Annotated in this window: 42 protein-coding genes and 2 pseudogenes (2 of these 44 running past the window's edge); 27 read left to right on the forward strand and 17 right to left on the reverse strand. The window is 36.3% G+C overall.

All coding sequences use genetic code 11. The annotated features are described in order from the left end of the window. Together M2306_RS01110 and M2306_RS01115 are read left to right on the forward strand one after the other, a co-directional pair. Positions 1-34, forward strand: partial view of a hypothetical protein gene (locus tag M2306_RS01110; protein WP_181816702.1) — the final stretch only. The gene continues 140 nt to the left of window position 1, outside the view; the window shows 34 of its 174 coding nt (coding positions 141-174); its start codon lies off the left edge, out of view; its stop codon occupies positions 32-34. 681 nt (positions 35-715) lie between these two features. After that, positions 716-1594: a hypothetical protein gene (locus tag M2306_RS01115; RefSeq protein ID WP_115091246.1), complete on the forward strand. Its 879-nt coding sequence runs from the start codon at positions 716-718 to the stop codon at positions 1592-1594. A 166-nt stretch (positions 1595-1760) separates the two neighbouring features. Here M2306_RS01115 and gcvP read toward each other — a convergent pair whose 3' ends face one another. After that, positions 1761-4613 (reverse strand): aminomethyl-transferring glycine dehydrogenase, encoded by a 2853-nt coding sequence (gcvP, locus tag M2306_RS01120; protein ID WP_115091244.1) that lies wholly within the window; start codon positions 4611-4613, stop codon positions 1761-1763. A gap of 124 nt (positions 4614-4737) precedes the next feature. Here gcvP and M2306_RS01125 point away from each other — a divergent pair, with 124 nt between their 5' ends. The 4 genes from M2306_RS01125 to M2306_RS01140 all read left to right on the forward strand — a co-directional run bounded on the left by M2306_RS01125 (position 4738) and on the right by M2306_RS01140 (position 8568). After that, positions 4738-5556, forward strand: a complete 819-nt coding sequence (locus M2306_RS01125; RefSeq protein ID WP_115091242.1) for a UbiA prenyltransferase family protein — start codon at positions 4738-4740, stop codon at positions 5554-5556. Positions 5557-5653: 97 nt separating this feature from the next. After that, positions 5654-7039, forward strand: coding sequence for a leucyl aminopeptidase family protein (locus M2306_RS01130; protein WP_259189127.1), 1386 nt, complete (start codon positions 5654-5656; stop codon positions 7037-7039). A 147-nt stretch (positions 7040-7186) separates the two neighbouring features. Beyond that, on the forward strand, positions 7187-7690 hold the full coding sequence (locus tag M2306_RS01135) for a GNAT family N-acetyltransferase (protein WP_259189126.1): 504 nt from the start codon (positions 7187-7189) through the stop codon (positions 7688-7690). A gap of 2 nt (positions 7691-7692) precedes the next feature. Next, positions 7693-8568, forward strand: coding sequence for a hypothetical protein (locus M2306_RS01140; RefSeq protein ID WP_259189125.1), 876 nt, complete (start codon positions 7693-7695; stop codon positions 8566-8568). 15 nt (positions 8569-8583) lie between these two features. Here the strand turns inward: M2306_RS01140 and M2306_RS01145 are convergent, their stop codons facing one another. After that, positions 8584-9489, reverse strand: a complete 906-nt coding sequence (locus M2306_RS01145) for a hypothetical protein (RefSeq protein WP_259189124.1) — start codon at positions 9487-9489, stop codon at positions 8584-8586. Positions 9490-9941: 452 nt separating this feature from the next. On the opposite strand from M2306_RS01145, the gene M2306_RS01150 reads away from it, so the two are divergent. Further along, positions 9942-10490, forward strand: coding sequence for a HugZ family pyridoxamine 5'-phosphate oxidase (locus tag M2306_RS01150; RefSeq protein WP_002986901.1), 549 nt, complete (start codon positions 9942-9944; stop codon positions 10488-10490). Between the two features lie 87 nt (positions 10491-10577). On the opposite strand, the gene M2306_RS01155 is transcribed toward M2306_RS01150, so the two are convergent. Both M2306_RS01155 and M2306_RS01160 read right to left on the reverse strand, forming a co-directional pair. Continuing rightward, positions 10578-11612, reverse strand: coding sequence for a hypothetical protein (locus M2306_RS01155; RefSeq protein WP_259189123.1), 1035 nt, complete (start codon positions 11610-11612; stop codon positions 10578-10580). A gap of 243 nt (positions 11613-11855) precedes the next feature. Continuing rightward, the gene (locus M2306_RS01160) at positions 11856-12758 is read right to left on the reverse strand and encodes a DMT family transporter (RefSeq protein WP_259189122.1); all 903 of its coding nucleotides are present in this window, start codon (positions 12756-12758) and stop codon (positions 11856-11858) included. 285 nt (positions 12759-13043) lie between these two features. Between M2306_RS01160 and M2306_RS01165 the strand changes: the two genes are divergently transcribed. The 10 genes from M2306_RS01165 (at position 13044) to M2306_RS01210 (ending at position 30851) form a co-directional block, all read left to right on the forward strand. After that, complete coding sequence (locus M2306_RS01165; RefSeq protein ID WP_259189121.1) at positions 13044-13751, forward strand: hypothetical protein; 708 nt, start codon at positions 13044-13046, stop codon at positions 13749-13751. 99 nt (positions 13752-13850) lie between these two features. Next, positions 13851-14393, forward strand: a complete 543-nt coding sequence (locus tag M2306_RS01170) for a sigma-70 family RNA polymerase sigma factor (protein ID WP_115091224.1) — start codon at positions 13851-13853, stop codon at positions 14391-14393. Positions 14394-14491: 98 nt separating this feature from the next. Continuing rightward, entirely contained in the window at positions 14492-15421 is a 930-nt protein-coding gene (locus M2306_RS01175; RefSeq protein WP_259189120.1) for a FecR family protein, read from the forward strand. 95 nt (positions 15422-15516) lie between these two features. Beyond that, complete coding sequence (locus M2306_RS01180; RefSeq protein WP_259189119.1) at positions 15517-18936, forward strand: SusC/RagA family TonB-linked outer membrane protein; 3420 nt, start codon at positions 15517-15519, stop codon at positions 18934-18936. A 15-nt stretch (positions 18937-18951) separates the two neighbouring features. After that, complete coding sequence (locus M2306_RS01185; RefSeq protein ID WP_259189118.1) at positions 18952-20382, forward strand: SusD/RagB family nutrient-binding outer membrane lipoprotein; 1431 nt, start codon at positions 18952-18954, stop codon at positions 20380-20382. A 4-nt stretch (positions 20383-20386) separates the two neighbouring features. Next, entirely contained in the window at positions 20387-21361 is a 975-nt protein-coding gene (locus M2306_RS01190; RefSeq protein ID WP_259189117.1) for a metallophosphoesterase family protein, read from the forward strand. A gap of 7 nt (positions 21362-21368) precedes the next feature. Beyond that, positions 21369-22949 (forward strand): calcineurin-like phosphoesterase C-terminal domain-containing protein, encoded by a 1581-nt coding sequence (locus M2306_RS01195; protein ID WP_259189116.1) that lies wholly within the window; start codon positions 21369-21371, stop codon positions 22947-22949. A 185-nt stretch (positions 22950-23134) separates the two neighbouring features. Further along, positions 23135-24706, forward strand: coding sequence for a M20/M25/M40 family metallo-hydrolase (locus M2306_RS01200; RefSeq protein ID WP_259189115.1), 1572 nt, complete (start codon positions 23135-23137; stop codon positions 24704-24706). Between the two features lie 165 nt (positions 24707-24871). Further along, positions 24872-29359 (forward strand): alpha-2-macroglobulin family protein, encoded by a 4488-nt coding sequence (locus M2306_RS01205; protein WP_498882732.1) that lies wholly within the window; start codon positions 24872-24874, stop codon positions 29357-29359. Continuing rightward, positions 29307-30851 (forward strand): alpha-2-macroglobulin family protein, encoded by a 1545-nt coding sequence (locus M2306_RS01210; protein ID WP_498882733.1) that lies wholly within the window; start codon positions 29307-29309, stop codon positions 30849-30851. The genes M2306_RS01205 and M2306_RS01210 overlap by 53 nt, the downstream gene beginning before the upstream one ends. A 471-nt stretch (positions 30852-31322) precedes the next feature. Here M2306_RS01210 and M2306_RS01215 read toward each other — a convergent pair whose 3' ends face one another. Further along, complete coding sequence (locus tag M2306_RS01215; protein WP_259189113.1) at positions 31323-33806, reverse strand: TonB-dependent receptor; 2484 nt, start codon at positions 33804-33806, stop codon at positions 31323-31325. 85 nt (positions 33807-33891) lie between these two features. Further along, on the reverse strand, positions 33892-34233 hold the full coding sequence (gene arsC / locus M2306_RS01220) for an arsenate reductase (glutaredoxin) (RefSeq protein WP_115091215.1): 342 nt from the start codon (positions 34231-34233) through the stop codon (positions 33892-33894). Positions 34234-34276: 43 nt separating this feature from the next. On the opposite strand from arsC, the gene M2306_RS01225 reads away from it, so the two are divergent. The 3 genes from M2306_RS01225 to glsA are packed head-to-tail and all read left to right on the forward strand — an operon-like array spanning position 34277 to position 37270. Then, the gene (locus M2306_RS01225) at positions 34277-35182 is read left to right on the forward strand and encodes a CPBP family intramembrane glutamic endopeptidase (protein ID WP_115091214.1); all 906 of its coding nucleotides are present in this window, start codon (positions 34277-34279) and stop codon (positions 35180-35182) included. A gap of 21 nt (positions 35183-35203) precedes the next feature. Next, positions 35204-36235 (forward strand): AMP-binding protein, encoded by a 1032-nt coding sequence (locus tag M2306_RS01230; RefSeq protein ID WP_259189112.1) that lies wholly within the window; start codon positions 35204-35206, stop codon positions 36233-36235. 3 nt (positions 36236-36238) lie between these two features. Next, a complete protein-coding gene (glsA, locus tag M2306_RS01235) occupies positions 36239-37270 on the forward strand; it encodes a glutaminase A (RefSeq protein WP_259189111.1) in 1032 nt (343 codons plus the stop codon). A gap of 90 nt (positions 37271-37360) precedes the next feature. Here the strand turns inward: glsA and M2306_RS01240 are convergent, their stop codons facing one another. The 9 genes and pseudogenes from M2306_RS01240 to M2306_RS01280 all read right to left on the reverse strand — a co-directional run bounded on the left by M2306_RS01240 (position 37361) and on the right by M2306_RS01280 (position 47322). Beyond that, a complete protein-coding gene (locus M2306_RS01240) occupies positions 37361-38065 on the reverse strand; it encodes a hypothetical protein (RefSeq protein WP_259189110.1) in 705 nt (234 codons plus the stop codon). Between the two features lie 524 nt (positions 38066-38589). Further along, positions 38590-39285, reverse strand: coding sequence for a hypothetical protein (locus tag M2306_RS01245; protein ID WP_115091210.1), 696 nt, complete (start codon positions 39283-39285; stop codon positions 38590-38592). A gap of 17 nt (positions 39286-39302) precedes the next feature. Next, the gene (locus M2306_RS01250; RefSeq protein WP_115091208.1) at positions 39303-40076 is read right to left on the reverse strand and encodes a hypothetical protein; all 774 of its coding nucleotides are present in this window, start codon (positions 40074-40076) and stop codon (positions 39303-39305) included. A 195-nt stretch (positions 40077-40271) separates the two neighbouring features. Continuing rightward, positions 40272-40691 (reverse strand): nucleoside-diphosphate kinase, encoded by a 420-nt coding sequence (locus M2306_RS01255; RefSeq protein ID WP_259189109.1) that lies wholly within the window; start codon positions 40689-40691, stop codon positions 40272-40274. Positions 40692-40787: 96 nt separating this feature from the next. Next, complete coding sequence (gene pncB / locus M2306_RS01260) at positions 40788-41981, reverse strand: nicotinate phosphoribosyltransferase (protein ID WP_115091203.1); 1194 nt, start codon at positions 41979-41981, stop codon at positions 40788-40790. Between the two features lie 149 nt (positions 41982-42130). After that, on the reverse strand, positions 42131-43960 hold the full coding sequence (locus M2306_RS01265) for an ABC transporter ATP-binding protein (RefSeq protein ID WP_002986843.1): 1830 nt from the start codon (positions 43958-43960) through the stop codon (positions 42131-42133). A gap of 65 nt (positions 43961-44025) precedes the next feature. Then, positions 44026-45754 (reverse strand): annotated as a pseudogene (locus tag M2306_RS01270) (phospho-sugar mutase). Between the two features lie 11 nt (positions 45755-45765). Further along, positions 45766-46731 carry a glycosyltransferase family 2 protein gene (locus tag M2306_RS01275; RefSeq protein WP_181816728.1) on the reverse strand — a complete coding sequence of 322 codons (966 nt, stop codon included), beginning with the start codon at positions 46729-46731 and terminating at the stop codon, positions 45766-45768. 9 nt (positions 46732-46740) lie between these two features. Next, positions 46741-47322 carry a DUF4199 domain-containing protein gene (locus M2306_RS01280; protein ID WP_115091195.1) on the reverse strand — a complete coding sequence of 194 codons (582 nt, stop codon included), beginning with the start codon at positions 47320-47322 and terminating at the stop codon, positions 46741-46743. Between the two features lie 235 nt (positions 47323-47557). On the opposite strand from M2306_RS01280, the gene M2306_RS01285 reads away from it, so the two are divergent. The 5 genes and pseudogenes from M2306_RS01285 to M2306_RS01305 all read left to right on the forward strand — a co-directional run bounded on the left by M2306_RS01285 (position 47558) and on the right by M2306_RS01305 (position 53258). Further along, entirely contained in the window at positions 47558-48121 is a 564-nt protein-coding gene (locus M2306_RS01285) for a helix-turn-helix domain-containing protein (protein WP_002986831.1), read from the forward strand. 88 nt (positions 48122-48209) lie between these two features. Continuing rightward, positions 48210-50636 carry a heavy metal translocating P-type ATPase gene (locus M2306_RS01290; protein ID WP_259189107.1) on the forward strand — a complete coding sequence of 809 codons (2427 nt, stop codon included), beginning with the start codon at positions 48210-48212 and terminating at the stop codon, positions 50634-50636. Between the two features lie 525 nt (positions 50637-51161). Further along, on the forward strand, positions 51162-51377 hold the full coding sequence (locus M2306_RS01295) for a hypothetical protein (RefSeq protein ID WP_002986823.1): 216 nt from the start codon (positions 51162-51164) through the stop codon (positions 51375-51377). Positions 51378-51679: 302 nt separating this feature from the next. Continuing rightward, positions 51680-51931, forward strand: coding sequence for a type B 50S ribosomal protein L31 (locus M2306_RS01300; protein ID WP_115091190.1), 252 nt, complete (start codon positions 51680-51682; stop codon positions 51929-51931). A gap of 135 nt (positions 51932-52066) precedes the next feature. Next, positions 52067-53258: pseudogene (locus M2306_RS01305) on the forward strand (GlmU family protein). Between the two features lie 492 nt (positions 53259-53750). On the opposite strand, the gene M2306_RS01310 reads toward M2306_RS01305, so the two are convergent. Continuing rightward, positions 53751-55619 (reverse strand): BamA/TamA family outer membrane protein, encoded by a 1869-nt coding sequence (locus M2306_RS01310; protein ID WP_259189105.1) that lies wholly within the window; start codon positions 55617-55619, stop codon positions 53751-53753. Positions 55620-55658: 39 nt separating this feature from the next. Then, entirely contained in the window at positions 55659-56102 is a 444-nt protein-coding gene (locus M2306_RS01315; RefSeq protein ID WP_002986812.1) for a DUF4268 domain-containing protein, read from the reverse strand. 51 nt (positions 56103-56153) lie between these two features. Here M2306_RS01315 and M2306_RS01320 point away from each other — a divergent pair, with 51 nt between their 5' ends. Together M2306_RS01320 and M2306_RS01325 are read left to right on the forward strand one after the other, a co-directional pair. After that, complete coding sequence (locus M2306_RS01320; RefSeq protein WP_115091184.1) at positions 56154-56804, forward strand: NUDIX hydrolase; 651 nt, start codon at positions 56154-56156, stop codon at positions 56802-56804. A gap of 78 nt (positions 56805-56882) precedes the next feature. Then, a protein-coding gene (locus M2306_RS01325) for a lysophospholipid acyltransferase family protein (protein WP_115091182.1) crosses the window boundary here: on the forward strand, positions 56883-57671 show its 5' portion. Its footprint extends 42 nt past the window's final position; only the first 789 of its 831 coding nucleotides appear in the window; it begins with the start codon at positions 56883-56885; the stop codon falls past the right edge of the window.

Consider the following 57671-nt stretch of genomic DNA (forward strand, 5'->3'; position numbering starts at 1 on the left):
AAAATATCGATTTAGAGATGAGTCAAATGGGTAAGCCTACTTAGTTAATTGTAGATCCATTATTCTTCTAAAGATTACATTCACGAATCAATTTATTTTATATTTTTTCGTTATAATATCAAGCATTTCAAAGGATTACTAGGGAATCATATCTTTTTTATGCTTACTTTTATTTTATCGCTAGGGTAAAAGCAATTAGATTCTCCCATTTTTACCTCTATATAGCGGTTACTGTTAATAGGCAGTTTTCTATTCTATATCAAATAGACTTGCTCAACTACTCAAGCTGCGGATATATCTTGTACGCTGTAGTTATTTTATCTCCCAATCGGAGCAATCTTTGATATTTTCTTACACACAAAAAAGGAATATTTAGTACAACCATTACCTGTATTTGCTCTGTTTTTTTAGAGTGACTATACTGTATGGGGCATTGTAAAAAATAACAATGGAAGAGGGAAAACCTCGAACTAGTATCTTGATCAAGGAACAGACCAAGGAGAACAAGTAATGTCTTAAAACTAGGCTTGTATGTAATCAATTAAATTTTAGCACACATGAAACAATTAGAACTTATAATTGAGACGAAAGATGTTCCATCTTCGGGGATAGCAATGTCCCAAGAAATAGATTTTTACGCCTGTTGTAGTTAGTAATTCAAATTAGTAATATCAATTGAAAGCGATTGGTATTACTAGTTTAAATCTATGTTTTTATGAAACAGAAAAAATGGAAAATTATTCAAACGCATCCCACGGAGTATATCTTATTGTCTGATTCTAATTCCATCAAGAAGATTACAGGTAAAGATGCTTCCGATATAATTACGGTTCTGACATTAGTACGGGACCAACTGCCTATTCCTCCAGATTTACCTCTTTCAGATACTTCTATTTTACAGCAAAATAGAGTAGAAGAGTTGCGCTATTGGTTAACGCTGCACCAATTTATAACAGCGGATACGAAATTGGATGCTCCTTTGTATTTAGATATTATTGGTGAATTTGGAACGAATTTGACCTTGTTACACTCATTTATAGCAGGTTTACCAGAACAAATTAAGGTCTCAACTGTTTATAATCTCTCACTAGAGGAACAACCTAAGTTTCGAATTTCGGAGCATCCGGTAACATTGACCCTTCTTGTTGGGCCTTATTTCTACAATACAACGACTATTCGACATATTAGTGCATGGCAGCAAATGTCGTCTTCTGATTTTTTATTTGTAGAATTGTACGAGAATGGTCTCTTATTAGGGCCTTTGATGAATAGTCATAAAGGAACGGTTTGCCTCAACTGTATTGAAGCCAGAAAAGTTTTCAATAGCACTGCTTCAGCTGCACTTATTGATCATTTTTGGGACATAGAAAGGATCAAGAATCATGCCAGTCCTGTATGGGAAATAGGGATATTTTCTATTGCTACTTCTTTTATCTACAATGAATTGTATAAAATCATGGTTCAATGTGATAAAGCGTTGTATAACAAAGCCATATTTATTGATTTTAATCGGTATCACAACCAGTATTTTACTGTGTTCAGTTCTCCTTCTTGTGAATTTTGTGCGAATCTTTCTATTTATAACCCACTATGATGTATACGCTATATGGAGCGTTTGTTTTTTTGTGAAATTTAAACGAAGGGGGGGCTATTTTGGTTTACAATTTAAATTTTAAACCTACTTGTATTGCATCACGGCATCACGTGAAAAAAAAAACGCCATCGAAGTCGATGGCGTTTTTGATTCTATCTACAATGAATTAATTTTCAAGGTAAGCTTCGATTGGAGCACAAGAACAAACTAAGTTTCTATCTCCATAAGCATCGTCAATACGACGTACTGTAGGCCAGAATTTATTTTCTGCTACGTATGCTAATGGATAAGCTGCTTTTTGTCTTGAGTAAGGTAAATCCCAATTATCCGCAGTTAATAAAGCTAAAGTATGCGGAGCATTCTTTAATTCGTTTACTGGGTTCTCAATCGTTGCGTTTTCAATTTCTTGACGAATAGCGATCATCGCATCACAGAAACGATCGATTTCTGATAAGCTTTCACTTTCTGTAGGTTCAATCATTAAAGTTCCTGCAACAGGGAAAGAAACTGTAGGTGCGTGGAAACCGTAATCGATTAAACGTTTAGCGATATCTGTTACTTCAATTCCTTTTTCTTTGAATTCACGAACGTCAACAATCATTTCGTGTGCAGCACGTCCTTTTTCACCTGTATATAAAATAGCGTAGTGTTCTTCTAATCTAGCTTTCATATAGTTTGCGTTCAGGATCGCTGTTTGTGTAACTTTTTTCAATCCTTCAGTTCCTAACATAGAGATGTAACCGTAAGAGATTAAACACACTAAAGCTGAACCATAAGGAGCAGATGAAATAGAAGTAATTGCATTTTTACCACCTACTTGTACCAATGGGTTAGAAGGTAAAAACTCTACTAAATGCTCAGCCACACAGATTGGTCCAACTCCAGGTCCACCACCACCGTGAGGAATAGCAAATGTTTTATGTAAGTTTAAGTGACATACGTCAGCACCAATAGAAGCAGGGTTGGTGAAACCAACTTGAGCGTTCATATTTGCACCATCCATATATACTTGTCCTCCGTTATCGTGGATAATTTGTGTAATTTCCATGATAGCTGATTCATATACACCGTGAGTAGAAGGATAAGTAACCATTAAACAAGAAAGGTTGTCTTTGTGTAATTCTGCTTTTTCTTTCAAGTCAGCCACATCGATATTTCCTTCAGGTGTAGTTTTTGTAACCACCACTTTCATTCCAGCCATTGCTGCAGAAGCAGGATTTGTTCCGTGAGCAGAAGCAGGGATTAATGCGATAGTTCTTTGGAAATCCCCTCTTGAATGGTGGTAAGCACGAATAGCCATTAATCCAGCATATTCTCCTTGAGCACCTGAGTTTGGCTGTAAAGTTGTTCCAGCAAATCCAGTAATAACATTTAATTTATGTTCTAAATCTTTCAACATTTCAATATAACCTTGTGCTTGATCTAATGGAGCAAAAGGGTGGATGTTGTTCCATTGACCGTTGCTTAAAGGAAGCATTTCTGCTGCCGCATTCAATTTCATGGTACAAGAACCTAAAGAAATCATCGATTGATTTAACGCTAAATCTTTGCGCTCTAAACGCTTGATGTAACGCATTAATTCTGTTTCAGAGTGGTAGCTATTAAATACGTCATGCTCTAGGAATTTAGAAGTACGTTTTAATTTAGCTGGGTAGTTTACTGCTTCTTCATTTAATGCAGTAATGGTAAAGGCTTCTTTTCCTACTGCTTGAGCGAAAATAGCGATAATCGTATTGATATCATTTACATTTACTGTCTCGTTTAAAGAGATTGAAATCGTATTGGCGTCAATATAGAAGAAGTTTACGTTATTTGCTTCAGCGATTGGTCTCACTTTAGCTGCATCAGCTTTTACAACGATTGTATCGAAGTAAGCTGTATTCGTTTGTTCGATACCTAATTTAGCTAAGTTTTCTGCTACTGTATTTGCTTTTGCATGTACTTGGTTTGCAATAAAACGAAGACCATTTGGTCCGTGGTAAACAGCGTAGAAACTAGCCATAACAGCCAATAATACTTGAGCTGTACAGATATTTGACGTTGCTTTCTCGCGTTTGATGTGTTGCTCACGTGTTTGTAAAGCCATACGCAATGCTCTGTTCCCGTCTGCATCTTTAGAAACTCCAATGATACGACCTGGCATACTGCGTTTGTACTCTTCTTTTGTCGTAAAGAAACCAGCGTGAGGTCCTCCAAATCCTAATGGAATACCAAAACGTTGTGTTGTTCCAACTACGACGTCAGCTCCCATCTCTCCTGGAGAAGTTAACGTTACTAAAGACAAGATATCTGCTGCAACAGCAACTTTAATATCTTTTGTCTTAGCTGTATTGATGAAGTCAGCATAATCATATACTTGACCGTATTTACCTGGGTATTGTAAGATTGCTCCAAAGAAATCTTCTGAGAAATCAAACGTTTGGTGATCTCCTACAACTAATTCGATTTCGAAAGGAACCGAACGAGTTTGTAAAACTGAAAGTGTTTGAGGTAAAATTTCTTCAGAAACGAAGAATTTTAATGCGTTATTTTTCTTTTGATCTCTTGTACGAACATCGTATAATAACATCATTGCTTCTGCTGCTGCAGTACCTTCATCTAATAAAGATGCATTGGCAATTTCCATTCCAGCTAATTCAATTACTGTAGTTTGGAAATTTAATAAAGCTTCTAAACGACCTTGTGCAATCTCAGCTTGGTACGGAGTATAAGCTGTGTACCAACCAGCGTTTTCAAATACGTTGCGAATAATAGGAGCAGGGCTAACAGATTCGTTGTATCCTAATCCAATATAAGAACGAAAAATTTTGTTTTTGTTGCCTAAGTTCTGAATATAAGATAAATACTCATATTCTGTCATTGCAGGAGCAAGGTCTAAATCTTGTTTTAAGCGAATTGAAGTTGGAAAAGTCTCATCGATTAATTGTTCAATGTTATCAACTTTCACAGTTTTAAACATTTGTGCCATGTCCTCAGCACGAGGGCCAATGTGTCTTAAAGCAAATGCATTTGTTTTCATTTGGGCAAAATAATAAGTTGTGTATAAGCATACAAAAATAACCATAAATCTGAGATAAATTAAGTATATTCCTAGTAATTTTGTTAATGTAAATTTCTAGCCGATTTAGGTATAAAAAATTAGCATGAGAAAAGTCCTAGGTAAAGTATTTGATTTTTATCTGAAAGCGAGTATTCACGTTTCTTTCGCAGTTTTTGCATTGGTGCAAATGACATTTTATTTCTGTCATTTACCCTTCGATTGGACGGTTTCCCTTTTAGCATTTTCAGGAACGTTGTTTTCCTATAATTTCATTAAGTATGCCGATTATGTTGTAATCCATCGCAAAAACCTATCTCCAAAGATGAAGGCAATCCTCGTATTGAGTACAATTGCTTTAGTCGTTGGCATGGTGAGTTTCTTTTTTTTAACCACATCCGCACAACTAGTCACCATCTCTTTGCTGGTTCTAGCCGTACTCTATGCCGTTCCTATTTCCAAGCGAATTCCCAATTTGCGCAATTGGTCGGGGCTCAAAGTGTACATTGTCTGTCTGTGTTGGGCTACAGTAACGCTAATCATTCCTGTTTTCAATGCAGGGATAGATCTATCCTTGGATATTTGGATTAAATTCTTACAGCGATTTATCTTGGTGCTGATTTTAATTGGAATATTTGAAATTGTTGATTTACAGTATGATGAAAAGTATTTAAAGACAATTCCCCAATTACTAGGTACCCGTCGAACAAAGATTTTATTAGCCCTTTTATTAATTCCCTTTTTTGTTATTGAGTTTTTTAAATTGGGTTTTCAACCCATCCAAGCGTGGAATAATGTAATTATAGTGAGTATTACCTTGCTTTTTATTCAATTGGCATCACCGAAACGCAGCTCTTATTTTAGTCTATTTTGGGTGGAAAGCGTTCCTATTTATTGGTGGATCTTAGTGCTTCTTGAAGGATAAAACGAAATAAAATAACAGCCGATGCGGCAATCTTTTTGACGTCAATTTTTAGCTGTGTCTAAAAACCCGTATATTTGTAAGTATAAAAACAACAGAAATGATACAACTTATACAAGAGGTTCAATCCAACGGAAATATAGTTTTCGTTTTAGGAAATGATAATACAGTAGGAGTTCCTGCTCTTTTAAATGATTTTGTACAAGCTTTTAAAACAGGAGAAAAAGAAGAAGATTTTGCGAAAATTGGAAATCAATATTTCTTTTTTGTAAAAGAGAACACGAATTTAGAGAAAATGCGTTTGGCTGGATTCAACGTCCGCAAACAATTAGATAAGAAAGCAGATAACCTTACCATTGTAGGAAATGGAGACTCTACCTTGGCTTTGGTAGAAGGGATTGCACTTTCAAACTACCAGTTCTTGAAGTATTTCAAAGAAGCTGAAACGATGAAATACGCTTTAGAGAATCTTGCTGTAAAAGGAAATTTTGAAGCAAAACAAATCAGTGATTTAAATCATACAATCAAAGCGGTTTATTGGGCGCGTACCATGGTAAATGAACCTGTAAGCTTTTTAACAGCTACGCAATTAGCGAAAGAAATCGAACTTTTAGGAAACGAAGCTCAATTTGCTGTAAAAGCATTGGGTAAAAACGAGATTGAAGCGTTGAGAATGGGTGGTTTATTAGCAGTAAATAAAGGGTCTATTGAGCAACCGACTTTTACAATCATGGAATACAAACCTGCAAATCCAATCAACAAGAAACCAATCGTTTTGGTTGGTAAAGGGGTGGTTTATGATACAGGTGGTTTGAGTTTAAAACCAACAGCTGGATCAATGGACTCAATGAAGAGTGATATGGGTGGAGCTGCTTGTATGGCAGGAACAATTTATGCTGCTGCTTTGAATCAATTGAACGTTCACGTAATTGGATTAATTCCAGCAACAGATAACCGCCCTGGTGGAGATGCATACGCACCTGGGGATGTGATTACTATGTATGATGGTACAACTGTTGAAGTATTGAATACTGATGCAGAAGGACGTATGATTTTAGGAGATGCGATTGCTTATGCAACACAATATGATCCTGCCGTTATTATTGATGCAGCTACTTTAACAGGAGCAGCTTTAGTGGTTGCAGGAGATACCGCTTCTTGTATTATGGGGAATGATGAAGAAACAATTCAAGCGATTGTAGCATCAGGATACAATGTACACGAACGTTTAGCTCAATTGCCATTCTGGGATGACTACAAAGATTTATTGAAATCAAGTGTAGCAGATATGAAAAATATCGGTGGTCGTTTTGCTGGAACAATCACAGCAGGAAAATTCCTAGAGCATTTTGCAAAAGCACCTTATGTTCATATTGACATTGCTGGTCCAGCATGGATGGATGCTCCAAGAGATTACAAAGGAAATGGAGGAACAGGAACAGGAATTCGTACATTGGTTGATTTCTTAACTAATTACAAAGCATAGTTCTTTACGATATAGAAATAGAAGAGCAGTAAATGAAAATTTACTGCTTTTTTTGTTTGAGATCATCGTTAGTCAACAATATAAAAAACAAAAATACTGTACCTTTGTTTGTCTTCAGTTGTTCAATTATTTAATTAAAAAAGACACATGGAAAATATCTCAATAGAATATCAGACCGTTACAATAGAAAATATGCATGTCATTCGCCCTTTGGCTGAAAAAATTTGGCAAAAAACATACGGACCATTATTAGATCCGGCACAAATTGAATATATGTTGCCTATGATGTACAGTCAGGAACGCATTACCAAGGAAATAAAGGAAGGATATATTTGGGAATTGTTTGTGGTTGAAGGGCAGGTATTAGGTTATCTAGACTATAAATTGATGGAAGACAATCGCGTTTTTTTGTCTAAGATTTATTTGGATACCGATCAGCAACAAAAAGGATTAGGCAAGATTATGCTACAACATGTTGTCAACTTTGCGCAAGAAAGCAAAGCAGATGCGGTATATTTAACGGTGAATAAATACAATGCCAAAGCTATTGAGTTTTATGAACGCAACGGATTTCAATGCATGGAGTCTAAAACATTCGATATTGGAAATGGCTATGTGATGGATGATTATATCTATCAATTGAGTTTATAAAGATGAGAGATTTATCATGCTTAGTTGCTTTGATTGGTTGGTTATGCTATACAACAGGTCAGGCGCAGGAAATTATCCCATTTAAAATGAATGGGCATTACAATATCTTAGTTGAGGGAATCATCAATCAAAAAGATACGGTTGATTTAATGTTTCAACTTGCAATGCGAGAAGCTTCTTTAGCACCTAATCGAACACATCCAGTGAAATCTGTGGTCTTTGATACGACTGAGTTTCCAGAAGGATTGAGTAAGTCTAATCACATTCAAGTAGGTGAAACTGTAGTGGAGCCTATTTGGATTTGGGATAACGAATACACGGGGAATGGAGCAGAAGGTAAAATTGGTACCCAATTATTTGGCAATCAAATTGTCAAAATCAATTATGATCAATCTCAGTTTGAACTATATCAATCACTTCCAGATACGACGGGATTTATTGCTTTGCCTTTAGAGCAAAAAAACGGACAATTATTTGTTGAGGTAATTAGTATTGTGGGAGAAAAAGAAATACAGACAAAAGTGTTGTTACAATCTGGTTTTTCTGGCGCACTTTTGTTTAATAATCAACTAGCAGATGAATACCATTTAGCAGAAGTACTTTCTCGTTTGGAGGAAAAAACAATGATGAATTCAGCAGGTCAAAAGTTGACGAGTTTAGTCTGCGAAATACCAGCTATAGCGGTAGGAGGTATTCGCTTTGAGATTGCTCCTGTTCAGGTTTTTACAGGAGAAATTAAAAACCAAACAACTAGTTATATGGGGGCAGACCTTATTCATCGCTTCAATTGGATTATTGATGTAAAAGGTGGAACTGCTTATATCCAACAGAATAAGCATTTTGCTGATGCATATTATTTTAATTCAAATAAAAAGTAAGTTACATTCAGCTATTCATACAAAAAAAGTAGAGAAAAAGGTGAATTCTTCACCGTTTAGAACCCTTGTATAGGAGTTAGAAGAATTTTCTTCGGTATGGGTCATAAAGAAATCTGAATGTAGATTTGCTTCTATTTTAATATTATCCAATAAGAAATTTCCTTTGTAACTATATTCTAAATTAGACATAAAATCAGGATAACGGTTTTTTATTACTTGTCCATTTGTTCCAGTTAAAATATTCCCATCAAGCCCATCAGTTAACGTATAATTGATTGTATTATTTTCATATAGACTTTTGGTACTAGTATAGGTGAAATAGAAAGTTTCTTGCTCTTTATTACTATTCTCGTATAACAGTGTATTTAAATTTTGATTCGCTTTAAAATCAAAATATCGAATAGAGTTCAGGTGTTGACTCTCTGCGTTTGTATATTGTGTTTGTATACTAGCTAATTGTCCAGTACCATGATTATAGGTGAAAATAGATTCTTTATCGTCTTCTTTTATTGATTTAATTCTTTGAAAATTATCATATTGAAAGGTTTTAATACGAGTTCCTCTTTCACTTGTTGTTTTTTCTTCTCGCAGTAAGTTTGTTTGCTTATCGTAAGTGAACATCTTTTGCTCTTGGATTTTGATAATTTTATTTGCAAATTCACCAGTGTCTTCACTACTCCAATTGTCTCTAAAAGAAATAGCCGAACGAATGATACTTGGTTTATTTTGCTTGTTGTATTCAAAATCAATAGTGGTATCATAAAAGAAAGCGAATTCCGGTAATTCTTGGTAATCTTCAGTCTTAATGATTATTTGTTTTACAAAATCATTTTTGAAGGTTGGTGTGTTGTTGTCATCCGATTTATCACATGATAAAAAGACAAGAGAAAGTAAAAGGGTTAGGAAAGCATATTTTTTCATATTTTGTTAGCTTAAATTTTTGCAAAATTAACTATAATATATAGAGAAACATAATTAATGATTACAATATAAGAGATGTATTACACTATTCAATTATTCGTTATAAAAACAGGAAACAAATGTATGGATAACGTATTGTTGCACAGGGAATAACACCTTCGATTTTGTATCTATTCTGTTTAAAACTTAGCAAGATAATGTAATAGAAAAGAATCATTCGTCTTCTCTATTACATGAGTTCTATTTAGGTTATTAGATTTTAAATGGTTGAGAAATTCATTCGATTGAATCGAATCGGTATGTTCCGTCTACGATATTAGCTTTAAAACTGGCACGAACGCTAAAAGTAAGAGTCGAAGATTTGTTTGAATTGGAAGAAATAGATTGAGTTATTATTTTTATTTAGTTTAAATAATTTAGTATCTTAGCGCAACAATATAAATACAATTACAATGAGTACAGATACAATCAATCCAAACTTCGACCAACATAAAGTGAAACCAAAAGCACCGAAAGTAGAGGAGCTTATTAACGAGTGTAAATCAGTGATGATTGCGTCGTTAAATGAAGATGGTTCACCTTTGGTAAGTACAGCGCCTTATTCAAGAGTAGGAAATGATTTTCAAATCTTAGTTTCGTTTATGGCCAAACACACAAAGAACTTGAGAGATCGTAAAAAAGTATCTTTTATGTTTGTAGAAGATGAAAGTACATCGAAACAATTATATGCAAGACACCGTTTAACAATCGAAACAGAAGCTGAATTGGTTGGAAAAGAAAATCCGTTATACGATCAAGCAATGGTTGATTTAAGAGAGAGACATGGAAAAGTAATTGAAGTTTTAGGAAACTTAGAAGACTTTATCATGTTCAACCTAAAACCAATCAAAGGATCTTATGTAAATGGATTCGGAAGTGCTTACTTTATTGATGAGAATTTACAAGTGATGGAGCACAGACATGGAGCTCACGGACAACACAATGTGGATGTGAAAAAATAATATACCTTTCTTGTTGAAATAAAAAAAGTCTTTGGTCAATAACCAAAGACTTTTTTGTTTGTATGCGATACTAGAAAAGCGATTGAATTATTTCTTCTCTTTTATTGTTTTGGCTAAATCTTCTATTTCGAGTTCTTTATTTACAGTTAAGTCAATATGCTGAAGTGCAGAATAGGTTTTTTCAACAATGAAATCTTGTTGATTAACTGTTTTCATAATTACGTACTTGGCTAATTTAGTATCTAAATTGGAAAAAGCATATAAATCAAATAATTCGATTTCTTGCTGTACTTGATTCCCTACAAGATTATAGTTGACTTCAATTAAACGATGGATTAATTTTCTCTTTGTTTTGAATAATATTTTTTCTCCATATTCAAGAAAATTTGCTTGTACAGACGTATCAATAAATTTACGCACTTGTTTTTGAGTAGTATCAATTTCAAACAACCAATAATTATCCCAATTATCATCGTAAACATAATAGTCTTTATTCATTTTTTTTACTTTTAATTTTTTTACCTTTTTTAAAAGTTTTTTAAATTCAAACTTATTGCTAAAAAAGAAATGATCTAAGAAGGATCTGGTTAAAAAATTGATCACTACGATATCGATTTTTTTTATGTAATGAGCTAATTGATTTGCAAGATAGTAGTTGGTGTTGTAATAGGTAAAGTTTTTAAAATAACCTTCTTCTTTTGCTATAATGGGGCCCAATGTGTCATTTTCATAGACTGTTCCTTTGTAATAATAGTACTGCTCTTTAAAAGGGGCAATACTATATTGTGCATAGGTATTCTTCAGTATAGCCAAAAGTTCTTCTTTAGCGTCTACTTTGACTTCAATTACAATATGATTTAAAAGCTCATCGATGCAAATGACAGCTTGATTTATGGTAGGGATTGAACCATACTCAGGATGTACAAGGACAATATCAGTAATTGCTACAGGAAGGTCAATTTTTCCTTGTTGATCTGTTGTTCCTAATAGTTGATTGTTTGTTGCATTGTAAATAATTGCATTGGATATCGGTTTTTGTGTTTTGCAATCTTGTAGTAGGGTTTGAGCATATAGATTGTTGATTCCTACGCTAAGTAAATAGGCAAGTAAAATTTTTTTCATCGACACTAATTTTTGATTAAAAGCACACAATATGTAAGCCAATTTTACGATAAATTTGAATCTTTGTAGTAATTGATAATTATATTTTGTAATTGTATGTTATTGATTATTAGTGTTTTTTTTGAATTTATTTGTTACATAAAAACAATAGTTAGTGAAAGAAATAGAGAAGTAGATTTCGTTTTTTATCTGAATAAAGAGCAAAAAAAAAAAGAGACCCATGTTGAGGTCTCTTTTCTTATTTTAGGTAGCATTTTGTTTACTAAAAGCAATCACCAAGGTGACGGAGAGCAACACAAAGAACAAGCCGAGCGCAGACATCCAATCAAAGTATTCACCAAAGAATAATGTTCCAACCAATACAGCCACTACAGGTTCCATGGATCCTAAAATGGACGTAATCGTCGATCCGGCGTGTTTCACAGCAAGTACCAAACACAAATCAGAAATAAACGTCGCGAAGAACCCAAGTAAAATTAAATTCATCCAATCGGCTTTTAAGGTAATTGTATCAATACCCGTAGTCAATAAGGCATAAAATAAAAAGATTAAACACCCCATGAGCAAAACATAAAAAGTCAACGAATCAAAGTTCATATTGGAAATTCTAGATTTGTTTAAGCCCACGATATAAAGCCCATAGGTAAAGATGGTCAACGCAGATAAAATCAATCCGCTGAATAATGCAGGAGAAGCTTCGCCATGCCAACACATCATCCCCACTCCTAAAAGAGAAAGCAATGAAGCAATAAGCAATACCATTGATTTTTTTTCTTTGAAGAAGGCAATCATCACAATGCTGACAAAAAGCGGATATAAAAAATGGACGGTTGTTGCCAATCCACTAGCAATATATTCATAAGAGTCAACTAGAAACTTGGCGGTAGCGGCATATAATAAAGCCAAGAAAAAGACGACTGCTAAATCCTGAATAGAAATTTTTAAACTTGTTTTCTTGTAGATACAAACAGCTCCCATTGTCGCTGATGAAAACAAAAATCGATAAAATAGAATAGTCGGTATGCCGATAGCCGCCACTCCTTCAGGTCGCAAGCTCGGTACAAGTAGAGGTAACGAAAACAACGGAACCAATCCAAATGTACCAGAGGAAATTAATGCGAACAAAATTCCTTTCAGGTTTTTCATTGTAAATAAAAATTATAAAAATTCCGCGCAAAGATACAGCTTCTGATTGGGGAGTGATAGCCGTATGACACTATTGCCAACATCGTAATTTCAAATGCCTTTGCTTAAAAATCTCCACAGTCATTCCTTCAAATAAAAAACAACTCTTTAATTTGTTTTGCAATTAAGTTCGAATCAGATAATAGAAGACGTCTTTTTTCTGTCTACTTTTTTAGTAAAAAACGTATTTTTACTGCGTTAGCTAAAAAACAACGGTTAACTTGAGTTTTGATATACGTATAAACGATGATGAAATACTACCTACTCCTCCTTTTTGTATTGTTGGGATATAACCAAAGTCAGGCACAAGTTTTGACGGATTGGCAGACAGAAAACCTCAGGGGAAAAGTAAAAACCTTAATAAGTATAGACTATTCTAGTGAAGGAAAAGAAGCAAAAAAACAAATTGTACATTTCGATGAACGAGGTTTTTTTACTTTGAAGGAGATTTACGCTGGCGTACAGGAAGGAGATGAGGAGACCCCTATGGTGTATACCAAAATAGGAGAGCTTCAGTTTTTTGAGTATCAAAATAACAAACGCCACAGCATAAGTTTAAATGCGGATGGAACAAAGGCTACTGAAATTATGCAACAATGGCCCAAGCCTACGACTTGTGAATTTACATACACCTATTTTAATAAACCGAAGAATAAAGGAACAATGCAAGTGTTGTTTACTCCCCAAGCGCAAGTGAAAGAAATACATCTTATCATCACAAATAAAGAAGATGGGGTTATTGAATTTGAAACGAAATCTTTCCATCAATATGATGCAAAAGGATATGAAATTCAATTTAAGCAACAAACCCTTCAACCTTATGGAGATACTCAGGTACTAACCTTTAAAAATAAAACCTTTGATTCTCAAGGGAATATTTTGGAAAAAGAGGTGCGTGATGAATACAATCAAGGGTATAGTACCACCGTTTTTGATTATGTTTACTACGAGTAAAATGGTCGGTAGAAACGACTAAAACTTAACAGTGAATTAAAATTTAATGCACGCATTACACCTACATTTGTTTGAATAAATCTTTTAATTCAAACACAAATGGTAAGCCATAACCATGATTTTGATCAGATCTTTCAAAAACACTGGGCTGAATTATACAGTTTTGCCTATAATGTAATGCGGGACAAAGCCGTTGCAGAGGATATTGTACAAGAAGTATTTATTGACTTCTGGAAGAGACAAGTTGTGGTTGAACTACCACGAGCGTATTTGTTTCAAGCAACGAGAAACCAATGTGCAAAGGCTTTATGCAACCGTCGTTTTGATGCTGTTCAGGTAGAAAAACTAGCTACCCTGATTCCCGATTTAGAAGAGGTGCAATACGATGAGGTCAAAGCTATGCTTTTAGATGAAATCGAAAAAACAGCCTTGGCTATTCTGCCAGATCGATGCTTGTTGATCTTTAAAATGCGTTTCTATGAACAACGCACCTATAAAGATATTGCCCAATGTTTGGGAATTACAGAAAGTACGGTTGAAAATCAAATCAATAAAGCGTTGCGACTTTTAAAAGAATCTACGCCTTATGTGGCTGATGGAGCAGGAACTCTTTTGCTGTTACTATGGCTTAGTGTTACCTAAATGTTTTCCATTTTAAGGAATGATTAAGCCTGAATTTTAGCATAGGGGAATGCACTCTTTTGGCGTACTTCATTATAGTATTAGATCACAAGACTATAATGTATAAGAAATTCAAAGCTCTATTAGCGCAATACAAAGGAACAGCTACATCTACAGAGGAAGCTGTTGTAGACCAATTTTTTAATGCCCTGCAGGTTGGTGGAATCACAGAAGCGGAAGTAAAACGCAATACAGCGTTGCACCACCGTTTACATCAATCTATTTCTTCTAAAACCAAACCCTCTATTTTTAAAACGCATGTAGTGCGCTATACAGCATTGGCCGCTTGCTTGGCTGGTGTGGGCTTGTTGTACTTTTTTCTTGCTGTAAAGGTAGACCCACAATGGGTGACCCAATACGCAAAAAAAGGAGAACAACTTGTTTTTCAGTTAAGCGATTCCACCGTGGTTTACCTTAGCGGAGGAAGTTCAATACAATACCCTACTCATTTTGATGCACCAGAACGAATCGTTCATTTACAAGGAGAAGCTTTCTTTGAAGTGAAACGAACCCATCCTCAACAACCTTTTAGGGTGGAAAGTGAGAATTTACAGGTACAAGTATTGGGAACAAAGTTCAATGTAAATGACGTAAAAGGAGAAACCATCAGTGTGAGTGTACATGAAGGGAAGGTACAAGTAAGTGATGCGCAAGGAACAAAGAATGTCATCTTACGAGCCAATGAAAAAGTCGATTTTCAAACCACACAACACCAATTTGTAGCCTATACATTAGAAAAGCAAGATCTAGATCAATGGCATAAAGGGCATCTGAAATTTAGAAAAGCGACCATTCAAGAAGTTATTCACGTACTCAACAGAAGGCTAAACACAAAAGTAAGTTGGCAGGGAGAAGCAGTCCCTACCTTGACGATATCAGGGGATTTTAAATACAATTCGATAGAGGAAATACTAAATAGTTTGAACTTTTTATATGGTATTGACTACGTAAAAAAATCAGATGGAACAATCATAATAAGTCAAAAATAAGAACAAAAAAACCTGCCTATAGTTGCAGCTATAAACAGGTGTATCAATTAATTATCCAAAATAATATTGATTAACTAAAAACCAAAGATAATAAAATGTACCGAAAATTAGTAAAAAGTAGGAGAAAATCCTATCCTAAATGGATGTATGTCGTTACGTTGAGCAGTACGTTCAGCCTTGGTGTACACGCACAAAAAGAAGCAAAGTTTCTTCCGGGTTATGCTGATGGATTATCGATAGAGGAAGTGTTTGAAGATGTGAAGAAGCAAACCAACTATACTGTGGTAGCCTCTGATGAAGTATTGAAAACCAATAAGAAAATTGCCATTGCAGTAAAAGACAGAAAAATTACAGATGTACTCGATGAGGTTTCTAATGAATACGGATTGACGTATCAAATTTCAGGGACAACTATTTCAGTAAAAGAACAACAAAACCACCAACAAATTAAAGGAGTGGTAAAAGATAAAGAGGGTTATACGATTCCAGGAGCTATCGTTACTATTAAAGGAACAGATAAAGGAGTAGCAACAGATAGCAATGGGGTCTTTAGTTTGACAGCAAATGTAGGGGTAGATGATTTAGAAATTTCATTCATAGGTTATAAAACTCAAATCGTTCGAGCAGCATCTAATTTAGCTATTATCCTTCAAGAGGATCATACAAGTTTAGAGGAGGTTGTGGTAACTGCTTTGGGAATTAAACGCGAGGAAAAGCGATTGGGATATGCACAAGAAACCGTAAACGCAGAAAAATTAGCCACTGCTGTAGCAAATAACTGGTCGAGTGGGTTAAAAGGAAAGGTTGCTGGATTGAACATTGCCTCTGGAGGAACAGGACCAATCAATTCGCAACGCATCCAATTGCGCGGAAATACTTCATTAGATGCAAGTAAAAACTATGCGTTGATTGTTATTGATGGAGTGCCTATGGATCAAGAGATTAATTCGAATGGATATAATTCGGCAGCATTTGGAAATGATTCTCCAGTCGATAATGGAAACGCAATTTCAGATTTGAATCAAGATGATATCGAAAGTGTAACCGTTTTAAAAGGACCTACTGCAGCAGCATTATACGGATCTAGAGCAGCGAATGGTGCATTGATCATCACGACGAAATCAGGAAAGAAAAACGATCGTTTCGGGATTACTTATAATAGTTCTGTGGCTTTTGATGTGATTAACAAATGGCCTGATTATCAATATGAGTACGGACAAGGATCGGGGGGATACTTTGACAAGAATGGAAATCCATACTATTCGTTTGGAAACTCAGCAGATGGACCAGATACAGGAAACCATCCAGAAGCTTGGGGGCCTAAATTTGCAGACCAGTATTTTTATCAGTATGATCCCACAACTCAAGGACAAACACCAGAACGAACGTTGTGGAGACCCTATAAAAATAACAGAAAAGATTTTTTTGATACGGGGGTAACGGTAAATAATGCCATTGCTTTTCAAGGGGGAAATGACAAAGGATCGATGCGATTGAATATTTCACACACCGATAATAAATGGATTGTACCGAATACAGGATACAAAAAATACGGAGCTTCCTTTAATGGAAATTATCAAATCTCGGATCGCATCAAATTATCTGCGGTGATGAATTACAACAACCGCAAGAGTGATAACTTACCTGTCTTAGGGTATAATAATGGATCCCTGGCTTATTTCATGATGTTCCTTTTGCCTAACGTGGATATCAATTGGTATAAACCCATATGGAAAAATGGAAAAGAAGATAGAGAGCAATTGAACCCTTTCTCTCCTTGGTCTAGTAATCCATACTATATCACAAATGTGGATCAAAATACGTTAGATAGCAATCAATTTATCGGAAATGTAAAAGCAGATATTAAATTGACTGATAAGTTAGACTTCATGGGACGTTTGGCCATTAATAACCTGACACAGTTCAGAGAAACGAAACGCGGATTTTCGAGTAAACGCCACGCAGAAGGATTTTATGCACGTCAAGATATATCAAGTAGAGAGATCAATGCAGATTTCTTATTGACGTATAAAGACAAAATTTCAGAAACATTGGATTATCAAGTGATGGTGGGAGCAAACCATATGTCATACACCCATAGAAACTTAAGAACTTCTGTAGATGCTTTAGTAGTGCCAGGTGTATTTAAATTGTCAAATGGAGTGAATAACCCTATTGTCAATACATCTGATGCATTGAAAAAAGTAAACAGTACCTACGGGATGATGACTTTTGGGTACAATAACTTTTTATTCTTAGATGTTACGGCAAGAAATGATTGGTCTAGCACACTGCCGAGTGGAAATAATTCTTATTTCTATCCTTCAGTGAGTGCCAGTGCAATTCTATCAGACATGTTTGTGATGCCGACAGTAATTGACTACTTGAAATACAGAGTGTCTTTCGCTAAAGTAGGAAGTGATACAGATCCGTATCAAATATCGAAGTATTATGCGCAAAGTAATTTCCCAAGTTCAGCTATTATGCCTAGTACCTTGTACAATGCCAATCTAAAACCAGAAATTACTTCAAGCTGGGAAACAGGAGTGGAAATGAAAATGCTACAGAATCGATTGGGATTTGATGTTACGTTCTATAATTCCGATACGAAAAATCAAATCTTAGTACTGCCAATGGATATTGCCGAAGGATTCAGTTCTCAGGTCATCAATGCAGGAAAAGTGAGAAACAAAGGAGTGGAGTTAGTTTTACACGGAACGCCAATTAAACAAGGAGATTTTACATGGAATGTTTCTGCCAATTGGTCTAAAAATAAAAATGAAGTACTCGAATTAAAAGACAATTTGGAAGAACAGGTATTAGCAACTGTCGTAAATGGACGATTAATTGCTAAAGTAGGAGGAACTACAACGGCATTATATGGGAGAAAATTTGTGCGTAGTCCAGAAGGACAAGTGGTTTACAGCAATGGAGTTCCTGTTTTAGGCGCTGATCCGGAATATATTGGCGACGTTGCTCCTAAATGGAAAGCAGGATTGGTTAATAACTTCAAATACAAGAATTGGAATTTTGGATTGACGATTGACGGATCATATGGAGGAAAGATTTACTCGCATACTCACCACAAAGCAACTGAAGCAGGACAGTTGAAACACACATTGAGAGGACGTGAAGAAGGAGAATTAGTAGGAGAAGGGGTAGTACTGAATGCAGATGGAAGTTATACGCCCAATACAACGCCAATTCGCGTAGACAATTACTATAGAAAATACTATGAATACCAAAATGTGGAGTCTAATACGTTTGATGCTTCTTTCTTAAAAATTAGAGAACTCTCTTTGTCGTATTCATTTGCTAAAAAACAATTGAAACGCATCGGATTAGAAAGTTTGACACTAACGGTGTACGGTCGTGATTTAAAAACGTTTACAGACTTCCCAATCTATGACCCAGAAGCAGCAACAATGAACGGAAGTGTCATTGTACCTGGTATGGAAACAGGGCAAATGCCTTCTACTGCTTCCTATGGTTTTAATCTAAAAGTAGAATTTTAATACGCTTTAACTCTCATGAAAAGAATAATTTATATAGCCGCTTCGGTTTTCTTCTTCATTTCTTGTACGGAAAACTTTGAAGAAGTGAATACCAATCCCAACCTTATCGATCAAATTAGCCCAGGTACACTCGTGAATGAGATTATCTATAATATGGCAAATAACAACGTGCGAAACTACTACGATATTACAGCAGAATTGATGCAGGTAAAATTGCCTTACCCAAGTTTTTATGGAGGTAGACATCGTTATGAAATTCTAGATAATACTGGAAACTCACAGTGGAATGCCAGTTATAAATGGGCAAAAAATATCCGTGAAATGCTAGCGGTTTCGGAAGCCAATCCCAATGATGCAAATTACAAAGCCATTGGATTGACTTTACGCGCTTGGATTTATTCCAACTTGACCGATTCTTTTGGAGATATTCCTTTTTCGGAAGCATCCAAAGGAGATGAAGGGGGGCTAAAGCCGAAGTATGATACACAACAAGAGATTTACATGACGTTGCTACAGGATTTAGAAGACGCTAATGCACTGTATAACCATGAAAATCCCATGTTGTATGGAAAAGAAATCCTATTTGATAACAATACCAAAAACTGGCAGCGATTCACGAATTCTCTTCGTTTGCGTTTGTTGTTGAGGATTTCCAATGTATATCCAGAAGCTTTTGGAATCATGGTAACGATGCTGAGTCAAGAAGATAAATACCCCATTATTACTGATTTCACACAAAGTGCAGCGTTAAAAGTAACGGGAATCACCCCTAATTTATCGCCTTGGTCTAGAGCCTTGGATTTCTCTACGAATCAAGCAACAGCTGCTTTCTTTGTAGACCATTTAAATGAATTGAAAGATCCTCGTCTTGCTGTTTACGCAACTGAAGCCAAAGACTTAGAAGGAAAACCAATGGGGTATGTCGGAATACCAAGTGCTTATGTGGGAGATAATTCTCAATTTAAATTCTCCCCTTCTTATATGAATAACAAGCAAGTGGTAGCGCCAATGAGTATTCCCATCTTGATGCATTCAGAAGTAGAATTTATCAAAGCGGAACTGGCGCAACGCGGATACTATAACAACAGTAATGCAGCTCAATATTATACGAATGGAGTAAAAAGCGCCATTCTTTTTGTGACAGGAAAAGAAGCCCCTTCTTCTTATTTTGAACAAGAAAAAGCAAAATACGACGGTAGTTTAGCGCAAATTATGTTGCAAAAATACGTGTCGTTATATTTTACAGATTACCAACAATGGTCAGAATATAGACGTACAGGATTACCCGTATTGCCGACAACTTCTTCCATGTTAAATGAGGGGAAAATGCCGTATCGATTGTTATATCATTCGGATCAAAAAGTATATAATCCGACGAATTATACAGAAGCGAGTCAGCGCATAGGAGGAGATAAAATGAATTCAAAAATTTGGTGGATCAATTAATAAGATGAAAAGAAGTGAGTTTTTACGAACGGTAGCTTTAGGAACATTAGCTACGGCAATTCCTTTTGATGTTCAGGCGGATACTAGCCGTTTACTAAAGAAAAAAGAAACGTTGAGTTTTGGAATTATTACCGATTTACATCAAGATTTAACCTTTGATGCCCCACAGCGATTACAAGCTTTTGTAGACGAAATGAACCAGAAACAAGTCGATTTTATTATTCAATTGGGGGATTTTTGCGTGCCTAAAAAGGAGAATCAAATCATTTTAGATATTTGGAATTCCTTTCAAGGCGATGCCTTTCACGTGATTGGCAACCATGAGTTTGACGAAAATAAATCACTGGAGCAAATCATGGATTTCTTTGAACTAAAGCAAAATTACTACAGCTTTGATCGCAAGGGATATCACTTTGTGGTATTGGATGGCAATGGAAAAATACCCGGAAATGACGCAGTGCGTTATCCGTCCTATTTTCATAAAGCACAATTGGAATGGATGGAGCACGATATCAATAGTTCGCCATTACCAACTATTGTGTTTATCCATCAAGGGCTAGATCACAATGGAGTACACAACAGAGAAGCTGTGCGAATTTTATTAGATAACTGTAATAAAAAAGCGGGGTATACTAAGGTGAAAGTTGTCTTTTCTGGACATCATCACATGGATTATACCAATGTTATTAATGGGATTCACTATGTACAAATCAACAGTGCTGTTTATCGTTGGTTGGGAGAACCCTATAACAATACGTCATTTCCTCCGGAAGCGTATAAAAAGTATCCCTATTTGCGCAATATGGGATACTACAAAGAACCACTATGGGCACAGGTGCAAATCACTTCGGACGAGTTGAAGTTAACGGGAAAAGAATCACCTTGGTATGGGGATTCTCCAGTCGAATTAGGTGAACCTATCGTATCGTGGAACTACGTTTCAGCAGCTAAAATATCAGATCGATTAATTAAGTTATAAAAATAATATGAGAAATTTTATAGTAAGTATTGCATTCTTGTCTTCCTTGGTAGTAGGTGCTCAAAATAAAGTAATAGGCTATGTTTTTGAGGATACCAATGCCAACGGCAAAAAAGAGAATAAGGAAAAACCAATAGCCAATGTGGCAGTTAGTAATGGGGTAGAAGTAGTGTTAACTGATGCACAAGGAAAATATGAATTGCCAGTCTCAGAGGACAATCCCATATTTGTAATCAAACCTGCAGGGTACGGCTTTTTATTAGATGAATATAATTTACCCCGATACTATTATATGCATAAACCCAATGGGTCACCCAAGCATTTGAAGTATAAAGGAGTAGAGCCTACGGGAAAATTACCCAAAGAAGTCAATTTTGGCTTGCTTCCACAAGTAGAAAATGACGAGTTTAAAGCTTTTGTTTTTGGCGATCCACAGCCCTATACAATGGAAGAAATGGAATACTATAAAAGAGCTATTGTAGATGAAACGAAACAACAAACAACGGGAATCTCTTTTGGAATTAGTTTGGGAGATATTGTAGGCGATGACTTAAGTCTACATCAACCGTATAAAGAGGTGATGAAAGCCATGGGCTTGCCATGGTATAACGTATTGGGAAATCACGATATGAATTATGACGCGGAAGAAGATCGTTTTGCTGATGAAACCTTTGAACGCAATTTTGGTCCGGCTAATTATGCTTTTAACTACGGAAAAGCACATTTCATTGTATTGGATGATGTGCTTTATCCTCATCCCATTACCAAAAAAGGATACTGGGGCGGGTTTCGAAAAGACCAATTGGATTTTGTTCGAAACAATTTAAAAGTAGTGGATAAAGATCGCTTAATCGTTGTTTCCTTCCATATTCCACTATATGTAGGAGATGAAAAGCACTTTGATGCTCAAGCTAGACAAGAGCTATTAGACGCTTTGGCAGAGTTTGATCATGTCTTGTTGTTATCTGCTCATATGCATACGCAAACACATCAGTTTTATGGAAAAGAACAAGGATGGAATAAATCAAAATTACTCCATGAATACAACGTAGGGACTACTTCAGGTGATTGGTACTCTGGAGAATACAACGAAGAAAACGTACCTGTTTCAACCATGCGTGATGGTACACCAAAGGGATACGCAATCTTAACTGTAAAAGACAATAAGTACGAGTTAGATTATAAAGTGGCAGGAAAACCAGAAGACTATCGAATGGAAGTGTTCTTACCTCAGGTTGTTGCAAATAAAAAAGGAGGGAATTCTTTTGTATACGCCAATATATTTATGGGAACTGAATTTGATGAGGTGGACTATCGCATCGATGGACAAGAATGGAAAAAAATGAACAAAGAAGTAACGATGGACCCTGCTTTGTACGCTAAAGTGCAAAAATATGATCTATCTCCCACATTAGTGGACGGAAAAAGACCTTCTAATCCAGTGGACAGTCCGCATTTATGGAGTGCGAGAATCCCATCTAATTTAAGTGTAGGGATCCACCAAGTGGAGGTGCGAACCAAAGATATGTTTCAACGTGTATTTTCTACAGTCAAGACATTTAGAGTAGAAGCTCGCGCTAAACAATAAGTTTCAAGTGAATAAATAAAGTAAAAAGTGAAGTGAAAGTAATTTCATGAAGTGAATGTGTTAATTTGGTTAAGATAGGCGAGATTTTTCTCGCCTATTTTTTTGTTGATAAAGGAGGTGAAAAATAGTTGTGTGACAGCAGATATTCGAGTATTTTGCCAGAAACAAATGAAAACCAAATAACCATGAAGTTTACCACCTCGCTCAATCAAGCGCTAAAGCATAGTTTTATAGGAATTGCTCTTATTTCGAGTAGTTTAACGATGGGGCAAAGTCAAGATCCTATTGTCGATGCCATAATCAAAGAAGGAACCTCAAATTCACAACTCAAAGCCTATGCGTTTGAATTGTTAGATGGAATAGGCCCACGTTTGGTGGGAACCCCTCAAATGATGCAAGCACACAATTGGGTAAAAGATACCTATCAAAAGATGGGGTTAGAGGCGCGTAATGAAGCGTATGGAACATGGAAAGCTTGGGAAAGAGGAACCTCTCAAATCACGATGACTGCTCCTCGCCTGAAATCTTTAGAAGGAACCCAATTAGCTTGGAGTCCAGCAACAAAGAAAAATGGAGTAGAAGGAGAAGTAGTTGTACTCGTTGATGCGCAATCGAAAGCTGATTTCGAAGCTTGGCTACCAACGGTAAAAGGAAAATATGTTATGATTTCTCAACTTCCTCCTAGTGGACGACCAGACTACCAATGGAAAGAGTACGCCACACCAGAGTCGTACGAGAAAATGAAAAAAGAAAGAGAAGCGATTGAACAAGCGTGGAATCAACGCATGGCCAATACTGGATATACAGCAAAAGAATTGCCTAAAGTACTAGAAAAAGCAGGAGCGGCAGGTGCAGTGATGTCTTTTTGGACGGGTATTATGGGGGCGAATAGAATCTTTGGCGCACAAACAACACAAGTGCCAACCATTGATATCGCTCTGGAAGATTACGGTCTATTATATCGTTTGGCAGAAGGAGGAAAAGCACCGCGAATTAACGTGAATGTACAATCGAAGAATCTGGGAACGGCACAAACGTATAACACCATTGCTGAATTAAAAGGAACAGAAAAAGCAGATGAATACGTGATTTTATCTGCTCACTTAGATAGCTGGGATGGTGGAACAGGAGCAACCGATAACGGAACAGGAATTATCACCATGATGGAAGCTGCCCGTATCTTAAAACAAGTATTGCCAAATCCAAAACGAACCATCTTAATCGGAAATTGGGGAAGTGAAGAACAAGGGTTAAACGGATCTCGTGCTTTTGTTGCTGACCACCCAGAATTGCTAGAAAAAATACAAGTTGTTTTTAATCAAGATAACGGAACAGGACGCATTGCCAACATAACAGGTCAAGGATTTTTACATGCTTATGACTTTTTAGGGCGATGGTTGTCTGCGGTTCCTGATGCATACAAAAAAGACTTAAAAACACATTATCCAGGTTCGCCATCAGGTGGAGGATCTGACCATGTCTCTTTTGTGAGTCATGATATTCCAGGTTTCATGATGAGTTCACTCAGCTGGGGATATGGAAATTATACGTGGCATACCAACCGAGATACAGCAGATAAAATTGTATTTGATGATGTACAAAGCAATGCAATTCTTTTGGCAATTATGGTGTATAAAGCAAGTGAAGAACCAGAATTGGTTTCAAGAGAAAAAATTGTTCTACCAACAAATGACAAAGGAGAACAACAGCAATGGCCAGTGTCCAAAGAACCACAACGAAATTCAGATCAGTATTAATAAAGAAAGGTTTTTACGCATAGTAAAAGCCTTTTTTTTGCGCTATAATATAAAATGGTGTTAAGGGATCAATTCGCTTTTTTATAACGTTGTGTTTTTTAGCAAGGAAACGACAGATATCATTGCGAATAGTCATATATTTATACACCCAATTTATTATTTCTTATGAAAAAATTAAATATGTATTTAATGATACTTGCTCCTATCTTAGGTTTTGCTCAGCAACCCAATAAAAAGATACAAGAGTTATGGAAGAGTATCGAACATAAAGAGCAACAACAAGAAGTGAGAAGTCTGTTGCCTGAAGTACAAGAGGTGATTTCACTTTCTCGTCAATCAAAGGCGTATGCCAGCCTCTTAAAAGGAATGTTTTATGAAGCAAAAATCAATATTACAATCCAAGAAGATAAAGACTACGATATCAATCAAGTACTCCAAGCTTTTGAGAAAGAATTAAACACAGCAACAGGAGAATACAAAGCGATTGTTCAAGCCTATATTGCTCATTTATACCAATTATACTATGAAGAAAATGCGTATAAAATCAGCAATAGAACTGCTGTAGAACAACAAAAAGGAACGGATGTTCGCTATTGGACAAAAGAAGATTTTGAAAGAGAAAGTACACAATATTGGGAAGCAGCTTTAGAAACGGCTAAGAAACAAGCTTCAACTACAGTTGGGGGATGGAATGAAGTTTTCCAAACAACTGAATCGTTTAATTTAGACTTTTCAAAGTTTTCTGTGTATGATGCTTTGCGTATAGATCATGCTCTTTTCCTGAGTAATGGATTTTCATATCGCGCTCCTGCTGAACAAAGAGAACTAAAAAGAACGCAAGCCAAAGAGTTAATGAATCAAGTTATCCAAGACTTGACGAAAAAAGGGCAGGCTGAATTGGCCGCGTATGTTCGTATCTACACGTTGAATAGTTTTGAAGAGCAACGAGGAGAGGCAGAATTGAATAAAATTTATCAAGAACTGCTGAAACAAAATCCTAAATCTGTTTTGGTACACGAGGCTGTCGCCCAATTTATGTACTATACATATAGAGATACCCAAGACAAAGAATTAGAAAAAACAGCGGGGGCAACGTTATTAGCTTTTATTAATCAAACGGCTGAGAAATTTCCGGAAACAGAAACAGCAAAACGCCTGTTAGAACTAAAGAAAGTAGTAGAAGCTCCAGGATTAGAAGTGAGTTATAATTCGTATGAATTACCTGACTTAAGTTCTATTTTGGCAGTGACACATAAAAATTTAAACACCCTACATTTTAAAGTTTTAAAATATGAAGGGGATGCTAAGATATTCGATGTAAACCAACCAAATACATTGGCAGGTTATAAAAAGATTGCATCCGATTACGAAAAGGTGACCGATTATACGATTTCCCTTAAACCGTTTGAGGATTACCAATCGCATACCACCAATGTAGAGTTAAAACCTCTAGCTCCAGGACGTTATATTGTGTTGTTGTCTAATCGCGATTTCGATTACCTAACTGAAGAACAAGATGTGGTGAGCATGGCTTTGATTAATGTTACATCTAATGCTTTTTTAACTAGCGGTAATAAGTTTAGATTATACGATCGTAAAACGGGACAACCGAAAGCAAATCAACCTGTATTTTTGGCGAATGGCCCACAGAAAGATCTGAGTAAAGCGTATTGGGAAACCATAGTAAATACAGATGTAAATGGAGAGTTCTCGACTGATTTCGTCAAAGAAAATACCAATTTATTTTATGGGGTAAAAGGAGAAGGAATTTACTATTCAACATATGCTTATCCTAAAAACAAAGGAACAGAAGAAGGAGTAGAAGCGATTAATTGGAATGCAAAGGTGTTAACAGATCGTGCCATTTATCGTCCAGGTCAAGTCGTGTACTTCAAGTCGATTGTATTCCGTCAAAAAGGAAAAACAAGACAAGTAGGAGCAAATCAATTGGTAACGGTTAAATTGATGAACCAAGAAACTCAGCAAGAGGTAGGGAATTTAACCTTGAAAACTAATGCGTTTGGATCAGTTCAAGGAGAATTTATTTTACCTACAGCAGGGTTATTGGGGAATTTTAATTTCGAAGTACTTTTAAAAGACAGCAATATTGAAGAATATGCCTCTATTTCGGTAGAAGAATACAAACGCCCAAAATTTGAGGTGACGATGGATGCGGTAAAAGGCGTGTATTATTTCAATGAAAAAGTAGAAGCAAAAGGAAAAGCAATAGATTACTCAGGGGCAACAGTTGCACAAAGTAAGGTAAGCTATCGCGTTGTTCGCAATTCGGGGTATCGTTATGATGTACGTGGATATTATGGATGGCCACGCCCAGATCAAGCGGTGACAATCGCTCAAGGCGAAGTGGAAACAGATGCAGAAGGAAAATTTGCTATTGATTTTACAGCTATCCCGGAACGCAAAGAATACAAAGCAGATGCACTACGCGTGGACTCTTATACCGTTTATGTGGATGTAATGGATATCAAAGGAGAAACCCACAGCAGCACACAAACGATTTATGTTGGAGATAAAAACATTAGCTTACAATTGCCAATTATCACCAATGAAATGGTGTCAACGAAAGAATTGGAAGCAATCAAGGTAACCACAAATAACCTGAATGGCGAAACTTTTGCCGCGAAAGGAGAAGTGAGTATCGTTGAATTAGAAGCACCTTACGCACGTAGAATGCTACTGCCTTATGATAACTATAAAAGAGAGGATTATGAGTTGTATTCTTATGAAGAATTTACAACAAAATTCCCTTATGTTGCATATGGAAATGAAAATGATCACACCAAGTGGAAGCAAGGAAAAGTAGTATTCACCAAAGCATTTGACACAGCGAAAGAGAATACAATTGCCTTTCCAAATGCCAAAATTCTAAATTCAGGATTTTACTTATTGAAAGGATTTGTTTGGGAGAAAGAGGAAAAAACAGAGGTTGAACAGTATTTCTATTATGACAATACCAAAGAAGAACCAGGAATCATTTACCAATTGCTCTCTGTAAAAGCAGATAAAGAAAAATACAAAGTTGGTGATTTAGCAAAGATCCGATTACAAAGTGGTGAAAACCAAACAACGGTAATTGCTTCTGTTTTTGTAAATGGACACTTAAAACAAAAGAAAACGCTTGAAGTAAACCGAAAAGCAAGCTATTTTGAATACCCAATGAGTGGGGAAATGGGCGATGTAAGAGTTAGTTTTACAGCCATTAAACACAACTATGCGACACAAAAATCAGCACAGTTGGTACTAGATGCTTCACAAGAAGATCTGAAATTGGAACTAGTTACATTCCGTGATAAATTAACTCCAGGACAAGAAGAAACTTGGCGTTTAAAAGTATCGGGAATGTCGAAAGATAAATTTGCTGCTGAGGTAGTAGCCGCAATGTATGACGCCTCTTTAGATCAATTTAGAAGCAATACGTCTTTCCAAACGAGTTTTGATTATAGCTTTAGTTATGGGCAAGATTCAGATTTCAATACGTATAACCTAAGCAGAAAGAGCTATGCTCAAAATATTCTATATAGCAGCGCATACCCAAATTTAGTTTCATACAATTCACCAATTGAATTGAATCTATTTGGATTTAGTACTTCTATGTATGGAAATGTAAGAGCAACTTTTGGAGCAGCTCCTAGTATGGCAAAAAGAAGTGTGAATGCAGCTTTAGAAGGTAAAGCCATGGGAGTTTCATTCAACAATGTAGAGGAAGAAAGCGCAGATGCCTTGAATGAAGAAGTGATTTCAACAAGTAAACAAGACGCAAAAGGCGGAAGTGATAAAAAACAAGGCGATGTTCAGATCAGAACCAACCTAAAAGAAACAGCCTTCTTCTATCCTGTGTTAAATACAGATGACAAAGGAAATGTGAGTTTTTCATTTACTTCACCAGAAGCATTGACACAATGGAAGTTTATGGCATTTGCACATACAAAAAACTTAGAAAGTAGTTATGTGGAGCAAGTGGTTCACACCCAAAAAGAATTAATGGTTCAACCAAATATGCCGCGTTTTGTACGTGAAGAAGATCAAATTATCGTATCAACGAAAATTGCCAACCTAAACGATAAAGCGTTAAGTGGAGAAGTAGAAATTCAATTCTTTGATGCATTAACTTCAACGCCAATTACAACTATTTTAGATAACAATAGTCAGGCTAAACAAAACTTTAATGTTGAGGTAAAAGGAAATACAGAAGTAGCTTGGACGATTAATGTTCCTAAAAACATCGTTGCTTTAGGTTACAGAGTATTGGCTAAAGCAGGAACATTTAGTGATGGAGAAGAATCGGCAATTCCAGTATTGTCAAACCGTACGTTAGTGACTGAAACTATGCCATTGTACATTAAAGAAGGACAAAACAAAATCTTTACTTTTGAATCATTAGAGCATCCAGGATCAGCACTACGCGACAATTATAAGTTAACGCTAGAGGTAACTGCAAATCCAATGTGGACGGCTCTTTTAGCCTTGCCATATTTGAAAGAATACCCGTATAACGGAACGGAACAAACGTTTAGTAAAGTTTTCGCGAATACAATTGCCAGCCAATTATTAAACAGTAATCTGCGTATTCAATCGGTGTTTGAATATTGGTCTAAAACAAGGAGCTATCCAATCAAAATTAGAGCAAAATGAAGAATTGAAACAAGTTCTAATTGAAGAAACACCTTGGGTTCGCCAAGCAGCAGATGAAACAGAACAAATGAAGCGCTTAGCTGTTTTGTTTGATTTGAATAAAATGAAGATGGAGCTAGAAGCTGAATTGGAGCGTTTGAGCAACCAACAAAATAGCGATGGAGGTTTCCCTTGGTTTAGTGGAGATCAGTCAAATGTGTATATTACACAGACGATTCTAGAAGGTTTTGGTCAAATGAAGCAAGCAGGATCGTTACATCCAGCAGCAATGGCGATGTTGAAAAAAGCAGTAGCCTATTTAGATGAACAACATTATGCGAGCTATCAAAAAGACAAAAACAGCACAACTTTACCAGCATTGGATATGCACTATTTATACGTGCGTAGTTTGTTTAAAGATGAACTGAAAATACAAGATAAATACACAAAAATGATTGCGGATTACCGCAAAGAATTAGCCAATCAAAAAGCAATTGACAATTTATACGTAACAGCAATGAAAGCTGTTACTTTACAGCGTTTTGGTGATAGTAAAGCAGCCAATAACTTGGTGAAAGCAGTAATGGAATTGGCAGTGAAGAGCGACGAAATGGGCATGTACTGGAAAGAAAATGCAGCAGGATGGTTGTGGTATAATGCACCGATCGAAACCCAAGTGATGTTGATTGAAGCAGCGCATGAAGTAGATCCAGTAAAATATGCCAATGCTATTGAGGACATGAAAGTATGGTTGTTGAAAAACAAGCAAACAGTAGCATGGAACTCAACTAAAGCAACAACACGCGCAGTATATGCTTTGTTGTATTTAGGTAAAAATTGGATGAATACCGATCAAGGAGTAGAAGTGAAAGTAGGAGGATACCCTGTTACCTTTACTAAATCAGAACAGTTCAATACTGGATACTACAAAAAAGTATGGGATGGATCAGCCATCCAAGAAAAAATGGGAATTGTTGAACTAGATAAAAAATCTACAGGAGTTGCGTATGGCGCAATGTACTGGCAGTATTTTGAAGACTTGAATAAAGTATCAAAATCAGGTTCAGGTATTACGTTTAATAAACAATTGTTTATCAAAGCCGCTACAGATAAAGGACAAGTATTGCGTGAAATCACGAATGAATCGCCAATCAAAGTAGGAGATGTAGTAACCGTTCGCTTAGAGATCAACATAGATCGCGATATGGACTATGTACAGTTAAAAGATATGCGTGCAAGCGGATTTGAGCCAATCAATGTTCGTTCCGGGTACAAGAGAAAAGGAGAATTGGGGTATTACGAAGAAACACGCGATGCTGCAACAAACTTCTTTATCACCCATTTACGCAAAGGAACGTATGTTTTTGAGTATGATGTTCGCGCAAATAACGCTGGGTACTTCTCAAATGGCATAACCTCTTTACAAAGCGTTTATGCACCAGAAATGAAAGCAAATAGCGCAGGTCAAGATGTGAAAATCTTGAGGAAAATAGGGTATTTAGAAGAAATATAGCATAAAAAAAGGCTTGGGATATCCAAGCCTTTTTTTATACTATATCATGTCTTAGAAAGAGTTTCTTTCGAATAATCAACAAAGGCTGAGCAGATGCTCAGCCTTTGTCTTTTGTTGTTGTTTCCTTGTATTTATAGCCCTTTGTGAGGTTTGTTATTTGTGAGGTTTGTCGGAATCATCCAGTTATTTGGCAAATTGCCATTTGCCACTACAGTTTTTTTTCATCATCTCACCACCTCACCATCTATCTCATAGGTTTATATTTGTTTGCGTATTCGATGAATATATCTCACCTAGTTTATATTTGTTTTGGTGTTCGATGAATCTACACTTCGTTCCGATTTTCACTTCGTTCCGATTTCACCACCTCACCTTCTATCTCACCGAGTTGCTATTTTGTTTTGGTATTCGATGAATCTACACTTCGTTCCGATTTCACCGCCTCATCTTCTCACCTTCTCACCACCTCTATTAAAGCATCTCCATGCCTTCCATATCACCAGCGCCTTCTGGGCTACCAGTCATATTCTTGCGATCCATTTTTTTCGTTTGATTGAATCGGTAAGTGAACGAAAGATTAATTTGTCTTCCTCTCCACTGCATTTCACTATGTGAAATAGATTGAGGTAAAACTAAATCCTGTTCTCTTTTTCTTGAATTAAAGATATCGCTGATATTGAAAGTAATCGTTCCTTTATCTTTTAAGATGTCTTTGCTCAACGCTACGTTTCCAGATAAATTACCTAGAACTTTTCCTTGTGCTGTGTTGTAAGGAGCGCGGTACATCCCGTTTAACTGCCAATCAATTTTATAAGGCAATGTAATTTTAGATGAAATACGCGTAAACCAAGCGTAAGCATCCTGATCAAAATTCTGCGTTTCTAACGTGCCATCTAAATGAGTAAAAGTATAATCTCCTCTAGTCTCTGTTCGATAAAAGTTGAAGTTACCATTCAATCTCCACCATTTGAAAGGAGAGTAGTTTAAGGTAATATCTACCCCATAACGGTGTTCTGTTGCAAGGTTAATAGGAGAACTAATTGAAATCGGTGTTCCATTTTCAGTCTCTCCAGCAATTCTACGCACAAATTGGAAAGTATCATCCGTTTTGTTGTAGTAAGCTGATGCATTCAACGTAAAACCAGTCCAACGCTTCATAAAACCTAAATCAACCGCATGTGTTTTTGCCGGATTTAAGTCTGGATTCCCTTGGAAGAAGTTGATATCACTCGTATAATTTGAAAAAGGATTCAAGAAGAAACCACGCGGTCTATTTACACGTCTACTATAGCTAATACTCGTACTTGTACTCTCATTCCACTCATAGTTTAAGAATGCACTAGGAAAGAAATCATTGTACTTTTTATTGTTGTAACTTTCGGTGTCAATTTGATTCACATCGATAGAAGAATCCTCCCAACGCAATCCAACCATAAAGCTCAATTGAGACGTAATACGATCCCCATATTGGGCATATAAAGCATGAATATTCTCTTTGTATTCTAATGTATTAGATAAGCGCGAATCTACATTCCAGCTGTTGTTATTTAAACGTTGAAGATTAAAAGCCGTGTTGGTTGATTTGAAAGTTCCCAAATATCCAGCCTCAAAATTTCCATTTTCACCAATAGGTAAGGTATAATCTACTTTCGCTAACCCACTCTTTTCTTTTTCTTTATTGAAGGTACGCTCAAAAGAAGTTTGATTTAAATGTTCATTGATATCATCAATCCCTGCATTTTCATTGTCTTTATCTTGAGCAATATTTCCCTCGATAGTTAATACATGCCCTTCTTTATCGAATTTTTTCTCAAAAGTAGTCGTGTAATCGACGTTGTTTCGCGTACCATCTTTTTCTTCATTTCTATATCGATTGTATAAAAAAGAATCAGAAGCGTCATAGTAATCGTATCTTACTCGATTGGGATTGTAACCTGTATTGCGACGTGCTGTTACCGTATTCGTCCAAGTGATAGAAGGTGTTAAGTACCACTCTAAACCAAAAGTACCGTTGTAGCCTTGTCTTTCTCTATTGTTGTCTTTGTATTCATAAATGCGTTGCGTAGGTTCTCCCGTCGTTGGATCAATGTAGCGGTTGTCATTTAAATTGTACCCTTCTGATTTAGAATCTCGATACCCTAAAGAGGTGAAGAAATTGAATTTTTCACTTCTAAAATTGAACATTGTATTCAATTCATAGTTGCGTGGATCTCCAATTGTACCCGTTACACTTCCATTAATACCCAATGCTTTTCCTTTGCGCAAAATAATATTGATAATCCCAGCACCACCTTCAGCTTCATAACGAGCAGATGGATTGGTAATTACTTCCACGCGATCGATTGATTCAGCAGGTAAAATACGCATGGCCTCTTGGATGTTGTTCGCTAATCCTGTTGGTTTACCGTCAATCAACACCTTTACATTTTCATTTCCTCTTAAACTGATTGTTCCTTCACTATCCACAACTACAGAGGGTACGTTGTCTAATACATCTGCTGCTGTTCCTCCTTTGACAATCATATCTTGTCCGACATTGTATATTTTCTTGTCGAGTTTAATATCAACCGTAGAGCGTTCTGCAATAACGGTTACTTCCTCTAACATTTGAGTGTCATCCTGTACTTTTTGAACCCCAATGAAGGTATCGCCTTGTACCGAAATATTTTTTAATTCGAGTGTTTTAAAACCTAGAAAATCGATTTTGATATAGTAGTTTCCGTCGGGAACATCAAAAGAAAAATGACCTTTTTCGTCCGTCATTGCTCCGGAAACAATATTGGAATTGCTCTCATTTTGAGCATAAATACTAGCGTATTCTAAAGGGGTGTTAGTCGCTGCTTCAATGACAGTACCGGTGACAGTACTTTGAGCGCGGTTCTGAGCTGCTGTTGTTAGTGCCGTTAAAAATACGAACAACAGCAGAAGAACTGATGAAGGCGTTTGTTTTTTCATTTATAGTCGTTTAGTTTACTTTTCTTAAACTTAGACTATAATTTGATCCTTTGGTTTAATAACTTATTTGTTAAAATAACGTTAATTAAAGAATCTGGTAAATTTTTTCTGTTGGTCTTGCTACGATTGCTTTTGATCCATTTACAACTACAGGTCGTTCTATAATCTGTGGATAGTCAACCATCGCATGGATAATTTCGTCATCAGAAAGTGTTTTAGCTGCAAAGTTTTCTTGCCAGAACGCATCTTTGGTTCGTACCAGCTCAATAGGGGAGTAGTTTAACTTTTGGAGTAACGCTTTAATATCGTCATAACTGAGGTTTGCATCCAAATATTTTATAATTTTGTAGGCTACACCTTGTTGTTCCATAAACGCAATACTTTCTCTTGATTTACTGCAACGAGGATTGTGATAAATTGTAATCATAAGTGTTAGGGTTTGTTCTCAAATATAGCAATTTTTTTGAAAAATGAAATACATCGATCAACTACAACATCAAGTAAGTAAGAGGCAAATACTGTATTATGTTCCGTTTACCTTCTTTTATTTGATGATTATGTTTGTAAACTGGTTAGTTACAAAATATTCTTCGATTTCCACGAAAGAATTACTGAATTCCCAAGTTGAGATTTTAGGAAAAAATATGGCGTTTTTTCAATTAATCGTTCCATTTTCTATTTTTTTGCTATTATTGGCTTTGTGGGTCTTGTTTGTTCACAAACAATCGCTCGTTAGCTTAACTACATCCCGAACAAAAATTGATTTGAAGCGCTTTGGATTTGCCTTTGCTTGCCAAACAATATTGATTCTTGCGAGTTTTATAATCAGTTATTTTTTAAACCCAACGAACTTTGTTTTTAATTTTAATCTACCCGCTTTTCTCGGATTCTTTGTTATTGCGCTAATTTTTATTCCGATTCAAACCAGTTTTGAAGAGTATTTTTTTAGAGGATATTTGATGCAAGGAGTTGGATTAGCAACTAGAAATAGAGGAATTGCTCTGATTGTTACCTCTGTTATCTTTGGTTTATTGCACTTAGCAAATCCCGAAGTAGAAACATTAGGAGGCGGAATTATGGTTTACTATATTGGTACTGGTTTTTTCTTGGGAATTATGACGTTGATGGATGATGGATTAGAACTAGCATTGGGGTTCCATGCAGCTAATAATTTGATCGGTGCATTATTAGTGACTTCTAGTTGGACTGTTTTCCAAACAAATTCCTTATTTTTAAATATTGCTGAACAAGAACAAGTATCTGTTTGGGAATTTATTTGGCAAGTATTTATTTTCTACCCTATTTTATTGGTGATTTTCGCCAAAAGATACCAATGGAAAGATTGGAAAAATCGTTTATTGGGTAGAGTCGCTTAAATTTTATGATGTTTTTAGTTTATGAATAACAACTATATTCACCCCCAATTTAAATTAAACGGAGTGACACATACGGTGGATTCTCTTGAACAAGAAGCCTTAATCATGCTGCAATCGTCAGAGGATTATCTTCGTGATTTGGGGCAATTGATTTGCGCTTGGTTCGATGATAAAGCTTATATGATACAGCGTACATCGGGTACTACGGGGCCACCAAAAGAAATCCACTTAGACAAAGCAGCGATGCGTGCCTCAGCGGAAGCAACGGTTCGTTTTTTTGATGTACAAGAAGGAAGTAAAGTCCTTTTGTGTATGTCGACGCAATTTGTTGGTGGGAAGTTGATGTTTATTCGCGCCCTTTTATTTGGATGGGAATTAGACGTTTGTAAACCCACTGCACGACCATTAGCTGATACAAAGACATCGTATAGCTTTGTTGCGATGGTACCGATGCAAGTGGAAAATAGCTTAGCAGAAATGGATCAAATTGAAACGCTTATTATTGGTGGGGCAAAAGTATCTCCTATTTTAGCACAAAAGCTACAAGAGAAAAGTACACAAGTATATGAGACCTATGGGATGACGGAAACCATTACCCATATCGCAGCAAAGAAAATCGGAACTCCTTATTTTGACGTTTTACCACATGCAATAATTCAAACGGATGAACGCGGTTGTTTGGTGATTGATGCACCAACGGTTAATCCTCATCCCGTTGTGACGAATGATTTAGTTCGATTGATTAGTGCCAAGCAATTTGAATGGTTGGGGCGTTTTGATCACGTGATTAATAGCGGTGGAGTCAAGTTATTTCCAGAACAAATAGAAGAAAAATTAGCAACTAAAATAAAGGCGCGTTTTTTTGTTGGAGGTAAAGCAGATGATTATTTTGGTACTATTGTTGTATTAGTTATTGAAAGTCAACCGTATGCCTTGGCAGAGGATGTTTTTGATGGATTAACCAAATACGAAAGACCCAAAGAAATTCAATTTGTAGATCAATTTATTGAAACAGAATCAGGCAAGGTTATTAGAAGTAAAAATATAAACTAATAAATGCTTTTAAGAAAGATGAATATAGTAAGAATACAAAAAATAGTACTATTGGTTATGTTGGTAGGAATCAGTCAGGTGAATCAAAGTGTAGCGCAGAAAAGTCAAACGAAATTAGATCAGCAAATTACAATGGAGCTGATGCAACAAATAGTAAATCAAGATAAAGCCTATTACAAAGAAGGAAAAGTAGCAGATTATATTCCTGAACTAGGAAAAGCAAATCCACAATCTGTGGCTTTTTCTGTTGTTAAATCCAATGGTGAAATCATCAATGTAGGAGATGTAAAGGCAAAGTTTACCATCCAAAGTATTTCGAAAGTAATTGCTTTGATGATTGCAGTACAAGAAAAGGGGGAGAAAGCATTATATGATCGCATTGGATATTATGGAACTGAAAAAGCGTTCAATCACTATGCAAATCTAGAAACATCAGGTAAACCCTTAAATCCCATGATGAATGCAGGGGCTATATTAACTACGGCTTTCATTGAAGGAGATGGTGAGGTTGCCTATCAAAAAATACTAAACATGCTTCGTTATATTACAAAAAATGAATCGATTGTGATGAATGAAGCGGTTTATCTATCTGAAAAAGAAACAGGACACCGCAACAGAGGGATTTTCTATTTATTGAAAAACAATGGTTTAATAGAAGGAGAAGAAAATAAATTAGACAATTATTTCAAGCAATGTTCCATTGAGGTAACTGCAGAAGATTTAGCTAAAATTGGCTATTTCTATGCCAATGGTTGCACGCGTTTTGACGGGGATAAAACATATTATAACCGCGATTTAGCCCGATTAATTCAAGCGCAAATGCTAATCGCAGGCATGTATGATTTTAGTGGAGAATACGCTAGAACAGTGGGGTTACCGAGTAAATCTGGTGTAGGAGGAGGAATCGCTGTAAGTGTACCTAATAAAATGGGCATTGGAGTATTCAATCCAGCGTTAGATCAACATGGAAACTCCGTAGTAGGGTACCGCATTCTCTATGATTTCGTGAATCAATTAGAGTTGAGTCTCTTTTAGTGGAAAGAAAAAAACCTTGTAAAAGGAAACGATAATACAAAACAAAAGCCCCAATAAATGAATGTGTTTATTGGGGCTTTTTAGAGTGGTTTAGTGTAGTTGTTTGGTTGCATGTAATTTTCGAATATGATATAAAAAACGCAGGACGAAACCTATCGTTAGGATAAATAATAGAATCTGAATGGAGTAATCTTGCCTGGGAATCATCAGGATAATAAGGATAAAACTACCAATCGAAGCCCACATACGCCCTTTGTAATCTCCTAAGGCAACGTTGTTTTTCTCAAAAATCAAAATCAATAAGGAAACGATGGTTCCACCACTCAATAAAAACAATAAGGCACTCCAGGTCGTTTGTGCATAAATGGCATAGAGTAAACTGATTACGCCAATTAGGAGACCAATGTAAAGAATCGGACGATCTAGTTTGGCAATCGGAAGCCAGGTTTGCTTATTCGGATAACAGGTCGCTTGATTACTTTGTTCAAACTCCACTTGCGAAACAATCCTACCTTGAATGCATTTGGATTGCCAGGTTTTGAAATAAGGTTGTATAAAACCTTCCCCTAAGTCCATGGATAAAAGTAAATAGACACTATCTTCTTCGGGAAGAGCAATGGAGTTTTTAAAATGACTGAGTTTCCAATGGATGGAGGTTGCTTCCTGAGGGAGTTGAATAATAATAGATTCATTTGGACTGACGGAAGCAAGGAGTTCTTGCTGATGATAAATTTCTAGCTGCTTGGTTCGATTCCAGTTTTTGGGAAAGAAGAGTTTGAGGTGTACCGTTTTCATAATAGAAAATTTTGATTAAACGTAGAGTAAAATAAAAATGTACTGCAACGCCTTCATCAAAAAAAACAGCTACACCCACTCAATTAGAGCGCATAGAGGTAAAGCCTATCTGAACTTTGAAATAAAATACATGCAGTAAGAATATTTTTGTTTCATTATAATGAATTGTAAAAATGATAAATCAGTCTAATATACGTATTGGTTTTGGTATATTAAAAATATTATTGTTAAAATATTTTGTTTTTAATATTATATTGAAAGATGTTTTGTTCTTATTTTTAAAATAAGGCAACTATTTGTATCGTCTATATTGCTTTACCAAATGGAGATACAGATAAAATTGAAGTTCATGCAAAGAGAGGAAAAAATAGTTTTGTTAAAGATAAACTGTTCTATAACGATGTAGTAGTGTGGGATCGATCACATCACGACGATCGTATCACAATTATTAAGTAAAAACAGATAAGCTAAAAGCGCCAATACGACCTATGTATTGGCGCTTTTAGTATAATGGAAGTAGTTCATTATTTAGCTTGTAGTTTTTTTATGTGAAGTAAAAAACGCAGAATAAAACCAACCGTTAGGATAATTAGTAGCATTTGAATAGCAAAATCATGGGTAGGAATCAGAAAGATGGTTAAGATAAAGCTGCCAATGGAAGCCCACATTCGATTTTTATATTCGCCGAGAGCAATCTTGTTCTTTTCAAAGATTAGAATTAAAAGCGATAGGATGGTTCCTCCTCCTAATAAAAATACAATATCTCTCCATTCGGTTTGCATGAAGACGGCATACACTAAGCTGATAATACCTATTAGAAGCCCAATGAAAAGAATGGATTTATCTAGTTGAATTTGAGGAAGCCATTCTTGATCATTTTGATAAATGGTAGTACTCGTACTGTTTTCAAATTCTTCTTGAGATACAATTTTACCTTGGATACATTTTCGTTTGAGTGTTTTTAAATACAGCTGCAGCGTCCCTCTTCCGACATCCATAGATAAAAGGATGTAGAGAGGCTGCTTCTTATTCGGTAGAGAAATAGTATTCTTAAAATAATCAAGTTTCCACTCTAAGGATTGAGTCTCTTTTGGAACTTGAATCTCAATCGTTTGATTATGCATGATCCAAGCTAGTTTTTTATTATCAGCATAAATCTTGAGCTTTCGAGCGTGATACCAATTTCTTGGAAAGAAAAGTTTGAGATGTACTGTTTTCATCAAAGGATTTTTTTGATTTAACGTGAAGCTAGAAAAGAACTTAGCGCCGCTCCTCCAACAAGTACAGCTAGTCCTCCCCAGCCGCCTAAAGCTGAACCTGCTGCAACAGCACCACTTTGAATCATTGTCAAAGCACCTGCAGTATCAGCACCTGCATAATAAGTAAGAAGACTTCTTCCCTCTAGTATAGATTGATGAGATGAATGCCAATAGGCATTAGAATATTCAGCAATAGAAATAGCATGTAATAGCTGTTGTTGATATTCAGAGCTAAGAGATGCATCTGTTTTAATTGTTGTTGCTATTTTGTCAAGTTCTGAAGAAAAAGCGGTTGTGCCTTCATATTGGCTTGTTGCATCAAAAATAGCTAATGCGTGTGTTTTGACAGCTGCAGGTAAGGATGCTGTATAAGAAGCCTGCAGTTGTTCTCGCAAAAGTTGAAGATTGTCTGTTGATTTTACAAGTAAATTTAGCTGTTGTGTGACATCGGGAATCTTCAGGAGCATCTCTGAAAATACGTTTGGTTCTAATCCTTGTTCTAAGAAATAATCATTGGCTATATTAATCATAGCTTCGGAGATTTCCTTTTTGGTGCTACTGACAGCTAATTGACCTTCTTGTTCAGCTTGTTCTAAAAGATGAAGTAAATCATTGTGCATTTGACCTGCAGATTTATCATTTTCAAATATAACTTTGGAAGAAGAGGAATCAATAGTTTCGCTCGTTTTGGAATCATTTGAACAGCCTATTAGGGAGCTCAATACAACTAAAAATAATAATTTTTTTTTCATTAGGGTATAGGTTTAAAATTGATTATAAACCTAATTTATGATTATTTTTCTGTGTTTTTTTGGGTTATAATGTTAAATTTTATTGTTTTATTTGAATTGTTTATACATTTTGTTGTTTTGATTTCAAAAGTAAAAACACATAAAAAAAACCACGAACATAGTTCGTGGTTTCTTAATTTTTAGCTTCTAAATGAATTAGAATTGCTCTCTACCTGAGAAATGGAATGCACCTTCGATTGCTGCATTTTCATCGCTGTCAGATCCGTGAACAGCATTTTCTCCAATTGATTTAGCGTATTTTTTACGGATTGTTCCTTCCGCTGCATCTGTAGGGTTAGTTGCTCCGATTAATTTTCTGAAATCTTCAACAGCGTTATCTTTTTCTAAAATAGCTGCTACGATTGGTCCTCTTGACATGAATTCAACTAATTCACCATAGAAAGGTCTTTCAGCGTGTACTTCGTAGAATTTTTGTGCGTCTCTAACTGTTAATTGAGTTAACTTCATAGATACAATTTTAAATCCTGCTTCTGTAATCATGTTAAGGATTCCACCGATATGACCAGCCTCTACTGCATCTGGTTTAATCATTGTAAAAGTTCTGTTCGTTGCCATTTGTTCTAAAATTAAATTTTTTGCAAAAATAGACTTTTATGTCTAATATAATATGTTTTAATTCAAAATATTCACGTTCAACGTGAAGTAATTGTATTACGTCGTTGGAATATCCAATAAACGCTGTGCTAAATCGATCATTTCAGGTGTTCCTGTATGTTTTTTAGGTTCATCTGAAAGTTTCACAACATCGGTCCAAGGCCCACCTTCTGGGAAGGCTTGCGACATTTTGATGACAATATTCAAGGCAGGTAATCCTGCGTCATTCGTGAAATCGGTACCAATACCAAAGGACATGCCAATGCGATTTTTACAATACGTAGCAATGCGTTCCACTTTTTCAGGGTTTAATCCATCTGAAAAAATAATGGTTTTGGATAGCGGATCGATATTCATCATCTTGTAATGAGCAATGGTTTGATTGGCAAATTCAATAGGATCTCCACTGTCATGGCGTACTCCATCAAAAAGCTTAGCAAATTTTTTGTCAAAGGATTCAAAGAACACCTTGCTTGTATACGTATCCGTTAAGGCGATTCCTAAATCTCCTCTATACGTGTCAACCCAATGTTCTAATCCCATGGAATTAGCCATTTTAAACCCATATTTAGCCGCGTGAAACATAAACCATTCATGTGCATGCGTTCCAATAGGTTTCGTGCAGTATTTCATCGCTAAATGAACATTACTCGTTCCGATGAACGTTCCTCCACCATATTGTTGTAAGGTTTCCACTACAACTTGGTGAACCGCATACGAATGTCTGCGTCTCGTACCAAATTCAGCAATGGTAATTCCTAATTTTTTATAATTTTCAATCTTCTCTTTCGTCTTTGCTCGAATGATGTCATCTGATTCTCTCTCAGATCCGGTCAATTTGTAATACAATTCACAAATCATAGACATCAACGGTACCTCCCAAAGAATCGTTCGATACCAATAACCTTTAATGGCTACTTCTAAATCTTCTCCTTCTTGTGTGATTTCCACTTCTGATGGATCAAAGTGATATCCTTGTAAGAAATCCAAATAAGTCGGGTCTAAATAGGGACAAGTCACTTGAAGAAATAATTTCTCTTGTTTGGTCAACTTGAGCTTTGCCATTTCATCTACGGCTGCTCGTAGCGCTTCTGCAAATCCAGGAGGGTATTTATGTTGTCCACGGTTAATAAAAATATACGATGCTTTTGCATAGGGAAATTGCTTTACCACTGCATGTTGCATGGTGAATTTATAAAAGTCATTATCTAAAATAGAAGGAATGACTTGAGGAGTGTTTGTTGTTTCCATAGCTTTATTGGGTTAATCGATCGACTTGTACATCAGATTAAAGCGCAAACATACAAGGTACGAAAAGTCGTAAGGATATATCTTAAATTAGAGATAAAAAAAACAAACCCGCTGTTAAATGAGATAAAAGCGGGTTGATTTTTGATTGTTTATTCAAAGGATTGTAAAGAAACGAGTTTCATATACGTTCCATTTTGTTTCATTAATTCTTCATGCGTTCCTTGTTCTACAATTTTTCCTTTTTGCATCACCACGATTAAGTCCGCATTTTGAATGGTAGATAAACGGTGGGCAATCACGACAGAAGTTCGGTTCTTCATCATGTTTTCCAATGCGTCTTGTACCAGTTTCTCGCTTTCTGTATCTAAAGCAGAAGTCGCCTCATCCAATACCATGATTGGCGGATTTTTTAATACCGCTCTAGCGATAGACAAACGCTGTTTTTGCCCACCAGATAACTTACTACCTGAATCTCCAATATTCGTGTCAATACCTTGCGGTAAATCCTGAACAAACTCATAGGCATTTGCTACTTTCAAGGCTGCAATGATGTCTTCATCGGTTGCATTTTCGTTGCCCAATAGCATATTGGCTTTGATGGAATCGTTGAATAAGATACTATCTTGGGTGACTAAACCAATTAAATTGCGCAAGCTGTGTAAGTCCATATTGCGGATATCTTCATTGTCAATCTTGATTGATCCCTCATTGATATCCCAAAAACGAGTCAATAAGTTTGCCAATGTACTTTTTCCACTTCCAGATTGTCCAACTAAAGCAACCGATTTTCCTTTGGGAATCGTCAAGCTAAAATCTTTTAATACAAGGTCATTCTCATATTTAAAGCTGATGTTTTCAATAGTGATCTTATCATCAAAGCTTTCTTTTTGAATCGCATGCTCCGGATTCATAATAGGGTTGTTTTCTTCTAACACTTCCAATACACGTTCTGCAGCTGCGTTTCCTCTTTTCAAGGCATAAGATGCTTTAGACATGGCTTTAGCTGGCGTTAAAATGTTATAAGCCATACCAATATAAGCAATAAATGATGCCCCTGTTAGGGTGCCTTCACCCAATACTAAGTGTCCTCCATATACCAATAAGACGGCAATTGTAACAATTCCTAAGAACTCACTCAATGGAGAGGATAAGTTTTGGCGATTTAAAATTGTATTATTTAATTCGTAGAAAGACTGCGTCGAATCTTGAAATTTTTTGTTGAATCTCTTCTCCGCATTGAAGCTCTTAATAACTTTTAAACCAGATAAAGATTCTTCAATAATAGAAAGAAAATACCCTTGTTCTTCCGATGCTTTTTGTGAACTTTTCTTTAGTGTTTTTCCTACTTGAGAGATGATGATTCCTGCAATCGGTACAAAGATAAAAACAAATATAGTTAACTCTGTACTGATGGCGAACATAGTAATAATGGTAAAAACAATGGTCAACGGTTCTCTTACTACAACTTCTAAAATAGATAAGAAAGAGTGTTGAATTTCCAGTACGTCCGATGTCATTCTAGAAATCACATCTCCTTTGCGTTTTTCAGAGAAAAAAGCCAAGGGTAGATCTACAGCTTTTTTATACATCGCATTTCGAATGTCTTTTAAAACTCCATTGCGCAAAAAGGTGATGAAATACATCGCCCAATAGTTGAATAGGTTTTTAAGTAAAAATAGTGATATTACGACGCAGGCCATAATCATTAACGTATCTTGAGCGCCGTGTTCAGCCGTATATTGGGTTAAGAAATAGGACATATAGTCTTCTAAATAATTCTTTAAATGCCCAATACTCGTATAAGTAGGTTCTTCTAGTACCTTTTTACCATCGCCAAATAAAATAGTCAGCATGGGAATTAAGGCTAAAAACCCTAAAGCACTAAAAAGCGCGTATAGAATGTTGAAAAAAACATTGAGATAAGCGTACGATTTATACGGCTTAGCGAAATAGATTATTTTTTTAAAATATTCGTTCATATTTGTTCAATATAAAAAGCAAAAAATAAAGAAAAAGACTGGTATAACCAGTCCTTTGATGCTGTTTAGTTCAGTTTCATTTCATCAATGATGGCCTGAATCTTATCGGTTAAGAATTGTTCTACTTCTTTGATATCATCCAAGCGGTCTAGCCACTCATTGACACTGAAATAGAATTTGATCTTTGGTTCCGTTCCACTAGGACGTGCCGCTATTTTTGTGCCGTCTTCTAGGTAGTAAATCAATACATTGGACTTTGGAATATTAATCGATTCTGTATCGCCTGTGATTAGGTTTCTTGCTTGGCTAGTTTGATAGTCTTCTACGCAAACCACACGTTGTCCGATAATCTCAGTTAACGGGGTTTTCGCGTAATTCTACCATCATTTGTTTGATCTCTTGTGCGCCTGAAATTCCTTTTTTTACAAGGGAAATCAAATGCTCTTTGTAGTAACGGTGATCGATGTATAAATTCATCAATTCTTGGTAGAAAGAGCTACCTGCTGCTTTAGCAAGGGCTGCAATCTCACAAACAAGTAGGGCAGAAGCTACGGCATCTTTGTCGCGTACATTATCGCCAACCATATAGCCAAAACTCTCTTCACCTCCACCAATAAATTGTTGGTTTGGAAATTCTTTGATGAATTTGGCAATCCATTTGAATCCAGTTAATCCCACTTTGCATTCTACGCCATAACTCTCTGCTACATCTAGCATCATCGGTGTAGAAACAATCGTAGATCCGATAAATTCATTGCCCGTAAAACCGCGGTTTACTTTCCATTGTTCTAGCAAGAACGCTGTCATCATCACCATGGTTTGATTTCCATTAAGCAAAATCATCTGACCATCTAAATCGCGAACGCCAATACCAATACGGTCAGAATCTGGATCTGTACCAATAACGATATCCGCTCCTTTTTCGTCCGCTAATGCCATTGCCATAGCTAATGCTTCCGGTTCTTCTGGATTTGGCGATTTTACCGTTGGGAAATCCCCATTCGGTTCTTCTTGTTCTTTTACAATGTAAACCTGGTTATATCCTGCTTCTTTTAAGGTTCTTGGAATCAATTTGATTGAAGTACCATGAAGCGAAGTATAAGCAACTTTTAATCCGTCTTTAACGGTTTGAGGCGTATTAAAACTTGCATTTTCAATGGTAGATTGAATAAATGCACGGTCTAATTCTTCTCCAACGGTTGTGATTAAAGTGTCATTTCCAGTGAAGTTTATTTGCTCATACGTCAATTGATTGATTTCGTCAATGACTGCTGCATCTTCTGGTGGTACAATTTGTCCGCCATCAGACCAATATACTTTGTATCCGTTGTATTCTGGTGGGTTGTGAGAAGCGGTTAAAACAATTCCCGCTTGGCAACCATAGTAGCGTACAGCAAAAGATAACTCAGGCGTCGGGCGCATATCTCCAAAAAGATACACGTGGATTCCGTTCGCAGTAAATACATCTGCTACAACTTTGGCTAATTCCTTACTATTGTGACGGCAATCATAGTTGATTGCTACTTTTAATTCTTGATTAGGAAAGGACTGTTTGATGAAGTTGGATAAACCTTGGGTGTTTTTTCCTAGGGTGTATTTATTGATGCGGTTGGTACCTACCCCCATAACACCACGCATTCCACCTGTTCCAAATTCTAAGTCTTTGTAAAAACTATCTTGCAATTGAACAGGATCACTGTCAAGTAATTGTTGTACAATAGCTTGCGTTTCAGTATCAAAGGGTTGTTGCAACCACTGTTCTACTTTTGCTAAAATTTCTTTTTCTATTTGCATTTCCTTTTAATTTAGCGTTCGTTTAAACCACTGTATTCAGCAATTTTATATCTATTTGTATTTGATTTCGTTTGTAAAATAAGTTCGCCTAAGAAACCAGCCAAGAACAATTGCGTTCCCATAATCATAGTTGCTAGTGCGATGTAAAACCAAGGATCTTGAGTAACCAAAATTGCTGGTTTGTTTTGATATAATTTGATTAGTTTACTTGTGCCAATTCCAGCAGCAGCTAAAAATCCAATCATAAAAGTAATCACCCCTAAGGTACCAAAAAGATGCATCGGTCTTTTACCAAATTTAGATAAAAACCAAATGGTGATTAAATCCAAAAAGCCATAAATAAAACGACTCATCCCAAATTTAGTTGTACCGTATTTTCTCGCCTGATGTTGTACTACTTTTTCGCCAATTTTATCAAACCCTTCATTCTTGGCAAGGACAGGAATATAACGGTGCATTTCACCAGATACATCAATATTTTTGATGACTTCCTTGCGGTATGCTTTTAATCCACAATTGAAATCGTGAAGCTGTACCCCTGAGGTTTGACGAGCGGCCCAATTGAATAGTTTAGAAGGTAGGTTCTTTGCAAGTACAGAATCATATCGCTTTTTCTTCCAACCTGATACCATATCAAAGCGCTCTTGGGTAATCATGTGATATAACCCCGGAATCTCATCTGGGCTATCTTGTAAGTCTGCATCCATCGTAATGACAACATCCCCTTCCGCTTGTGCAAAACCAGCATGTAAGGCCTGAGATTTTCCAAAATTGCGCTGAAACTTGATTCCTTTTACAGCAGGATGTTGCTGTGATAAAGTCGTGATGATGTTCCACGAGTTATCTGTACTACCATCATCCACAAATAAAACCTCATAGGTAAAGTTGTGTTCCTGCATAACCTTACTAATCCAAGTATATAACTCGGGTAAAGATTCTGCCTCATTCAGCAAAGGGATGACAATCGATATATTGATACTCATGTATTAACTATTTTGATCAGTAGCCGTTGATGCTTCCTGAGCTTCGTCATTATTCATATTGGTGAACTCCGATTTATTCTTGAAAATAGCAGCCAATAATAAACCTAAAATAGACATACGTAAAATACTACCTGCCCACATAAAAAGCTGAGACTTAGGCTCAAACTGATTGAGTTCTTGTGATTTACTTAACTGTTCATTGATTTGCTCTTGTGGTAATCCTGAATTATTTAAGGTATCAACCAACATATCGTGTAAAACAGTATTAATCACTTCTTTAGCAGAAGGGTCAACAAGGTTGAACAAAATATTGTACATCAAGTAATTCACCGTTACACCAATGGCAATTGTAATTAAATAAGGCGTAAAAGCCTCTCGAAATGTTACATAACCGCCCACTTTTCTTCTTGCAATAAATACACATAATACGCCAATGATTATAATAACGGCCATATTAAAAAAGCCTACGAATTTATTTGCAAAAAGGGTTTTGTCTGTAAAAAATAAGGTACAGTTAAATAGGATGTAATAAAGTGCTAATACAATCCCGAATGTTATGCCTACTTTATTGAGTGGGTTCTTCATCAGTGTGTTTTCAAAAAAATGTAAGTTACAAATATACTAAAATACCCTTTTAGTTTGTTGTGATAAGGGAAGAAAGGTAAAAGATAGCGAAATGTGTAACTATTTTAGAAAAATCGCATTCACTTTACTTCTTGCTTATTTCGTACAGGAAGAGGAATAGCTTTCTTTCTTGTCTTGTTTTTACTATTTTTACAACAACAGAAGAAGAGTAAATTCTGGCGAAAAAAAATAAAGTATGAGTGTACTGTTTATCAAAAATATGGTGTGTAATCGCTGTACTTTAATGGTTCAAAAGGAAGTTGAAAAACTAGGTTTGACCATTAAAGAGATTAAACTCGGAGAAGTTGAATTGGAAGAAGAACTAACAAATCAACAGAAAGAAGCCTTGAGTGAGGCTTTGGTTGCCTTGGGGTTTTATCTTATTGACGATAAGAAGAGCCAACTTATTGCGCGTATTAAAACGAGTATTGTGGAGCTGGTACATTACCAAGACAATGACTTGAAAATGAATTTATCTGATTTCTTGAGCCAGGAAGTAGGGCACGATTACAATTATTTATCCAACTTGTTTTCTGAAATTGAAGGCAACACCATAGAGAAGTATTTTATTGCGCAGAAAGTGGAGAAAATCAAAGAACTATTGGTATATGATGAATTGTCTTTGAGTGAAATTGCGCAACGTCTCAACTATTCGAGCGTGGCTTATTTGAGCAATCAGTTTAAGAAAGTAACGGGGCTAACGCCTAGTCATTTCAAGAAAATCCGCGAGAATAAAAGAAAACCACTAGACGAGGTATAAGTAAAAGTTACAAATCAAACCCGAAATTACATAACAGTTTATTAGTCGATAATTGCCAAATTTGTACCATACAAATACCAGTAGAATTATGACGACGAATAGTAAACATAAAGTAGTATACCTACCGTTGGAGCAAGTTCACAGCGAACATTGTGCTTTAATTGTAGAAAAAGGATTGACTCAAGTGAAAGGCATTGAGTCACCTAAGGTAGAGCTGAATAATGAACGAGTAGCGATTTCAATTGCCGATCCTGAAATTATTGGACAAGCCGTAAAAAAGGTGCGCGATTTGGGCTATGATGTACCAACGGTAAAACAAACCTTTCCCGTTTTAGGGATGACTTGTGCTTCTTGTGCGGGTAGTGCGGAGAGCATTGTCAGCTTTGAAGAAGGAGTTGTAGAGGCTTCAGTGAATTTTGCTACAGGAAATTTAACGGTAGAGTACTTACCTACCTTGACTAATGCGGTGCAACTTCAAAAAGCCGTACAAGGTGCTGGGTATGATTTACTACTCGTAGATGAAACGAAACAACAAGAATCTTTAGAGGTGATTCACGCTGAAAAATTCAAACAATTAAAGCGAAAAACATTTGGGGCAGTGATCCTGTCTATTCCTGTGGTTATCATTGGGATGTTTTTTATGGATATGCCGTATGGCAATGAAATCATGTGGTTATTCTCCACGCCAGTTTTGTTGTATTTTGGAAAAGATTTCTTCGTTAATGCATGGAAACAAACGAAAAACCGCTCAGCCAATATGGATACATTAGTGGCATTGAGTACAGGAATTGCGTATATTTTCAGTGTATTCAATATGCTATTTGCCGATTTCTGGGCGCGTAGAGGATTAGAAGCGCACGTTTATTTTGAGGCAGCAGCGGTAATCATCGCTTTTATTTTACTTGGAAAATTATTGGAAGAGAAAGCGAAAGGAAATACTTCTTCTGCAATTAAAAAATTAATGGGACTTCAACCTAAAACAGTACTTGTTATTCAGGCGGACGGAACAGAAAAACAAATACCAATCGAAGAAGTAGAGGTTGGTGCTGTGCTTCTTGTTAAACCAGGCGAAAAGATTGCAGTAGATGGGATGGTGTTGACTGGAAATTCGTATGTGGATGAAAGTATGTTGAGTGGGGAACCTGTACCAGTATTGAAAAAAGAAGGAGAAAAGGTTTTTGCTGGAACAATTAACCAGAAGGGAAGTTTTCAGTTTGAAGCGGTTAAAGTAGGGAAAGAAACGATGTTGGCGCAAATCATCCGCATGGTGCAAGATGCACAAGGAAGTAAAGCACCCGTACAAAAATTAGTAGATAAAATTGCGGGGATATTCGTTCCAGTAGTAATAGGAATCGCTATATTGACTTTTGTGTTATGGTTCTTACTCGGTGGAGAACACGGGGTTGTTCAAGGTTTATTGGCTGCTGTAACGGTATTGGTTATCGCTTGTCCATGTGCCTTGGGATTAGCTACGCCAACAGCTATTATGGTAGGAGTTGGTAAAGGAGCAGAGCATGGAATCTTGATTAAAGATGCAGAGAGTTTAGAATTGGCTAAAAATGTATCTGCTATTGTATTGGATAAAACAGGAACTATCACAGAAGGAAGACCTCAAGTAACAGGCATGAAATGGCTAGAGGATAATGATGAGAGAAAAGAGGTGTTACTCAGTATTGAGAAACAATCAGAACACCCATTGGCAGAAGCGGTAGTCGCTTATTTTAAAACAGAAGAACAAACGACAATTACGGCTTTTGATAGTATCACCGGAAAAGGAGCGAAAGCAGATTATCAGGGTGAAACCTATTATGTCGGAAATAAAAAGTTATTACAAGAGCATCAGATCACTATTGCGAATAGCTTACAAGAACAAGCGGTTCAATGGGGGGCAGCCTCTAAAACGGTGGTTTGGTTTGCAGATAGTAAACAAGCTTTAGCGGTTATTGCAATCTCTGATCAAATCAAGCAAACGTCAGTTCAGGCTATTCAAGAGTTACAAGCCATGGGGATTCAATTGTATATGCTTACCGGAGATAATGAGGCAACTGCACAAGCGATTGCGAAACAAACGGGAATTCAACATTATAAAGCAGAGGTACTGCCACAAGATAAAGCTGATTTTGTAAAAGAATTACAGCAACAAGGAAAAGTGGTTGCCATGGTTGGAGATGGAATTAATGACAGTACGGCCTTAGCAACAGCAGATGTGAGTATTGCCATGGGGAAAGGAAGTGATATTGCGATGGATGTTGCAAAAATGACAATCATTTCTTCAGACTTGACTAAAATTCCTCAAGCGATTCGATTGTCTAAACAAACGGTTAGTACCATCAAGCAAAACTTGTTTTGGGCCTTTATTTATAACTTAATTGGTATTCCAATTGCCGCAGGAATCTTGTATTCGGTAAATGGATTCTTATTAAACCCCATGATTGCAGGTGCAGCTATGGCATTAAGTAGTGTCAGTGTGGTAAGTAATAGTTTGCGCTTAAAATGGAAAAAAATAGAAATGTAGTACGGTTTGATTCAACTATAATTTGTTTTAAAAGTGTCTCTGGTATAAAGAGGCACTTTTTTTATTGGTGTGATGGACGGAACTAGGCTGAAAAAGGAAATAGAAGATAAAAAGAATAGAAGAGTATTTATACGGACGTTCGTAGGGGATGATTAATAGATACTTTGGTCTTCCTAGGAGTTTCCTAGGTGTTTCCTTCGACCTTTCTTCGACTATCCTTCGACAAAAAGGGCTTTTATCGAGTAAAACTCCAAGGAAACTCCAAGGAAACTCGAAGAAACCCCAAGGAAACTTCAAGCAAACTTCAGGCAAACCCCAAGCTAAGGAGTAGCAAATTCTAAACCAAGGTTAGGAAAGAAAGAATAAAAATACAGCGAAAAGCCTTATTGTTCAACGCGCAAATAAGAAAGGAACAAAAGAGAGGAAAACGATAAATCTCACAAAATATACTAAGAATAGTATAACAGATTATAGCAGAAAAAGAAGGACATTTGCTTTAGTAATAATCATTAAAAAGATATAAAAATGGACAATACAAATATTCAATTCAAGACTAATTTAAATTGCTCAAACTGTGTAGGTAAAGTAACAGCTGATTTAAACGAAGCAGTAGGAGAAGGGCAATGGACAGTAGATACAACAGTTAGCGATAAAATTCTAACCGTGAAAAATGATGCGTTAACTGCGGAGGAAGTGGTAAACATCATTAAGAAAAAAGGATTTAAAGCGGAAAGTTTGTAGAGGGTTAAGAGTTATGGGTTAAGGGGTATGAGTTAAGAGGTATGAGTGCCCATAACATCTAGCCTCCAACCCCTAACTCCTAACTTCCAACCCCTAACTCCTAACTTCCAACCCCTAACCCATAACTTCTAACTCATAATCAACAAAAAAACAATAAAAAAATTTGTAGTTTCAAATTAAATTGTAAATTTGCATGCTTAATAAAATAAGTATAACCCAAAAGTTATTCAATATTTACACCTTTCTTGAGAACAGGAAGCTTCGAGATAGAGAATAGCTCAATTTTTTAAACAAGATTTATCATGAAAAAAGGTATTCACCCAGAAAATTACAGATTAGTAGCATTTAAAGATATGTCAAATGAAGACGTATTCATTACAAAATCAACAGTTGATACAAAAGAAACAATTGAAGTTGATGGAGTAGAATACCCAGTGTTCAAAATGGAGATCTCTCGTACATCTCACCCATTCTACACAGGTAAATCTAAACTTATTGATACTGCAGGACGTATCGATAAATTCAAAAACAAATACGCTAAATTCAACAAATAGTCTGAATTTATTTAAGATAACGAAAACCTTCCAAGTAATTGGAAGGTTTTTTTTTGCTTATATCTGATTAAAAAGTGCTGTTTTTTTAACGGATTCGATTAACTTTGACTAATCTATGAATTGATACAAAGTGTTATGAATTATATTTTATTTGATGGAGAGGTAAGAAATGCTTTATTGCCTTTCACTTTTACAAGACCCGTAGCGGATATCCGCGTAGGAATTTTAACCATTCGCGAGAAATGGGAGAAATATTTGGGATATACCACGACTACAGTAACGGAGGAATACTTAGAAGCTAAGTTTCCTATGGTTGAAGCGGAACAAAATATTATGATTAATAGCGCGTTCTTGCCTAATGAGCAATTGGTGGAGTTGATTCAAGAATTAAAGCCTAATCAAGCGATTGGATACCAAGAGGATATTGTAGCTTTCTTTACAGAAGAGGAACAAGAGGATATTGATTTTGATGAATATGAAATCCTTGATTTTACAGGTTCATTGATTAAGATTGAACATACCTGGGATATTTTTCAATACAACGACGCAGCTATTCGTCAAGATTATGCCTTGTTGACTGAAGATCGTATTTCAGAACCTATTCCTGCAACCGTTCAGGTACTTGGTCGTGAACAGGTATTCATTGAAGAAGGTGCGGTATTGAATTTTGTTACCCTAAATGCAACTACAGGCCCTATTTACATTGGAAAGAATACTGAAATCATGGAAGGGGCTATCATTCGTGGACCTTTTGCTCTGTGTGAAGGAGCTCAAGTAAAAATGGGAGCTAAAATCTATGGTGCTACGACAATCGGACCCGAGTGTAGAGTAGGTGGAGAGGTAAGTAATTCTGTAATGTTTGGTTATTCAAATAAAGGACATGATGGTTTCTTTGGGGAATTCAGTACTTGGAGAGTGGTGTAACCTAGGAGCAGATACAAATAATTCAAACTTGAAAAATAATTATGCACCAGTAAAAGTATGGAGCTATGAAACTCAGGCGGTAGAAAATACAGGTTTGCAGTTTTGTGGATTGATGATGGGCGATCACAGTAAAAGTGGAATCAATACCATGTTCAATACAGGAACCGTAGTTGGAGTAGCTTGTAGTATTTTTGGAGGAGGTTTTCCAAAAACGTTTTTACCAAGCTTTACTTGGGGAGGCAAAGACTTAGACGATGTGTATGAGGTAGATAAAGCGATCAAAACGATGCAAATCGTGATGAGTCGCCGTCATATTGAATGGACCGCAGTAGAAGAAAAAATTATTCGCCACTTGGCTGAAGAAAATAAATTAGAGCGCTTTCAGGCGAAATTGGGGAGATAGTTTGTGAGTTAAGAGTTATGGGTTAAGAGTTAAGGGTTAAGGGTTAAGAGTTAAGGGTTAAGAGTTAAGAGTTATGGGGTTAAGAGTTCCATGACCTCTAACTCCATAAAAAAACAATAATAACCAAATAAATATAACTCTTTCTGCTTCTGCTCAAGATAACGTTTACGCGGAGCGTATTAAAAGAACCATTAAAAATGATTATTTAGAATATCGAAAACCTGTAAAAAAGTAACCAATTAATACTATAATAAAAGACCACATAATTCAATAAGAAAATATATCCTGTTGAATATAAAAACAAATGGTTTGTAGAAAGTACTTTCTACAAACCATTTGTTTTTATATTTAATAATGAAATTAATGTTTGAAAACGGTCAATCCCTATTTAGGGACGTTCACAGTTCACTCATAACAACCCATAACTCACACCCCATAACCATTACTCACAATAACTCTTAACCCATAACTTTCCAACCCATAACCCACAACCTAATAATAAGAAACCGTTTGCGGTCTATCATAATTGAAATTAGGTAGTTCCATGTTATATTGAACGGAATTTGCGCGGAATACACTATTCCCAGAATCAGGCATGGTTGGATAATATACTAACGACACTGTTACTTTACTAAATACGAGGTAATCGTTATTCGCTACCAAACCTAAACTAAAGCGAGAGTAAAGCTTCGGGTCGAGCAAGCGATTACTGCTATCTCCGATAAAAGCTCCTTCGAAACTAAAATAGGGGTTAAAGCGAAATCCCTTCCACTCATAAGGAGCGTAAGATTGCCATTGATAGGCAAGAGAAAGTCGTTTCGTTCCTGTAATCTTTTGTGCGCGTATTCCTTGAATAATACCTTCTATTCTTAGTTCATCTCCAATGTGATCATAGCGATGTGATCCGACAACCAATTGAGGAACAAAGAAATGACGGAATCTCCAATCACCCCAGACAAAGAGTCGAGTGAAATAGGTTCCCTCCAATCGGAAGGCGGCTTGTTCCGTTTTTCCGCCATGAAAATGGCCTCCCCATTCGATATTACCTGCAAAATAGCCTAATTTGGTGTAACCACCCATAGCAAATCGAGCACCAAAATAAGCGCGTCTTTTATTGTATTTATCGCGCATTCCACCTGTTAAAGCTAAAATCTTACCTACTTGAACGTCTTCAATGATATCATAGTTGAAAATGAATCGATCTTGGATATAATTGGTAGAGGTTAAGCTGACCGAAGCTAAATATAAACGTTGATCACGATAGTAATCATAAGGGTCGTATTCTTTCCCTGGTGTTTTGTGGTAGTTTTCCTTGACAAAACGAAGGGAAGTACGCAAATTTGTTATAATAGGGCTCTTAGTTTCTACCGGAATAGAATACCCAGCCCAATAGTCATAGGTATTGTATTTGACAGACTCCAAGCTGTATTTCATATTTTGATCTGGGAGTGAATCACGCCTAAAGCGCTGTTGTGCACTTACACCTCCTGCCCATTTGGCATAAGGGGAATAGAAAGGACGATTAAGTGAAACTCCCTTGACATAATTACCCCAAGCATCTTGATTGAATAAAATATTGGAGCGAATAAAGGTATTCTGAATGTTATTCACCGAATAGCTAAAATAAGCCCCTTGGCGATTTTCTTTGAAACGCGTAATGTATTGTACGGTTACATCATGTCCAAAACCCCCGAAGTTTCGATCAGTTAATTTGAGTCGCATGGAAGAAGTAGAGATGGATCCACTAGGGTAAATAGTCCAAGAATCCAATTCTCGAATGGACACATCAATAGAATCCGGAGATGCGGTTGGGACAGCAGTAATCAATACACGACGAACATAACGTTGTGTACGAATTAAACGCTCCGATTCTTTCACCTTCAAGGAGTCAAAAACATCCCCTTCAGTAAAGAGTAAAAAGTTTCGAATTGTAAATTTCTTCGTCTTCAAGTGTGCGCGATTCCCCCATATTTCCAACGATTTTGTTGGCTTTTTAAGGGAGTCTTTTTCGGAATAACCAAAAGGATCTAGCGTCGTAATATTGATGTTGCGAATGATTTTTCCCTCTCCGCGGTCCAGGTGTCGATTAACCTGAACTTCTGGTGCATGCGCAACCAATCGCTTGTTGCTTTTGTATACCAGCCTGTTGAATAAACGACCAATTTTACTTCCTTTGTTCTTCTCTTTTAAGTTAGAAAAAATCTGGGTTGTATCCTTTTCTACTTGAAAAGGTAATTTTTTCATTTGAAGACTATCCACTTTCGGTATGACAGTATCTACTTTCAATACAGGTCTAACCTGTGCAAAACTGACTTGCAAGGCGAGACAAATGAAAACGAAAAACGAGATAAATCTTAGCATGGAGTTTTTTTCGAACGAACTAGTATTGTAACGGAAAAGTTAAGTATTTATTTCTAAATCTCGGATATAATCTTCGTATTCGTAAAAGAAAATTTCGAATGCTGTCATTTTTTCGTTGAAAAATTCAAAAATATTTTCCCAAGTCTTTGGATTATTAATAGAAACATGATCCAAAGAAACCCAAATGCGACTGATTAATTTTCCGTTTTCGAGGTAGTAGTTGCGTTCAAATAGGGCATCAGGTAGATGCTCTTCCAATAGGATTGTTCGAAGCGATTCTATTTTTTCGTAATAAATGGTTCTCTTCTCTTCATCTCTTGGTTCAATATCAAGGAGTACTTCTGCTTTTTTATTGTCTGCATAAAACTTAAAAGAAACATCTTTAATTTTGGTATTGTGCAACAACCACTTTCTTGGATATTCAGCGGCAAATTGAATCCAAAATTCTTTTTTTATTCTTTTAGCATCTTCTTTACTATACATGATTGATAAAGTCGTAAATTTAGGTACATGTTTATTTGATAAAGCAAATCTATGACATTTGATTCTTTTTTGCATAAGATCGAGCAAATTAAAGGTGCAACCCCTGCGGGTATTGATGCGCATCGCCTGATGATCCCCGTAGAAAGGATCCCTTATTTGTATGCAGATGATTTTGAGGAACGCAATCCCAGAGAATCTGCCGTGATGATGTTGTTGTATCCCAAAGGACAGAAAACCCATGTGCTTCTCATTGAACGCGCCACCTACAAAGGCGTTCATTCGGGGCAAGTAGGATTTCCAGGAGGAAAGTACGAGCAGGAGGATGTCGATTTAGTGCATACAGCACTGCGGGAAACACAGGAAGAAGTAGGGATTGTAGACCGAGATATACAAATTATTCAACCGTATACTAAAATTTATATTCCACCTAGTAATTTCTATGTACAACCGTATTTGGGTATTTCACAGAAGGAGTTGTCTTTTACTCCGGATGACTTTGAAGTAGCGAATATCATTGAACTGCCCTTGGATGTATTATTACAAGATCAATTAATCCAAGAGGTTCAAATGAAAACAAGCTATGCGTCTTGGACGCATGTACCTGCCTTTATTTACAAAAACTATACTATCTGGGGGGCTACAGCGATGATGTTGAGTGAACTCAAAGAAACGCTGAAAATAGCGCTTAAAACACCACATTAAGACGCAATTAGCAAATTTTAACCATAAGCAACACGGAAAAGCATTAAATTTGCTGTTCATTAATCAGGATGAAGGAGTATGGGATTATTTAAGAGGAATCCATTTGGACATATTTTATGGCTAAAAAAATGGATCATTAGAACGTTTGGATTTTTAACCCATCAACGTTATAGAGGGTTTAACGATTTACAAATCGAAGGTTCAGAGATTTTACGCCGTTTACCCGATAAAAATGTATTGTTTATATCCAATCACCAAACCTATTTTGCTGACGTGGTAGCGATGTATCACGTGTTTAATGCCAGTTTAAAGGGACGAGATAATTCGATTAAAAATATCATGTATATCTGGAAACCCAAATTAAACCTGTACTATGTAGCAGCGGCAGAAACAATGAAGTCGGGTATTTTACCGCGTATTATGGCTTATGTAGGTGCAGTAAAGGTCGATCGTACGTGGAGAAGTCAAGGGGTGGATATTGATGAAAAAAGAGAAGTAGACCAAGGTCAAGTCGAGAATATTAAAATCGCCCTAGATGATGGTTGGGTGATTACATTTCCGCAAGGAACAACCAAATCATTCAAACCTATTCGAAAAGGAACCGCGCACATTATCAAGAATTATAAGCCGATTGTCGTACCGATTGTTATTGATGGTTTCCGACGATCATTTGATAAGAAAGGGTTACACCTGAAAAAGAAAGGAATATTGCAATCCATGGTGATTAAAGAACCTTTGCAAATTGATTATGAAAATGATAGCATTGATCAAATTGTAGAACAAATTGAAATGGCTATTGAACAACATCCTTCTTTCTTAAAAGTTCTTCCACAAGAATTTATTGAAGAACAAAAAGAACTGAATGAA

Origin of the sequence: Myroides gitamensis (genome assembly GCF_029894455.1) — a bacterium.
Taxonomy (GTDB): Bacteria; Bacteroidota; Bacteroidia; order Flavobacteriales; family Flavobacteriaceae; genus Flavobacterium; species Flavobacterium odoratum.

Coding starts and splice junctions, on each gene's coding strand:
- M2306_RS01310 (WP_259189105.1), bottom strand. CDS start 55,619: ATGCTAAGATTTATCTCGTTTTTCGTTTTCATTTGTCTCGCCTTGCAA.
- M2306_RS01230 (WP_259189112.1), top strand. CDS start 35,204: ATGAATAACAACTATATTCACCCCCAATTTAAATTAAACGGAGTGACA.
- M2306_RS01240 (WP_259189110.1), bottom strand. CDS start 38,065: ATGAAAACGGTACACCTCAAACTCTTCTTTCCCAAAAACTGGAATCGA.
- M2306_RS01160 (WP_259189122.1), bottom strand. CDS start 12,758: ATGAAAAACCTGAAAGGAATTTTGTTCGCATTAATTTCCTCTGGTACA.
- gcvP (WP_115091244.1), bottom strand. CDS start 4,613: ATGAAAACAAATGCATTTGCTTTAAGACACATTGGCCCTCGTGCTGAG.
- M2306_RS01320 (WP_115091184.1), top strand. CDS start 56,154: ATGACATTTGATTCTTTTTTGCATAAGATCGAGCAAATTAAAGGTGCA.
- M2306_RS01185 (WP_259189118.1), top strand. CDS start 18,952: ATGAAAAGAATAATTTATATAGCCGCTTCGGTTTTCTTCTTCATTTCT.
- M2306_RS01190 (WP_259189117.1), top strand. CDS start 20,387: ATGAAAAGAAGTGAGTTTTTACGAACGGTAGCTTTAGGAACATTAGCT.
- glsA (WP_259189111.1), top strand. CDS start 36,239: ATGCTTTTAAGAAAGATGAATATAGTAAGAATACAAAAAATAGTACTA.
- M2306_RS01250 (WP_115091208.1), bottom strand. CDS start 40,076: ATGAAAAAAAAATTATTATTTTTAGTTGTATTGAGCTCCCTAATAGGC.
- M2306_RS01125 (WP_115091242.1), top strand. CDS start 4,738: ATGAGAAAAGTCCTAGGTAAAGTATTTGATTTTTATCTGAAAGCGAGT.
- M2306_RS01140 (WP_259189125.1), top strand. CDS start 7,693: ATGAGAGATTTATCATGCTTAGTTGCTTTGATTGGTTGGTTATGCTAT.
- M2306_RS01135 (WP_259189126.1), top strand. CDS start 7,187: ATGGAAAATATCTCAATAGAATATCAGACCGTTACAATAGAAAATATG.
- M2306_RS01300 (WP_115091190.1), top strand. CDS start 51,680: ATGAAAAAAGGTATTCACCCAGAAAATTACAGATTAGTAGCATTTAAA.
- M2306_RS01215 (WP_259189113.1), bottom strand. CDS start 33,806: ATGAAAAAACAAACGCCTTCATCAGTTCTTCTGCTGTTGTTCGTATTT.
- M2306_RS01315 (WP_002986812.1), bottom strand. CDS start 56,102: ATGTATAGTAAAGAAGATGCTAAAAGAATAAAAAAAGAATTTTGGATT.
- M2306_RS01245 (WP_115091210.1), bottom strand. CDS start 39,285: ATGAAAACAGTACATCTCAAACTTTTCTTTCCAAGAAATTGGTATCAC.
- M2306_RS01130 (WP_259189127.1), top strand. CDS start 5,654: ATGATACAACTTATACAAGAGGTTCAATCCAACGGAAATATAGTTTTC.
- M2306_RS01265 (WP_002986843.1), bottom strand. CDS start 43,960: ATGAACGAATATTTTAAAAAAATAATCTATTTCGCTAAGCCGTATAAA.
- M2306_RS01150 (WP_002986901.1), top strand. CDS start 9,942: ATGAGTACAGATACAATCAATCCAAACTTCGACCAACATAAAGTGAAA.
- M2306_RS01285 (WP_002986831.1), top strand. CDS start 47,558: ATGAGTGTACTGTTTATCAAAAATATGGTGTGTAATCGCTGTACTTTA.
- M2306_RS01145 (WP_259189124.1), bottom strand. CDS start 9,489: ATGAAAAAATATGCTTTCCTAACCCTTTTACTTTCTCTTGTCTTTTTA.
- M2306_RS01205 (WP_498882732.1), top strand. CDS start 24,872: ATGAAAAAATTAAATATGTATTTAATGATACTTGCTCCTATCTTAGGT.
- M2306_RS01115 (WP_115091246.1), top strand. CDS start 716: ATGAAACAGAAAAAATGGAAAATTATTCAAACGCATCCCACGGAGTAT.
- M2306_RS01280 (WP_115091195.1), bottom strand. CDS start 47,322: ATGAAGAACCCACTCAATAAAGTAGGCATAACATTCGGGATTGTATTA.
- M2306_RS01200 (WP_259189115.1), top strand. CDS start 23,135: ATGAAGTTTACCACCTCGCTCAATCAAGCGCTAAAGCATAGTTTTATA.
- M2306_RS01180 (WP_259189119.1), top strand. CDS start 15,517: ATGTACCGAAAATTAGTAAAAAGTAGGAGAAAATCCTATCCTAAATGG.
- M2306_RS01255 (WP_259189109.1), bottom strand. CDS start 40,691: ATGGCAACGAACAGAACTTTTACAATGATTAAACCAGATGCAGTAGAG.
- M2306_RS01165 (WP_259189121.1), top strand. CDS start 13,044: ATGATGAAATACTACCTACTCCTCCTTTTTGTATTGTTGGGATATAAC.
- M2306_RS01225 (WP_115091214.1), top strand. CDS start 34,277: ATGAAATACATCGATCAACTACAACATCAAGTAAGTAAGAGGCAAATA.
- M2306_RS01295 (WP_002986823.1), top strand. CDS start 51,162: ATGGACAATACAAATATTCAATTCAAGACTAATTTAAATTGCTCAAAC.
- M2306_RS01195 (WP_259189116.1), top strand. CDS start 21,369: ATGAGAAATTTTATAGTAAGTATTGCATTCTTGTCTTCCTTGGTAGTA.
- arsC (WP_115091215.1), bottom strand. CDS start 34,233: ATGATTACAATTTATCACAATCCTCGTTGCAGTAAATCAAGAGAAAGT.
- M2306_RS01155 (WP_259189123.1), bottom strand. CDS start 11,612: ATGAAAAAAATTTTACTTGCCTATTTACTTAGCGTAGGAATCAACAAT.
- M2306_RS01290 (WP_259189107.1), top strand. CDS start 48,210: ATGACGACGAATAGTAAACATAAAGTAGTATACCTACCGTTGGAGCAA.
- M2306_RS01170 (WP_115091224.1), top strand. CDS start 13,851: ATGGTAAGCCATAACCATGATTTTGATCAGATCTTTCAAAAACACTGG.
- M2306_RS01175 (WP_259189120.1), top strand. CDS start 14,492: ATGTATAAGAAATTCAAAGCTCTATTAGCGCAATACAAAGGAACAGCT.
- pncB (WP_115091203.1), bottom strand. CDS start 41,981: ATGGAAACAACAAACACTCCTCAAGTCATTCCTTCTATTTTAGATAAT.